Below are 56,094 nucleotides of genomic sequence, written 5' to 3' on the forward strand. Positions count from 1 at the left end.
CAGGTTCGGTCCGTTGAGGACCAGGATGGTGGGCAAGGTCGGGATCGATCGCGGTTATTGATCGCTGTCGGCCACCGTTTCGCACGGTGCTCCGCCTAAAACGGCAAGGGCCACCGTCAAGACGTTGGTCCGCGGCGAGGGGAGGTAGCACGCGGGGCGGCCAGGGGAAAGGGCGCGCGTGCATGGCGGCCGATTTAGCGGCCGGCCTCTGGCCCGCGCCCGTTCCCTTCGGGCTCAGCGGTGGGTGTCGACCACGATCCGGCCCTTGACCTTGCCTTCCAGGAAGGCGGCAGCCGCCGCCGGGACCTCGGACAGGCCGATCACCTGCGCCACCCGGTCCAGCACGCCCGGCTCCAGGTCGCGGGCGAGCCGCTGCCAAGCGGCCAGACGCGGTTCGAAGGGCACCTGCACCGAATCCACCCCGCACAGCCGCACGCCGCGCAGGATGAACGGGAATACCGTGGTGGACAATTCGACGCCGCCGGCATTGCCGACCGCGGCGACGGCGGCGCCCGGCGCCATGGTCTTCAGCAGGCCGGCCAGGACCGCGCCGCCGACCGTGTCGATCGCGCCGGCAAAGCGGGTCTTGTCGAGCGGGCCCTTCGCACCCGGGACGAACGGGGTGCGGTCGATCACCTCGGCGGCACCCAGGCCGCGCAGCCAGTCGGCCTCGGCGGTCTTGCCGGTGGAGGCCACCACCTTGAAGCCGGCCTTGGCCAGCAGCGCCACCGCAATGCTGCCGACCCCGCCGCCAGCCCCGGTCACCACGACCTCGCCCGAGCCGGGCGCCACGCCCTGGCGTTCCAGTTCCAGCACGCACAGGGCGGCGGTGAAGCCGGCGGTGCCGATCGCCATGGCGGTTCGGCCGTCCAGCCCGTCCGGCATCGGCACCAGCCAGTCGGCCTTGACCCGGGCCCGCTCGGCCAGCCCGCCGAAATGGCGCTCGCCGACACCCCAGCCGGTCAGCAGCACCGGCGCGCCGGGAGCAAAGCGGCTGTCCTCGGAACTGCGCACGGTGCCGGCGAAGTCGATGCCGGGCACGAACGGGAAGCTGCGCACCACCGGCGCGCTGCCGGTCAGGGCCAGGGCGTCCTTGTAGTTCAGGGTCGACCAGTCGACGTCGACGGTGACCTCGCCCGGCATCAGCCGGGCCTCGTCCAGCTCGGCCAGCTTCGCCACGGTCTTGCCGTCGACCTGCTCCAGGAGGATCGCCTTGAACCGCTCGGTCATCGCCTGCTCCGATCTGCGGCTCCAACCCGGGGAGCCTGGTCTTGGGGGCCATGCGTCCGGCGCCGGCCGGCATGGCGAGGAAGCGCCGCGATAGCAGCGCTCAAGGGGCGGGTTCAACCGCGGGCGGATCCGCCATCACCACCCAGCCTTCCGCGGTCAGCCGCTCCATCGGCCGGAACCGGGCCTTGTAGTCCATCTTGGCGCTGCCGGCGATCCAGTAGCCCAGATACACATGGTCCAGGCCGTCCTGCCGGGTCTTCTCGATCAGCTGCAGGATCATCCAGGTGCCGAGGCTGCGCCGGGGCTGGTCGGGCTCGAAGAACTTGTAGACCCCGGAATAGCCCGAGGCCAGGCGGTCGGTCAGGCTCACCGCCACCAGCCGGCCCTCCGGGTCGCGCCCCTCCAGGAGCAGGGTCGAGACCGTCCAGTCGCCGATCATGGTCTCGAAATCGACCCGGGTCATCCCGGCCATGCCGCCATCGCCGTGCCGGGCGTCCAGGTAGCGGTGGAACAGCTCCCAGTGCTCGGTGGTGGGCAGGGCCGGCGCCTCGCGCACCGTCAGGTCGGCGTTGCGGTTGAGGACCCGGCGCTCGTGGCGCGACGGCTGGAACTGCGCCACCGGGATGCGCACCGGCACGCAGGCGTCGCAGCCCGGGCAGGCCGGCCGGTACATCAGGTTCTGGCTGCGCCGGAAGCCGGCCTCGCTCAGCCGGTCGAAGGTCTCGCGCTCCTGGGGATGGCGGCGCAGCAGGGTGTAGACCCGTCGCTCGACCCGGCCGTCCAGATAGGGGCAGGGGGCTGCCCCGGTGGTGTAGAACTGGCGCAGGCTGTTGCGCTGATGGGACTGCAGGTCGGCGGACAAGCGGATCTCCTGCGGGCACCTTTGGGACAAGTGGCCGGGCGATGGCGGATCATCAAGCTTCCGTGCGCCAAGATCCAGCCTTTGCCAAAGGCCGGCCGTCACGGCTTGAGCGCGAAGCGGTCGCCGCTGGGTCGTTGACCCGGCTGCCTGCCCGGCCGATGCTGCGCCCATGCGAGACGAGCGCCTGACCCTGGAAACGCCGCAAGCCGGCAAGGTCGACCTGCACTGGATCGAGCATGGCGATCCGGCGGCGCCGCAGACGGTGGTCTGCGTGCACGGCCTGACCCGCAACGGCCACGACTTCGACCGGATCGCGGCGGCCATGGCCCTGCGCGGCGCCCGGGTGCTGGCGGTGGACGTGCCCGGCCGGGGCGGCAGTTCCTGGCTGGCCGACCCGCAGCATTATGCCGTGCCGGTCTATGCCGATCTGCTGCGCCGCTGGCTCCAGGCCCTGGGGCTGGACAAGGTTGCCTGGCTCGGCACCTCGATGGGCGGGCTGATCGCGATGGAGATCGCCGGGCGGGAGCACAGCCCGATCGAGCGGCTGGTCCTGAACGACGTGGGCGCCTTCGTGCCCAAGGAGGCGCTGGCGCCGATTGGGGCCTATCTGGGCCTGGACCTGAAGTTCCCGGACGTCGAGGCGGTGGAGCGCCACCTGCGCACCATCCATGCCGGGTTCGGCCGCCACCTGGACGACGGCTTCTGGCGGGAGCTGGCCCGCCGCTCGTCGCGGCCGGCCGACGGCGGCTGGCGGATGCATTACGACCCGGCGATCAAGCAGCCGTTCACCCAGATGGAAGCGGCCGACATCGACCAGTGGCCGCTCTACCAGGCGATCACCTGCCCGACCCTGCTGGTCCGGGGCGCGGAGAGCCCGCTCCTGCCGGTGGCGGTGGCGCAGGAGATGACCCGGACCGGCCCGAAGGCCGAGCTGGTCACCTTCATGGATTGCGGCCACGCGCCGTCGCTGGCGGAGCCGGAGCAGATCGAGACGGTGGCGGACTGGCTGTGCGGGCCGGAGCCCGCCGCCTGAGGAGGTCGCCCGGGCGCAAAGCGCCGGGCGCCGGATCAGAATTCCGGGGCCAGGGTGACGGTGATCCCGTCCAGCTCTGCGGAGAAGGGGATCTGGCAGGAAAGCCGGGAATTGTCCTGCACCTGGAAGGCCTCGTCGAGCATGTTGCTCTCGTCCTTGCTCATCTCGGGCAGGCGCGGCAGCCATTCCGCGGCGACATAGACGTGGCAGGTGGCGCAGGCGCAGCAGCCGCCGCAGGCGGCCTCGATCGGCAGGTTGGCTTCCCGCACGATCTCCATCACCGACCAGCCGACGGTGGCGGGGACGCTGTGCTCGACCCCTTCGCGGTCGATGACTTGAATTTCGGCCATGAAGTCGATCCGATTATGCTTGAGGGTGGTCGTGCGACCGGTCGTTCCGATCAGTCGGCGACGCCCAGGCGTTTATGCAGTTCCGTCGAGGAAGTCGTGTAGCGGAACACGAGCTTCTGCTCGGGCCGGCAGTACTTGTGGGCTTTCTGGCACATCAGCGCCGCTTCGTGGAAGCCGGACAGGATCAGCTTCAGCTTGCCCGGATAGGTGATGATGTCGCCGATCGCGAAGATGCCGGGCTGCGAGGTCTCGTAGGCCTGGGTCTCCACCGTGATCAGGTTGCGCTCCAGGTTCAGGCCCCAGGACGCCAGCGGGCCCAGCTCCATCTTCAGGCCAAAGAACGCCAGCAGCGTGTCGCACTCCACGGTCTCCTCGCCGCCGCCGGTGCGCCCGAGCGTCACCGCCTCCAGCCGGCCGTCGCTGCCGTGCAGCTTGGTGATCTGGCCGAAATGCAGGGAGGTCTGCCCGGCGGCCACCAGCGCGCGCATCTTCTCGACCGAATCCGGGGCGGCGCGGAACTCGTCGCGGCGATGGACCAGGGCGGTGGAAGCGGCGATCGGCTGCAGGTTGAGCAGCCAGTCCAGCGCCGAATCGCCGCCGCCGGCGACCAGCAGGCGCTTGCCGCGGAAATGCTCCATCTTGCGCACGGCGTAGTGCAGGCTCGTGCCCTCGTACTGCGCCGCCTCGGGCAGCGGCAGGCGGCGCGGCACGAAGCTGCCGGCACCCGCTGCGATCACCACCACCGGGGCTTCCAGCACGGTGCCGGCGGTGGTGACCAGCCGCCAGTGGCCATCCTCCAGCCGGGTCAGGCTTTCCGCCTGCTGGTTCAGGTGGAATTCCGGCGCGAACGGCCGGGCCTGCTCCATCAGGTTGTTGGTCAGTTCCTCGCCGGTGCAGCGCGGGATCGCCGGGATGTCGTAGATCGGCTTGTCCGGGTAGAGCTCGATGCACTGCCCGCCGGGCTTGTCCAGGTTGTCGACCAGATGGCAGCGCAGGCCGAGCAGCCCTGCCTCGAACACGGCGAACAGGCCGGTGGGTCCGGCGCCGATGATCACCATGTCGGTACGGATCGGGTCGCTGCTGGTCGAAGGGGCCGCTGCGGGCTCGATGGCGGACATGCGCATTCCAGGAAAGGGCGGTCGTCGGGCCGGTGGCCGGCGCGCAACCTAGAGGGAGAGCGCCCCAGGGGGAAGAGCCCGGGCCACCGCCGCCCCCGCTCCGCTCCTTGCCGGCGCTCATGTCGTGCTCCCGCGCGGCCCGATCAAGGCCGGCCACGCCTGCCGCGCCGCCATGCGTCAGCCCCCGACCACGGCGCCGGCCGATCGGCGGCGGTGCGGCAGGCCACGGAGCCCTTCGGGCGTCAGCGCCGCCGATGGCCGGAAAAGCCGATCGGCTTGATCGCCGAGGAGCGGATGGTGCGGGGATGCTCCGGATCCTGGCCACGGATCGGCCGGCCGAGGTCGGGCGCCCCGCCGGAGGGCCGCTCGGCAAGGCGGGGATCGTCGGCGGGCCGCTCGGCCGGGCCGCCTTCCGGCCCGTGCTCCGGCTCCGCCACGGAAACCGGATGGTCCCGCCCGCCCGACAGCGCCCGGACGAACCGGTTGCCGGGCCGGACCGGCGCGGCACCTGCGGTGCCCGGGCGACGCAGCCGGGGCGGGCCCTCGCCCGCCGCTTCGCCGCCATGGGCGGCCGGCCCGGCCGAGGGCTGGCCAGGAACCCCGCCTGCCGGCCGGCCAGGCTGCTTCGGCCGTCCGGACTCGGCCGGGGGTGGCGACCGGGCCGGCTGCCTGGCTGCGTCCGGATCGAGATAGCCGATGCCCGCAGCGGCTTCGGCCGCGGGCGGTCGTGCGGGGGCTGGCGGCCGTTCGGGGGATGGGCGTGCGATCGCCGGCCGGGCGGGAGCCGTGGGTGGCGCAGAAGCGCCGCCTCCGCCTGCCGGCTCGTCCAGATAATGGATCATCGGCCGGTCAGCATGGTCCAGGCGCGGGCGCACCGGGTCCTGCGGCCTGGGCGCCGGCGGCCGCGGGGCCTCTGCCTCTTCTGCCGCAAGCGCAGGGACCGGGCCCGGCGTCGGAGCCGGCCCGGCCGGGGCGCTGGCGATCCGCCCGGCCTCGACCATCGCCGGGGCCGGGCGGACCGGCGTTCCTGCCAGGGGCGGACCGGCGGCATGGGCCGGGAGCTGCAGCGGCTCCGGCGCCGTCCGGTGAAACGGCGGGGCCGGCACCCGGGCGAACGCGGCGACCTCGGACGCCGCCTCGGCGCTCCATTCCTGCAGGGCCGGCAGGCTGGTCAGGGCCTGCAGATAGGCCTCGCAGGCGGGGTTCTGCGCCGGGAGCGCATAGGTGACGAACCTTGTGGCGATCGGCACGAACATCGCGTCGACCAGGCCGAACCGGCCGAACAGGAACGGGCCGTCCTTGGCGGCGGGCGCCTCCCGCAGCTCGCTCCAGATTCGCCGGACCCGTTTCAGGTCGGCCGCCACCCCGCGCATCAGCCGGCCGGGCGGCGCGAACCGGGCCATCAGGTCCATCGGCAGGAAGCGGTGCAGGGAGCCGAGCCCGCCATGCACCTCGGCCGCGACCGAGCGAGCCAGGGCGCGGTCCGCCGGGTCCTGCGGCCACATCGCCGGGACGCGCTCGGCCAGGTGCTCCAGGATCGCCAGGGATTCCCAGACCGTGATCGCCTCGTCGACCAGCACCGGCACCTTGCCGGACGGGGAGAACCGGCCGAGCAGGCCTTCGCTCTCCGGCCGCCCGAGCGGCACCAGCACTTCCTCGAAGCGCAGCTCGAACATCCGCATCGCCATCCAGGTCGCCAGGGACCAGGGGCAGGAATTGCGGCTGCCGATCACCAACCGGACGGTCATGGAAGCAAGGTCATGCAGAAAGGGCTAGGCGGCAGACGAACATGGTCAGTTCCGGATCACGACTGCGGAATCTCCTCGGCGACGCGTGGCATCTCGCACCAGAGCACCTCCTGCCGATAGGAGGCGAGCACGGTCTGGATCGGCTCGGGCTGGGCCTGGCAGTTCCAGTCCTCGCCATCGACCACCGCAGCATAGCCCAATGCGTCGCGCAGTTGCAGCAGTCCGGCGACGTCCTTGCGCGGATCGACCCGGCCATCGCCGTCCAGGTCGCGGCCGAGCATCAGCGCCTGCAGGCGGGCCTGGAGCTCGCGGGTCGCGCGGAGCCGCTCCTGGTCCGGCATCTCGGGATTGCCCAGCCGGGCCAGGCTGCGGTCGACCACGGCCAGGTCGAAGCGCAGGCCCGTCACGATCTGGCTGACATTGCGGTACCAGCTGCTGCCCTGCTGGGTCCGGCCCGGGCCGGCCTCCAGGCTGGCCTCGACCAGGTCCAGCGCGTGGGACACGTCCTGGACCTGGGTGGCGTCGCGCGGGCTGCGCGTCACCAGGAGCCGGCGCATCGTGGCCGCCGCGCGGGGATCCAGGCCGGATCCCCCTGCCTGGTCCATCACGGTCATCGCCTGGACCACCGCGGTCTCGGCGGTGGGCAGGGCGCCACCGCCGGTGCCCGTGGCAGGATGGCGGCCGAAGATCAGGGCGAACGGCGCGGGGTCCGCCCCGACCGCCGCCTGCTCGGGCAACGCCGCCTGCGCCGATCGAACGGGCGCCTGCGGTGCCGGCGCCGTCGTGCAGGCGGCAAGCGACAGAGCCAACCCCAGGAAAGGCAGCAGGACCACCCATCCGCGCCTTTGGCCACCACCACCGCTCATCGACCGCTCCCATGTCTCATGGGAACCCATCATGCAGCCCGCTTCCTAACGAACAGTTACCTCCAGCGAAGAAACCCGATCCATCCGAACCCGCCGGCTCAGGCCGCCACCACCGAGGATTCCGGTTCCTCGGCCGAGATCGCCTCGTGCGCCGCCAGCGCCGCCATGTTCAGGATGTCCGACACGGTGGCGTTCATCGGCACGATCTGGATCGGCTTCTTCAGACCCTGCAGCAAGGGACCGATCACCGTGCCGCCGCCCAGCTGCTGCAGAAGCTTCGACGCGATGTTCGCCGAATGCAGGGCCGGCATGATCAGCACGTTGGCTGGTCCCTTCAAGCGGCAGAAAGGATAAAGCGCCATCAACTCTGGGTCGAGCGCCACATCCGCGGCCATTTCGCCATCATACTCGAAATCCACCTGCCGGCGGTCCAGTTCGATCACGGTGTCGCGCACCCGTTGCGCCTTGGACACAGGCGGATTTCCGAAGCTGGAGAAGGACAGGAGCGCCACCCGCGGCGTGAAGCCCAGCTGACGCACCGCCCGGGCGGTCTGGATGGTGATGTCGGTCAGGACCCGGGTGTCGGGCAGCTCGTGCACGGTGGTGTCGGCGATGAACACGGTGCGCCCGCGGGTGATCATCATGGTCATGCCGAACACGCGGTGCGACGGCTTGGGATCGATCACCCGCATCACGTCGGCCAGGACGTCGTTGTAGTTGCGGGTGAGCCCGGTGACCATGGCGTCGGCATCGCCGCTGGCCACCATGCACGCGCCGAACACGTTGCGGTCCTGGTTCACCAGCCGGGCGCAGTCCCGGTAGAGCAGGCCGCTGCGCTGGTTCCGCTGGTAGAGGAAGTCGGTGTACTTGCGGTTGCTGTCGGACAGGCGGGCGTTGTGGATCTCGATCCCGTCCAGGTTGGACAGGCCGATCTGCGCCATGGTCGAGCGCACCCGGTCCTCGCGGCCGATCAGGATGGCGGTGCCAAGGCCGGTGTCGCGCCAGGCCAGCGCGGTGCGGATCGTCTTCTCCTCCTCGCCCTCGGCGAACACCATGCGCTTGGGCTGGGCCTGGACCCGGTCGAACACCAGCTGCAGGCGCGACGCGGTGGGATCCAGGCGCGAGCGCAGCTCCTGGCGGTAGCGAGGCATGTCGGTCACCGGCACGCGGGCGACGCCGCTCTCCATGGCGGCCTTGGCCACCGCCGGCGGCACCATGCTGATCAGGCGCGGGTCGAACGGGGTCGGGATCAGGTACTCGCGGCCATAGCGCAGCTTGCGGCCCTTGTAGGCGGCATGGACCTCGTCCGGCACGTCCTCGCGCGCCAATGCTGCGATCGCCTGGGCGGCGGCGATCTTCATCGCCTCGTTGATGGTGGACGCGCGCACGTCCAGGGCGCCGCGGAAGATGTAGGGAAACCCTAGGACGTTGTTGACCTGGTTCGGATAGTCCGATCTCCCGGTCGCCACGATCACGTCGCCGCGCACCGCCCGGGCCTCCTCCGGGGTGATCTCCGGGTCGGGGTTGGCCATGGCGAAGATGATCGGGTCCTTGGCCATCGAGCGGATCATGTCGGCGGTGAAGGCGCCCTTGGCGGAAAGGCCGAACACCACGTCGGCACCGCGCATGGCGTCGGCTAGGCTGCGGGCGTCGGTCTCGACCGCATGGGCCGACTTCCACTGGTTCATGCCCTCGGTGCGGCCCCGGTAGATCACCCCCTTGGTGTCGCACAGGATCACGTTTTCCGGCGGCAGGCCCATCGACTTCAGCAGGTCGGCGCAGGCGATCCCGGCCGAGCCGGCGCCGTTCACCACCAGCTTGATGTTGGCAATGTCGCGGCCGGTGACGTCCAGCGCGTTGATCAGGCCGGCCGCGGCGATGATCGCGGTGCCGTGCTGGTCGTCGTGGAACACCGGGATGTCGCAGACCTCGCGCAGGCGCTCCTCGATGATAAAGCACTCGGGCGCCTTGATGTCCTCCAGGTTGATGCCGCCGAAGGTCGGCGACACCAGCCGCGCGCATTCCACAAAGGCGTCGACGTCGCGGGTGTCGACCTCCAGGTCGATGCTGTCGATGTCGGCGAAGCGCTTGAACAGGACCGCCTTGCCTTCCATCACCGGCTTGCCGGCCAGGGCGCCCAGGCCCAGCACCGCGGTGCCGTTCGACACCACCGCCACCAGGTTGGCCTTGGCGGTGTAGAGATAGGCGTCGGCCGGGTTCTTCTGGATCGCCAGACACGGCACCGCGACGCCCGGCGAATAGGCCAGGCTCAGGTCGCGCGCCGTGGTCAGCGGCTTGGTGGGCGTGATCTCGATCTTGCCGGGGCGGCCCCGCGCATGGAGGTCCAGCGCCTCCTCGGCCGTGACGCTCATGCCGCCCTCGCCGGCGCTGGTGGTGCCGCGATCAGTCCTGCGCTCGTCCATAGCCGTTCCCTGCAGCCGCTTGTCGCCGGGCCGGCCCTGCGCGGCACTGCCCCGCCACCGGCCCGAGAGGTGCAGTTGCCACGCGCAAGGCGGGGACGACAAGCATCTGTGGGCCTCGAACAGGCGAACACGCGGCCGGTCGCGGCCCCGCAGGACCTAGCTGTGCGATCCGGAAGGTCACGATCTTGCGGCGGCCGGGAGCGAAACCACTTCAAGCATGTGGTGGAACGAGGAGCTCGGGATGGCGATCCTTCGCACTGGCCTGCTGCTCGCGGCGATGACCGCGCTGTTCTTGGTGGTGGGCTATGCGGTCGGCGGCGGCACCGGCGCCGTGATCGCGCTGGTGATCGCGGCCTTCACCAACCTGTTCGCCTGGTGGGGGTCGGCGGACATGGTGCTGCGCATGCATCACGCCCGGCCGGTCACCCCGGCTGGCGCCCCGGACCTGTACGGCCTAGTGGCGGAACTGGCGCGTCGCGCCGACCTGCCGGTCCCCAAGGTCTACCTGATCGAGAGCGACCAGCCGAACGCGTTCGCCACCGGCCGCGACCCCCACCATGCCGCAGTGGCGGTGACCCGGGGACTGATGCGGGCGATGTCGCGGGACGAGCTGGCGGGGGTGATCGCGCACGAGCTGGCGCACATCAAGCACCGCGACACCCTCACCATGGCGGTGGCGGCGACCCTGGCCGGCGCCATCGGCTTCCTCGCCCAGTTCGGCCTGTTCTTCGGCGGCAGCCGCGACCGCGACCATCCGCTGGGCGGGATCGGCCTGCTGCTGGCGATGATCGTGGCGCCGATGGCGGCGATGCTGGTGCAGATGGCGATCAGCCGGGCGCGCGAGTTCGAGGCCGACCGGGAGGGTGCGGCGATCTGCGGGAACCCGGGTGCTTTGGCCAGCGCGCTGCAGCGGATCGAGCAGATCGCCACCGGCACCTATGTCGGCACGGCCGAGCGCAATCCGGCCACCGCGCACCTGTTCATCATCAATCCCCTGCATGGCGGGGCGCTGGCCGGAATGTTCCGGACCCATCCGCCGACCGTGGAGCGGATCCGCCGCCTGATGGCGCTGCAGGGAGGACGCCGGATGCCGACCGGCGGGTTCGGCCCGGCCCGTCCGGCGACACCGCCGGGCGGTCCGTGGGGGCGGCGTGCCGGGCCCTGGGGCTGACCGTTCCGCTCAGGAATTGCCCTGGCGCTTGAGCGGCAAAGGCAGGCCCGGCTCGCCGGCCACGTCCGGCTCCAGGTAGAGGGAACTGCCGACGACGGTGCCCAGGAGGGGCACGTCGCTCACCAGCGCCTCCTTCTTCTCCAGGCGCACCACGCCCTCACTGGAGGTCCAGACCCATTCGCTCGGGCCAGCTGCGCTGGTGGCGGTGGCGGTGCCGTCGGCGCGGAACTGGATGGTGCCGGTGGCGGTCTGGATGATGCGGTCGACCTCGGCGCGCATCGCGTTCTCGGCCTGGCGCCGGGCGGCGGCGGGCAGGCTCTCGAACTGCTCGGTCATCACTGCGTCGACATCGGCGCGCAGCGCGGCCTCGTCCAGGATCCAGGTGCCGATCAGCCCGGTCTCGGCCAACGCCGTGTCGGCGCTGCCGGCCAAGCCCAGCGCCAGGACCGCCAGGGCCAGGAGATGCCGGCGAATCATGGCCAAGCTCAGCGTACCGGAACCAGCACCCAGGTCATCTCGCCCAGCGGCCCCTGGTCCGGATCGTTCGGGTCGACGTCGAAGTTCAGCTCGATCCGGCCATCGGTCACGGTGCCGCTGAGGTCGGGGCTTTCCGGATCGGCGTCGACCACGTGGAGGACGTCGCCCTCCTGGGTCCAGGTGCCGCGCTCGGTGTCCGCCGATTCCGGATCGTTGAAGATCACCGTGCCGTCCGCCGCGAACTCGATGGTGGCCGCCAGGCTGGAGGCCATCTGGCTTTTCATCTCGGCGCGCTGCTCGGTCATCATCCGCTCCGCGTCCGCCCGGTCCTCCTCGGGGATCCGGGTCAGCAGGCCCTCGATCAGCTGGTCGACCGCCCGTTCCAGGCCGGCCTCGTCCATCCGCCAAAGGCCCACCGGGCTTTGCGCCGCGAACGCCGGCAGGGCGAGCAGGATCGAGGCGATCAACAGCAGGACACGCACGGCTTGCACTCCCCAACCGGTCCAGAACAGGCACCGCCCAAGGTGGGAGCGGCCGCTGCCGGCCGGCCCCCGCGAGGACGGGTTGGCGGGGCGAGGGCGCCAAGGCAATCACCCCAAGAGCCGACATGGCCCGGCCGCCGGGTTGGAAGGCCGGGCCACGCGGTCGCGGCTACATATGAATGGGTTTGGCGAAGCTGGCGAGGGCCGCTTCCTTGATCGCTTCTTCCAGGGTCGGGTGCGGGTGGCTGGTACGGGCAAGGTCCTCGGCGCTGGCGCCGAACTCCATGGCGACCGTGACCTCGTTGATCATGGTGCCGGCATCGGCGGCGATGATGTGGCAGCCCAGGATCTTGTCGGTCCCGGCCTCGGTGAGCAGCTTCACGAAGCCGTCGGTCCGGCCGACCGCACGGGCACGCGAGTTGGCCATCATCGAGAACTTGCCGGTCTTGTACTCCACCCCGGCCGCCTTGAGCTGCTCCTCGGTCTGGCCCAGCGCCGCCACCTCGGGATCGGTGTACACCACGCCCGGGATCAGGTTGTAGTCGATGTGCGGCTTCTGCCCGGCGAGGATCTCGGCGACCGCCACGCCCTCCTCCTCGGCCTTGTGCGCCAGCATCGGGCCCTTGATGGCGTCGCCGATGGCGTAGATGCCGGGCACGTTGGTGCTGAAGTCGTCATGGGTGGAGATCCGCTGGCGCTCGTCCAGCGCCACGCCCGCGGCCTCCAGGCCCAGCCCCTCCGTGTAGGGACGCCGGCCGATCGAGACCAGCACCACGTCGCCCTCGATCACTTCCGGCTCGCCGCCCTTGGCCGGCTCGACATGGACCTTGAGCAGCTCGCCGGAGCTGTCCACGCCGGTCACCTTGGTGCCGAGCTTGAAGGCGACGCCCTGCTTGGCGAGGATGCGCTGGAAGGTCTTGGAGACCTCGCCGTCCATGCCGGGGGTGATCCGGTCCAGATACTCCACGACCGTCACCTTGGCGCCGAGCCGGCGCCAGACGGTGCCCAGCTCCAGGCCGATATAGCCGCCGCCGATGACGATCAGGTGCTTGGGCACCTCGTCCAGGTCGAGCGCCCCGGTGGAATCCACCACCCGGCCTTCCACGAGCTCCACGCCCGGCAGGGGCATCACGTCGGAACCGGTGGCCAGGATGATGTTCTTGGCGCCGACCTGCTGGCTGCCGCCGTCCAGCAGCGCCACGTCCATCGCGTTGCTGCCGGTCAGGGTGGCGGCACCCTTGATGTAGTCGACCTTGTACTTCTTGAAGAGTCCCTCGATGCCCTTGGTCAGGGCCTCGACGACGTCGTCCTTGTTGTCGAGCATGGCGCCCAGGTCGAGCTCGACCCCGCCCTTGGCGCGGATGCCGATCTTCTCGAAATGGGTCTGGGCCTCCTCGTAGAGGTGCGAGGTGTGCAGGAGGGCCTTGGACGGGATGCAGCCGACGTTCAGGCAGGTGCCGCCCAGGCGGCCGCGCTTTTCCACGCAGGCGACCTTCATGCCGAGCTGGGCGGCCTTGATGGCGCCGACATAGCCGCCGGGGCCACCGCCCACCACCACGACGTCGTACGGCTCGCTCATCCTGTTTCTCCCGCAGCCCGCCCGAAAGGCCGGCCTGATATGCACTGATCGTTAGATGGGGGGCTCAGCCTCGGGGCGGATGTCCGGACAGCCGGGCTGCAGCCATGCATGGAGCGCAGGCTCCGGCCGGCGGCAGCCGGCGGCGGAGCCATGTGGCGGTGCGGCCGTCCGCCGGGACGGGGCGGACGGCCAGCACATCACGCCTCGATCAGGAGGCGCTGCGGATCCTCGATGGTCTCCTTGACCCGCACCAGGAAGCTGACCGCTTCCTTGCCGTCGATGATCCGGTGGTCGTAGCTGAGCGCGATGTACATCATCGGCCGCGCCTCGATCTTGCCGCCGGCCATCACCATCGGCCGCTGCTGGATCTTGTGCATGCCAAGGATGCCCACCTGCGGCGGGTTGATGATCGGCGTGCTCATCAGCGAGCCGAACGTGCCGCCATTGGTGATGGTGAAGGTGCCGCCGGTCAGGTCCTCCATGCCAAGCTTGCCGTCGCGGGCGCGCTTGCCGAGGTCGGCGATGTTCTTCTCGATCCCGGCCAGCGACGCGGTGTCGGCGTCGCGCAGCACCGGCACGACCAGGCCCTGCTCGGTGGAGACCGCCACACCGATGTCGTAGTAGTGCTTGTAGACGACGTCGTCGCCGTCGATCTCGGCATTGACCGCCGGATACACCTTGAGCGCGTCGATCACCGCCTTCACGAAGAACGACATGAAGCCGAGCTTGATGCCGTGCTTTTTCTGGAACACGTCCTGGTACTGGCTGCGCAGCGCCATGACCGCGCCCATGTCGACCTCGTTGAAGGTCGTGAGCATGGCGGCGGTGTTCTGCGCCTCCTTCAGGCGCTCGGCGATCCGCTTGCGCAGGCGGGTCATCCGGACCCGCTCCTCGCGGCCGGAGCGCGATCCCGCAGCCGCGGCCGGGGCCGCCGCCGGGGCAGAGGGCTTGGGTGCCGCGGCCGCCGCCTGGACGTCGCCCTTGGTCACGTTGCCCTTGGGACCGGAGGGCGGCACCGAGGCCAGGTCGATGCCGGCCTCGCCGGCGAGCTTGCGCGCGGCCGGGCCGGCCTGATCGGCGCCGCTGCCCGCGGCGGCAGCCGCCGGGCTCCGCTCCGGGGTCGCCGGCTTGGCCATGGCGGCGGCGGCACCCTGCGGCGCGGCCGGCTCCTTGGCCTCGATCACCGGAGCCGCCGCCTTGCCGTCGGTCGCGGGCGCCGCACCGGCACCGCCTTCGGTGATCGAGCCCAGCATCGAATCAACGGCGACATCGGTGCCTTCCTCGGCGACGATCTCGGCCAGCACGCCCGCCACCGGGGAGGGGACCTCGAGGTTGACCTTGTCGGTCTCCAGCTCCACCAGCGGCTCGTCGACCGCCACGCTGTCGCCCACCTTCTTCAGCCACTTCGCGATCGTGGCCTCACTTACCGATTCGCCGAGCTTCGGCACCCGGATCTCGACGCTCATCGCACTTCCTTCCGTCCCCAACATCCAAGGGCGCGCCCTGCCGACCGCCGCGCACCCTTCACCAACCCATAGCGACCCGCCGGGTGCCGCCCTGGCAAAACCCGATCAGCCAAGCAGCGCCTCGGAGACCAGGGCCTTCTGCTCGCGCTCGTGCTGCGACAGGGAGCCCGTGGCCGGCGAAGCCGACGGCTTGCGCCCGGCATAGGCGAGGCGCCGCTGCGGCACGCCCAGGCTCTCCATCAGGTTCTCGATGCGCGGCATCACGAAGAACCAGGCGCCCATGTTGCGCGATTCCTCCTGGCACCAGACGAACTTGGCCGAGGTCGGGTAGCGCTGCATCTCGCGCAGCACCGCGTCCTCGGGGAAGGGCGCCAGCTGCTCCAGGCGGACCAGCGCGATCTTGTCGGTGAGGCCGAGCTCCTCGCGCTGCGCTTCCAGGTCGTAGAACACCTTGCCCGAGCACAGGATCACCCGCTCGACCAGATCGTCGGCCGGCGAGGGCGGGCGGTCGTACATGACCCGGTGGAAGGTGGTGTCCTGGCCCATGTCCTCCAGCGTGCTGACGCAGCGCTTGTGGCGGAGCAGGGACTTCGGATCCATCAGGATCAGGGGCTTGCGGAAGTCGCGGCAGAGCTGGCGGCGCAGCACGTGGAAATGGTTGGCCGGGGTCGTCACGTTGACGATCTGGATGTTGTCCTCGGCGAACAGCTGCAGGAAGCGCTCGATGCGGGCCGAGCTGTGCTCGGGCCCCTGGCCCTCCATGCCGTGCGGCAGCATCACGACCAGGCCCGACATCCGCAGCCACTTGCTTTCGGCCGAGGCGATGAACTGGTCGAAATAGACCTGGGCGCCGTTGGCAAAGTCGCCGAACTGGGCCTCCCACAGGGTCAGGCAGTCCGGATCGGACAGGGAGTAGCCGTACTCGAAGCCGAGCACGCCCTCTTCCGACAGGAAGCTGTCGACCACCTCGAACGGCGCCTGGTCCGGGGACAGGTTGTCCAGGGGGACGTAGCGGTCCTCGGTGGTCTGGTCGTAGATCGTGGCATGGCGCTGGCTGAAGGTGCCGCGGCCGACATCCTGCCCGGACAGGCGGACCGGGAAGCCCTCCACCAGCAGCGACGCGAACGCCAGATGCTCGGCGGTGGCCCAGTCGATGCCCGAGCTGGTCTCGATCGCCTTGCGCCTGGCCCCGATCACGCGCTTGAGGCGCGGATGGATGTTCAGGCTTTCGGGCAGGTCGGTGAACTTGAGGCCGAGTTCGCGCAGGCGGTCGGTGGAGACGCCGGTCTTGCCGCGCTCATAGGCCTCGGGCGCCTTGCGCAGGCCCTTCCACGCCCCTTCCAGCCAGTCGGCCTTGTTGGACTTGTAGGTCCGCCCGGCCTCGTGCGCGCCGTCCAGCTGCTTCTGGAAGGTCTCCAGGATCGCCTGCGCCTCGGCGGCGTCGACGATCTTCTCCTCTTCCAGGCGGCGGGCGAACAGCTGCCGGGTGGTCGGGTGCTGGGCGATGCTGCGGTACATCAGCGGCTGGGTGAAGGCCGGCTCGTCGCCCTCGTTGTGACCGTGGCGCCGGTAGCACCACATGTCGATCACCACGTCCTTCTTGAACTTCTGCCGGAACTCGGCGGCCAGGCGCGACACCTGGCAGACCGCGACCGGATCGTCGCCGTTCACGTGGAAGATCGGCGCCTGGATGCCGCGCGCCACGTCCGAGGGATAGGGCGAGGTGCGGGCGTAGGCCGGGCTGGTGGTGAAGCCGATCTGGTTGTTGATGATCAGGTGGATGGTGCCGCCGGTCCGAAAGCCCTTCAGCTCGGACATCTCCAGGCATTCATGGACCACGCCCTGGCCGGCGAACGCGGCGTCGCCGTGCATCAGGATACCCATGACCTTGGAGCGGTCGGCGTCGCCCAGGAGGCGCTGCTTGGCGCGGACCTTGCCGATCACCACCGGGTCGACCGCTTCCAGGTGCGACGGGTTGGGGGTGAGCGACAGGTGGACGGACCTGCCGTCCTCGAACAGGCGATCGGTGGAGGTGCCCAGGTGGTACTTCACGTCGCCCGAGCCCAGCACCTCGTCGATGGCGGGCTGGCCCTGGAACTCGGAGAAGATCGCCGTGTAGGGCTTGCCCATCACGTTGGCGAGCACGTTCAGGCGGCCGCGATGCGGCATGCCCAGCACGATCTCCTGCACGCCCAGCTCGACCGAGGTGCGGATGATCGCCTCCAGCGCCGGCACCGCCGATTCGCTGCCGTCCAGGCCGAAGCGCTTGGTGCCGGGGAACTTGACGTGGAGGAACTGCTCGAAGCCCTCGGCGACGGTGAGCTGCTCCAGGAGTTCGCGCTTGTCGACCGGCGGGGTGTCCAGGATGCCGCCCGGCGCCTCGATGCGCGCCTGGATCCAGGCCTTCTGCTCGGGATCCTGGATGTGGAGGAACTCAATGCCGATCTTGCCGGCATAGGTCCGGTTCAGGATCTCCAGGATCTCGCGCAGGGTCGCCTGCTCGCGGCCCAGCACCATGTCCAGGAAGAAGGTGCGGTCCAGATCGGCCTCGGTGAAGCCGTAGGTCTTGGGGTCGAGCTCGGCGTGCTGGGCACGCCGGCTCAGGCCCAGCGGATCGAGCTCGGCCTGCAGGTGGCCGCGCACCCGGTAGGCGCGGATCAGCATGATCACCCGCAGGTGGTCGCGGATCAGCGTCCGGGTGGCGTCGTCCCCAAGCGAGGGGAGGTCCAGGTTGGCCGGAACGCCATAGGCGCGCGGCCGGGCCTGGCGGGGCTCCAGCGCCGCCTTGGCCTGCCGGTAGAGCGCGCTCGTCTCCGCGCCCAGGTCCTCGAAATAGGACCGCCAGGAGGCATCGATGGAGGTCGGATCGGCGAGATACCGCCCGTACAGCTCCTCGATGAACGACCCGTTACCGCCATACAGGAACGAGGTCTGCTCTAGTTCCTGACGCTTCGCCATCTCGCGTTCCCTGGAAACCCCACAGGAAGCGGCCGGTCCGCTTCCTGCCCCGTTTCACTTTCCTACATTCCAGACGTTGACAAGGCGTTTACGCGCCGCCGCCCATCGCGGCGAGCATTGCCTGACCGAGCGCTGCCGGATGATCCGCGATCGTGATGCCCGCGGCACGCATCGCCGCGATCTTGCTCTCGGCGTCGCCCTTGCCGCCGGAGATGATCGCGCCGGCATGGCCCATGCGCCGGCCCGGAGGTGCGGTGCGCCCGGCGATGAAGCCGACGATCGGCTTCTTGCAGCCGGACTGCTGCCAGTACTCGGCGGCTTCCTCCTCGGCCGACCCGCCGATCTCGCCGATCATGATCACGCCCTCGGTGGCGTCGTCCTGGATGAACATCTCCAGGACGTCGATGAACTCGGTGCCCTTGACCGGGTCGCCGCCGATGCCGACGCAGGAGGTCTGGCCAAGATTGGCGGCAGTGGTCTGGGCGACCGCCTCATAGGTGAGGGTGCCCGAGCGGGACACGATGCCGATCTTGCCGGGCATGTGGATGTGGCCCGGCATGATGCCGATCTTGCACTGGCCAGGGGTGATCACGCCCGGGCAGTTCGGGCCGATCAGGCGCGAGCTGGAGCCGACCAAGGCCCGCTTGACCTTGACCATGTCCATCACCGGGATGCCCTCGGTGATGCAGACCACCAGCGGCACTTCGGCGTCGATGGCCTCCAGGATCGCATCGGCGGCGAACGGGGCCGGCACGTAGATCACCGAGGCGTCGCAGCCGGTCGCCTCGCGGGCCTGACGGACCGTGTCGAACACCGGCAGGCCCAGATGGGTCTCGCCGCCCTTGCCGGGAGTCACGCCGCCGACCATCTGGGTGCCGTAGGCGATCGCCTGCTCGGAGTGGAAGGTCCCCTGCGCGCCGGTGAAGCCCTGACAGATCACCTTGGTGTTGGAATGAACCAGGACCGACATCAGTGGGTGCTCCGCACGGCTTCGACGATCTTCTTCGCAGCGTCCGCCAGGTCGTCGGCGGGCGTGATCGGCAGACCGGATTCGGCGAGGATCTTCTTGCCGAGCTCTACATTGGTTCCCTCGAGGCGAACCACCAGGGGAACGGTGAGATTGACCTCGCGCGCGGCGGCCACCACGCCCTCGGCGATCACGTCGCAGCGCATGATCCCGCCGAAGATGTTGACCAGCACGCCCTCGACGTTCGGGTCGGACAGCAGCAGCTTGAAGGCCGCGGTGACCCGCTCCTTGGTGGCGCCGCCGCCCACGTCCAGGAAGTTGGCCGGCTCGCCGCCGAACAGCTTGATGATGTCCATGGTCGCCATGGCCAGGCCGGCGCCGTTGACCATGCAGGCGATGTTGCCGTCGAGCTTGATGTAGTTCAGCTCGTGCTTGGACGCCTCGATCTCGTGCGGATCCTCCTCGTCCAGGTCGCGCAGCTCCAGGACCTTGGCCTGGCGGTAGAGCGCGTTGCTGTCGAAGTTCATCTTGGCGTCGAGGGCCACCAGGTCGCCGGCCTCGGTCACCACCAGCGGGTTGATCTCGACCTGGCTGGCGTCCTTCTCGACCATGCAGTCGTAGATGCCGCGCATGAACGCGACCGCCTTGGAGACTTCCTTGCCCTTCAGGCCCAGGCCGAACGCGATCTGCCGGCCGTGGAACGGCTGGAAGCCGGCGGCCGGGTCGATCGCGACCTTGAGGATCTTTTCCGGCGAGTGCTCGGCGACCTCCTCGATCTCCACGCCGCCCTCGGTGGACGCCATGATCACGACCCGGGAGGTGGCCCGGTCGACCACCGCGCTCAGGTAGAGCTCGCGGGCGATCTTGCAGCCGTCCTCGACATAGACGCGCTTGACCAGCCGGCCGGCCGGGCCGGTCTGGTGGGTCACCAGGGTCATGCCGAGCATGTCCTTGGCGATCTGCTTCACCTCGTCGATCGACTTGGCGAGCTTGACGCCGCCACCCTTGCCGCGGCCGCCGGCATGGATCTGCGCCTTGACGACCCAGATCGGGCCGCCCAGGGCGCGCGCGGCGCTCTCCGCCTCGGTGGCGGTGTAGGCGACCTTGCCGCTGAGCACCGCCACGCCGTACTCGGCGAGGAGCTGCTTGGCCTGATATTCATGGATGTTCATGGGGCGCCCCTCAGAGCTTGACGGCGTCGCAGAGCTTCTTGACCGAGTCGACGCTCTTGTCGAACTGGGCCTTCTCGTCGGCATCGAGCTGGATCTCGACCACCTTCTCGACGCCGCCCGCGCCGATGATCACCGGCACGCCGACATAGAGCCCGTCCACGCCGTACTCGCCGGACAGATGCGCCGCGCAGGGCAGCAGCCGGCGCTGGTCCTTCAGATAGCTCTCGGCCATCTGGATCGCCGAGGCGGCCGGGGCATAGAAGGCCGAGCCAGTCTTGAGCAGCGCCACGACCTCGGCACCGCCGTCGCGGGTGCGCTGGACGATCTGGTCGAGCTTCTCCTGGGTGGTCCAGCCGAGCTTCACCAGGTCCGGCAGGGGAATGCCGGCGACCGTGGAGTAGCGGACCAGCGGCACCATGCTGTCGCCATGGCCGCCCAGCACGAAGGCGGAGACGTCCTCGACCGAGACGTTGAACTCCTCGGCCAGGAAGTAGCGGAACCGGGCGCTGTCCAGGATGCCGGCCATGCCCACCACCTTCTGCGGCGACAGGCCGGACACCTTCTGCATCACCCAGACCATCGCATCGAGCGGGTTGGTGATGACGATCACGAAGGCGTCGGGGCAGTGGGTCTTGATCGCCTCGCCGACCTGCTTGATCACCCCGGCATTGATGGCGATCAGGTCGTCGCGGCTCATGCCGGGCTTGCGCGGGATGCCGGCGGTGACGATCACCACGTCGGCGCCGGCGATCGCGGCGTAGTCGTTGCTGCCGGACAAGGCGGCGTTGTAGCCTTCGACCGGTCCAGCCTGCGCCAGATCCAGGGCCTTGCCGGCCGGCACGCCCTCGGCGATGTCGAACAGGACGACGTCGCCCAGTTCTTTCTGCGCGGCCAGAAGGGCGAGAGTCCCACCGATCTGTCCCGCACCGATGAGTGCGATCTTCTTTCGCGCCATGCCGGAACTCTTCCCCTCGTTGCATTGCGGTCGACGGCCGGAAGCCGGCGCCGTTCTAGGCCCCTGCGCCGGATGCGGCAATCCGCACCGCGCATGGCAGCGCAACAAGAATGACGCGGGCGGCGGCATGCCGACCGGCGGCACCCGGCGCAGGGCCGCCGGGTGCCGGTCGAGGGAGGGGAGGGCGAATCAGGCGCCGGACGGGTCGATCCTCCGGGCGATCACGATCTTGTCGATGTCCAGGGTCCCGGCATCGATCTGGTCGACGACGCCGACGGGATTGTACATGTGGAAGATCGCGGTGGACTGGCGCCCGCCGCCGGCGCCGTCCAGATCGACGCTGACGATCACGTCGTTGCGGCCGCCGTTGCCGTCCAGGTCGGCAGCCTGGAACTGCAGCCACTTGTCGGCCTGCAGCGGGTTGAAGCCGGCACCCTGCAGGAGGTCGGCCAGCAGCAGCTTGTCGCCCTGCTCGACATTGAAGTCGTGGATGACGTCGAGCCGCTCGCTGACGGTGCCCATGCGGAACAGGTCGGCCCCCCTGCCGCCGAACAGCGTGTCCTGGCCCGGCCCGCCATTGAGCAGGTCGTCGCCGTCGCCACCGACCAGGAGGTCGTTGCTTTCGCCGCCGTCCATGACGTCGTTGCCGCCGCCGCCGCGGATCTCGTCGTTGCCGGCGCGGCCGCTGATCAGGTCGTCCTGCGCGGTGCCCTGCAGGATGTCGTTGCCGGTGGTGCCGCGCAGCAGGCTGTCCTCCAGGCGGACCTGCATCACCGCGGGCTTGCTGGTCAGGCCCTCCTCGTCGGTGACGGTGAAGGAGAAGTCCCGCGTGCCTGGGCGGATCGAGCCGGTGTCGTTGACGTAGCGGACCGCGTGCAGGGCGGTCTGGTAGTTCCCGAAGCTGTCCAGCCCGGTGAAGCTGATCATGCCGGTGCTGTTGACCGTGTAGCCGATCGAGGTGCCGTCGATCACGCCGTCCTGGTTCGCATCAGCGCTCTCCAGGATGCCGATCCGGTCGCCGGCCTGCTGGCCGGCCACCAGGCGAACCGTGGCGGCGCTGGCGCGGGCGCTGTCGTCCGCGATGCTGGCCTCGGTCCCGACATTGGTGCCGGAGGCCTGCTCGCGATAGGTCGGCCCGAAGCGGACCTGGAAGATGTTGTCGTTGAAGTCGAAGTCGGCGCCCTTGTTGGCCGGGCTCTGGTCCTCGAAGCCGAAGGTGAACTCGCCCTCGCTGCCGAACAGGCCGGAGATGACCTGGGTGCGGCCGAACGGGTTGAGCAGGTTCTCCGGGGTGGTCGGATCGGCGTCGGCGCTGTGGAACACCAGGCCCTGCACGATCGTCTGGGTGCCGTCGGCCGCGACATGCACCAGGACCGGCGGCTGGCCGTCGCTGATCTTGGCCGGCTGCCCGGTCTGCGGGTTGCGGAACTCCAGCCGGCCGTCCTCGAACAGGCCTGGATTGAGGGTGAAGCCCTTCTGCACCAGGAAGAAGCCCAGCTGGGTCCCGGCCGGCACGGTGCCCAACTCGTAGCTGGACTGGCCGGGCGTGAGCGGTCCCTTGCCGTCCTGGAGCTTGGGCAGGTCCGGGTCGAACACGTCGCTGTTCACCTGCGGGAACGCGACCTGCACGTTGGTGAACTGGCCGGACGCATCGATGAAGTAGACGCCCAGCGTGTTCTGGAACTGGGCCGCCTCGTCCTTGAACACGATCGTGACCTCGCGGTCGACGTCGAGCTTCAGGTTGTCCGGGTCGATGCCGAAGAACCGGTCGATGTCGTAGGGCTGGCCTTCCCGGAACTGGTCGAGGGCCTGGCCGGTCGCCAGCTTGAACCCGTCCGACAGCTCCGCGACCTTGCCGATGATCAGCGGCCGCACCGACAGCGTCGGCGCCTGGTTCTCCTCGGGCGGCGGCGGCGGCGGTGGCGGCGGAGGAGGAGGCAGGGGCGGCGGCGGAGGCGGCGGCAGGGGGGGCGGCGGCGGCAGGGGCGGCGGCGGAAGCGGCGGCGGAGGAGGCGGCGAGGGCGGCGGCGGGGAAACCGGCGGCGCATCGCCGTCCGCCACCGATCGCAGCGCGCCCTGAGGATCGATCTCCCGGAAGCCGTAATTGAGCGCGGTCGGCCCGAGCGGGCCGGTGGCGTCGGCGCCCGGGCCGATCCCCTTTGGGCCATAGAAGGTATAGATGCTGCCGCCCGCGTCGGCGGGACCACCCGGCTCGCCGCCTCCGGACGTATCGCCGCCGGCCGCGGGCTCCACGTTGGCCAGCCGCTCGGCGCTCGCCAGCAGCGTGTCGGCCGCCACGAACGGGCCGGACAGGACGGACAGGGCGGGAGCCGCCTCGCCGGCCGGGCGCGGCGCGAAGAAGTCCACCAGGACCAGCACCCCGCCGTCGGCCAGCGTGATCACCAGGTCCTCGCCATCCGGGGCGTAGGTGGCGGTCTGCGGATCGAAGGCGTCGCCGGGCAAGGCATACCTGCCGCCGGCCTGGACCAGGATGGTCGCGCGCTCGCCGGGTGGCGGGGCCTCCAGCCGGATCACCTCGCCGCCGACGCTGGCGGCGGCGGTGTTGGCGATGCGCTCGGCATCGCTGGCGGCCGGTCCAGGATCGGCGGACCCGGAATCGAGGGGTCCGGAATCAAGGGGCTTGGTGTCTGGAAGCGCATCCGGGGTGGCCAGCTGCTCGACCGCCTCGGTGGTCGCCGGGGCGGACGGCTCGGCGGACAGATCGGCCTGCCCGGCAGGATCGGCGGCGGCCGGTGTGCCCGGCCGGTCGGGGGCCGCCTGACCTACCAGCTCGGTCTGCCCCTCGGCGCCGGTCCAGAGATCGGCCTGATCCGGTGCTCTGCGGCCGCTCGCGTCGCCTTCCAAGTCTGCCACCAGGGAACCCCCACATCGCTGCGCCGTGCCATCTTGATCGCGAAGCCGGATTGCGGGCCTTTTGCAAGGCGCTGCATCCAACTTTCCTCGCGGCGCTTAACCAGATCGAAACCTATCTGCCCGTTATATTGCTCTCAACCGCAATTAGATAACTTTGCGAGTATCATGGTATGTCTGACCCGTCCGTCGCCCCCGCCCAGGCTGCGATGATCCGCAAGACCATGCGCATCGGCACGGTGCGCACCTCGATCAAGCTGGAACCCGATTTCTGGACCTACCTGAAGGAGGTGTCCGAGCAGCGGCGGATGCGGCTGTCCGCCCTGGTGAACGAGGTCGCCAACGCGGCGCCCGACCGCACCAACCTGGCTTCCACCCTGCGCACCTTCTCCCTGGTGCACGCCCAGCTGCGCACCCGGGCCCTGCACCAGGAACTCGACCGCCTGATGGTGGCCGGCAACAATCAGGACCTGCTCAAGGTCATGGAGACCTGCCCGCTGCCGATCGTGATCCTCAATCCCGAGCGGCAGATCCGGCAGGTGAACCGGGCTCTGGTGACCTGGCTCAACCTGGACCCAAAGGCGACGATCGGCCAGCGACTGGACAATGTCATGATCCTGCGCGCGCCCAACCTGAAGGACATGTGGGTTCATCTTTCCAGCGGGCACATGCAGCGCGGCAGCTTCAGCGCGACCTATGTCAGCCCCGGCCGGGTGCGGACCGCCCAGGCCCTGGCGGTGGCGCTCTCGCCCCTGGGGGAGGGCCAGCCGCGCGGCTCGATCGTGCTGTTCGAGACCCTGTCGGGGCGAAACTGAGGGCGCCGGCCCGAGGCCGATGGACATGGACGGGCAGCCGCTGTTGCCAAAAAGGCGCATCTGCTGGCCAATCGCGGAACCCGGGGCCGGCATGGTCCAGCCGGAGCGGCTCATCCCACGAAAACGGGCAGCATTTCAACTTATGAGCGAGGCACGGAACAGGGTGCCCGGTCTGCCGGGGACGGCGGGCGGGGAGGCGGTCAGCTCTTGGGCGCGCGCTTGCTCAGGATCCGCTGCAGGGTCCGCCGGTGCATCTCCAGCCGGCGCGCGGTTTCCGAGACGTTGCGGTTGCACTGCTCGAACACGCGCTGGATGTGCTCCCAGCGGATCCGGTCCGCCGACATCGGGATCTCGATCTCGTTGCCGCTCCGGGACGATTCGCCGCCCAGCAGGGCCGCCACGATCTGGTCGGCATTGGCCGGCTTGGCCAGATAGTCGACCGCCCCGGCCTTCAGCGCGACCAGCGAGCTCGCGATGCTGTCATAGCCGGTCATGATCACGATCCGGGTGCCCGAGCGCAGGTCCAGGAGGGTATGGACCAGCTCCATGCCATGGCCGTCGCTCAGGTTGAGGTCGAGCACGGCGTATTCCGGCGGGCTGTCCGCCGCCTGCTCGTGGGCTTCGCGCAGGGTGCCGACCGCGGTGACCGCAAAGCCGGCCTTCTCGAAGGCGCGGATCAGGTTGCGGCGAAGCGGCGCGTCGTCCTCGACCAGCAGAAGATGCCGCGGATCGTTCTCGCTGCGGATCCGTTCGCTCATGTCGCCGGGCATTATCACGACCTCCTCCCGTCGAATCCGTCCTCCGCCTCGCGCAGGGATCCCGAAATGGATCCATGGTGCTGCGTGCGGGTCATTCCTTGGGCGCCCTCTTGTTCAGGATCCTCTGCAAGGTGCGCCGATGCATGTTGAGCCGCCGCGCGGTCTCCGAGACGTTGCGATTGCACTGCTCGAAGACCCGCTGAATATGTTCCCAGCGGACCCGGTCGGCCGACATGGGATTCTGTGGCGGCGGCGGCAGCGCCGCGCCGGTGGCGAGCAGGGCCGCGATCACCTCGTCGGCATCCACCGGCTTGGCCAGGTAGTCGATGGCGCCGGCTTTCACCGCGGCGACCGCGGTGGCGATGTTGCCGTAGCCGGTCAGGATCACCACCCGGGCCTTGGGGTGGATCTCGCGCAGACGGCGAACAAGATCGATCCCGCTGCCGTCTTCCAGCCGCAGGTCGATCACCGCGTAGTGCAGCTTCAGCGAGTGGACGAGGTTGAGCCCCTCTTTATAGCTCTCGCCCGGAAACACCCGAAAACCACGCCGCTCCAGGGCGCGCTGGAGTGAGCGGCGCAGTGGCGCATCGTCGTCCACCAGCAGCAGGGCCGGTTCCTCGCCCGACTCCATTTCGACCATGCCGGACGTCGCCACCCTCAGGCCGCTGGTCGGCCACTCGCTCATGTCATCTTCCCTTCGAAGGAGCGCCGCCACGCTTCGTTCGGCCAGCGAAGCGTCACGACCGCACCGTCGCGCGCGTTCTCAACATGCAAGGCAGCGCCGGTGCGCGCAAGCAGTGTGGTCGCGATGAACACGCCCAGGCCAAGGCCGCCATCGTCGCGTCGGGTGGAAAGATAGGGCTCCCCCAGCCACTCCAGAACTTCAGGCGCAAACCCTGGACCGTCGTCCCGGATCATCACACGCACCTCCCGGTAATCGTGCTCGATAAGAACTTGCAGTCGGCTCTCGGCGAATTCGAGTCCGTTGTTCAAAAGATTGCCCAGGGCGTGCCGGAACTCCGGCGTGGGCACCAGCGTCGGCTCGCTCAGACCTTCGGCGATCCGCGAGGTCACTTCCAGCGCGATACCCGGCCGCGCGTAGGGCTCGGCGATCTCGCGCAGGATGCCCGACAGGGGCGCCCGCACGAACGGCGCATGCTCGGCATGGTCGCGGTGCCGGCCGATCCCGGCCAGGATCGTGCGGCAGCGCAGGGTCTGCTCCAGAAGGACCTGTGTCTCCGCCCGCAAAGGATCGTCGTCCTCCAGCTCGTTCAGCATCTCCTTGGCGGTGATCAGGATCGTCGCCAGCGGCGAGCCCAGCTCGTGGGCGGCCGCGGTGGCGAGCGCGCCCAGCGCCGACATCTCCTGCTCCCGGGCCAGCGCCATCTGGGCCGCCCCCAGGGCGTCGGTCATCCGCCTGGTCTCCTCGGCGACGCGCCAGGCATAGGCGGCGATCAGGATCGAGGCCATGGTCAGCCCCGCCCAGACCGCGGCCACGTACAGCCCCGGCAGCGGCAGCCCGACCCCGAACCAGGGCAGCGGCGAGGGGACCAGGGCCAGAAAGGTCACCGTCGCCACCGCGAGCAGGCTCAGGAGCACGGTGGAGCCCAGGCCCAGCGTGGCGGCGCCCAGCATCAGCGGCACCGCCACCAGGACCGCGAACGGGTTGCGCAGGCCGCCGGTGAGCGCCAGCAGGTAGCCGAGCTGCAGGATGTCATAGGCGAACAGCCACAGCGCCGCGCGCTCCGGCAGGCGGGTCGCCGCCCGCAGGGTCACCATCAGCGCCAGGTTGATCAGGGCGGACAGGGCGATCGCCGGGAGCAGCCACTCGACCGGCAGCGCGATGCCCAGCGAGTAATGCACGAACAGCACGGTGAACAGCTGGCCGACCACCGCGACCCAGCGGGTGAGAGACAGCGTGTGGAGGCGGATGCGCCCGCGCAGGTCGGGCGGGTCGGACAGGCCGAGCAGGCCCTGCACGAACATGCCGGTGCGCCGGGCCATGCCTGCCTCTCCCCCGGCCAGCGCCGACGCCCGTTCCCGCTTCGCCATCCACCCGTCCATCCGCCTGTCACTGTCCGGATGCGACGAACGCTGTCCCGGCCCGGCGCGCAAGAGGGCCATTGGTCATCGCCGCCCTGGGCGGACGACGCCGGCGCGCCTAGGATCCGGCCCCGCGAGGAACGACAGCAGGGCGACGCACGGCATGATCAGGGTCTGGGGCCGCAACAACTCGGTCAACGTGCAGAAGGTGATGTGGACCATCGCCGAACTGGGGCTGGCGCACGAGCGGCTCGACGTGGGCGGCGCGTTCGGCGGGATCGACCAGGCATACCGGGAGCGCAACCCGCATGGGCTGATCCCGGTGATCGACGACGAGGGCACCGTGGTCTGGGAGAGCAACGCGATCGTGCGCTATCTCTCGGCGCGCTGGGGACAGGGCACCCTCTGGCACGCCGACCCCGCCATGCGGGCCCAGGCCGACCAGTGGATGGACTGGCAGCAGACCACGGTGCAGCCGTTGATCACGCCGGTGTTCTGGGGGCTGATCCGCACGCCGCCCGAACAGCGCGACGAGGCGGCGATCGCTACGGCCACCGCCCGGCTCGGCCAGATCTTCGCGATGCTCGACCGCCACCTGGAGAACCGCCCCTTCATCGCCGGCGATACCCTCTCCATGGGCGACATCCCGCTGGGCGCGCTCACCTACCGCTACCTCAACCTGCCGATCGAGCGGCCGGACCTGCCCAACCTGCAGCGCTGGTACGCCCGGCTGACCGACCGGGCGGCATTCCGCAAGCACGTGATGATCCCGCTCACCTGAGGCTCGGACGACGCAGGCGGCGCCGACCATGCGTGGTGGCGCGGGCCGGCAAGCCGGCGTCGTGGCCAGGATGGCGCGGCGGGACTTGCAGCCCATATAAAGAGAGCCTTATATCCGGTCGCGAGTGTTGCCCGTGCTGCCCGAGATCCCCACGCCCTGCGTCGGCATCTGCCGGCTCGATCCCGAGACCGGCCTGTGCCAGGGCTGCCTGCGCAGCGGCGCCGAGATCTCCGTGTGGCCCGTCGCCAGCAACGAGCAGCGCCTGGAGATCGTCCAGCGGCTGCGCGAGCGGCGCCGCGCCCGTGGCGTCACCTCCTGGGCCGACCAGCGCCCGCGCCGTCGCGGACGGGTGGCGGTCGGGCGGTCCCAGGTCTAGATTGCCCCACTGTCCGGCATGCCGCGCCGGCTTCCTTCCTGCAGGTCCGACCGTTCATGTCCCATCCCCTTGCCGATCTGATCGCCGAGAAATCCTTTTTGCTCGCCGACGGCGCGATGGGCACCAACCTGTTCGCCCAGGGCCTGATGTCGGGCGACAGCCCGGAATTCTGGAACCTGGAGCATCCCGAGCGGATCCGGAAGGTCCACCAGGACTTCGTCGACGCCGGCTCCGACCTAGTGCTCACCAACAGTTTCGGCGGCAACCGCCACCGGCTGAAGCTGCACAACGCGCAGGGCCAAGTGGGCGAACTGAACCGAGCCGCGGCCCGGATCGCCCGCGAGGTCGCCGATGCCGCGTCCAAAAAGGTGCTGGTGTGCGGCTCGATCGGCCCGACCGGCGAGATCTTCCAGCCGGTGGGCGTGCTCTCCCACGAGGAGGGCGTCGAGGCGTTCGCCGAGCAGGCGATGGCGCTGGCCGAGGGCGGCGCCGACGTCCTGTGGATCGAGACGATCTCCGCCCAGGAGGAACTGGCGGCGGCGGTCGAGGGCGCGGCACGCGCCGGCCTGCCGATCGTGACCACCATGAGCTTCGACACCAACGGCCGGACCATGATGGGGCTGACCCCGGAAGCCGCGCTGGAAGCCGCCCACGTCCTGCCGGTCCGCCCGCTCGGGTTCGGCGCGAATTGCGGGATCGGCCCGGCACAGCTGCTTCACACCGTGCTGTCCTTCCGCAACGTGCGCGATGCCGACGACATCATCGTCGCCAAGGGCAATTGCGGCGTGCCGGAATATGTCGAGGGCGCCATCCGCTATTCCGGCTCGCCGGAGATCATGGCGACCTATGCCAGGCTGGCCCGCGACGCCGGCGCCCACATCATCGGCGGGTGCTGCGGCACCTCGGCGGAGCATGTTCGGGCGATGCGCGAGGCGCTCGACCAGCACGTGCCGGCCAGAGTGCCGACCCTGGCCGAGGTCGAGGCGCTGCTGGGCCCGATCGCCTTCGCCGGGGCAGCGCCCGGCCATGGCGGTGCGGAGCCGGCGCGCCGCCGCTCACGTCGGCGCGACTGACCCCCATCCGGCGACGGATGGCGTCGAGCCGCGTCGACCGCGGCTGGTTCCCGCATTACGCTGCCATCGTCCGGGAGGGGCGCCCCCGCCCGGTGCTCCTCCCGGCACGCAAGAATTTCTCGAAGAGGTCGTAGCGCATGTGTGGAATCGTGGGCGTCATCGGCAAGGGCGACGCGGCTCCCTTGCTCCTGGAGGGGCTGCGGCGCCTGGAATATCGCGGCTACGACAGTGCCGGCGTGGCCACGCTGGTCGATGACCGGCTGGAGCGGCGCCGCGCCGAGGGCAAGCTCGACAATCTCGCCCGGGAACTGGCGGGCGCGCCGCTCGCCGGCACCACCGGCATCGGCCATACCCGCTGGGCCACCCATGGCGCGCCCACCGAGACCAACGCCCATCCGCACCAGGCGGACGGCGTCGCGGTGGTCCATAACGGCATCATCGAGAACTTCCGCGAGCTGCGCGAGGAACTGGTGGCCCGCGGCCGCCGCTTCGAGACCCAGACCGACACCGAGGTCGTGCCGCACCTGCTGTCCGAGCAGATGGCCAAGGGCCTCTCGCCCAAGGAGGCCGCTTCCCGTGTGCTGCCCAGGCTGCACGGCGCCTTCGCGCTGGCGATCCTGTTCGAGAACCATCCCGACCTGCTGATCGCCGCTAGGCGCGGCAGCCCGCTGGCGATCGGCTACGGCCAGGGCGAGATGTTCATTGGCTCCGACGCGCTGGCGCTGGCCCCGCTCACCGACCAGATCCAGTATCTGGACGAGGGCGACTGGGCGGTGCTGACCCGCCATGGCGCCATCGTCCACGACGAGTCCGGCCAGGTGGTGGAGCGGCCGATCCGGCAGACCGCGTTCAGCGGCGCCATGATCGGCAAGGGCAACCACCGGCATTTCATGGAAAAGGAGATCCACGAGCAGCCGGCGGTGATCGGCGACACGCTGCGCTCGTTCGCCGATCCCAAGACCCACAAGGTGGCGCTGCCCGACCTGCCGTTCGACCTGGGCACGCTCGGCCGGCTGGCGATCGTGGCCTGCGGCACCGCCTCCTATGCCGGCCTGGTCGCCAAATACTGGTTCGAGAAGTTCGCCGGGATCCCGGTGGAATGGGACATCGCTTCGGAGTTCCGCTACCGCGAGCCGCCGCTCTCGGCCGACCAGGCGGCGATGTTCATCTCGCAGTCCGGAGAGACCGCCGACACGCTGGCGGCGTTGCGCTACGTCAAGGCCAAGGGCCGCAAGACTCTGGCGGTGGTCAACGTGCCGGAGAGCTCGATCGCGCGCGAGGCCGACGGCTGCCTGCGCACCCTGGCCGGGCCCGAGATCGGGGTCGCCTCGACCAAGGCATTCACCACCCAGCTGGCCACCCTGGCCTGCCTGGCGGTGGGTGCGGCGCGGGCGCGCGGCCGCCTGTCGGCCGAGCGCGAGGCGGCGCTCACCACCGAGCTCGACGAGATCCCGGCCAAGCTCGTCCACGTGCTGGAGCACAGCGAGCTGATCCGCAAGATCGCCGCCGACGTGATGCATGCAAGGGACGTGCTCTATATCGGCCGCGGCTCGATGTACCCGATCGCCCTGGAGGGGGCCCTGAAGCTGAAGGAGATCAGCTACATCCATGCCGAGGGCTATGCCGCCGGCGAACTGAAGCACGGGCCGATCGCGCTGATCGACGAGAACGTGCCGGTGATCGTGGTGGCGCCGCGCGACGACCTGTTCGAGAAGACCGCCAGCAATTTGCAGGAGGTCAAGGCGCGCGGCGGGCGGATCATCCTGCTCACCGACCAGGCCGGCTGCGAGCAGCTGGGCGAGTATGCCTGGCACTGCGTCACCATGCCGGCCTGCGACCCGTTCGTGGCGCCGATCCTCTACTCGATCCCGGTGCAGCTGCTGGCCTACCACACCGCCGTGGCCAAGGGGACCGACGTCGACCAGCCGCGCAACCTCGCCAAATCCGTCACGGTCGAGTGAGCGGCTTCCAACCGCAGGCATGACGCACTACCCCTTGTGGGCGGGACGAACCGCCGACAAGGGGAGGCTTGCTTGATCCATGCGATCCGGGCCCTGCTGCCCGAGGGCTGGGCCACCGACGTGCTGGTCCAGATCGACGCCCGCGGCGACATCGCCAACGTGCAGGCGGGAGTGCCGGCGCCGCCCGAAGCCGAGCGGGCGGGCATCCTCCTGCCGGGCGTGCCCGACATCCACAGCCACGCCTTCCAGCGCGCCATGGCCGGGCTGGCCGAGCGCCTGCCGAGCGGCGAGGCCAGCTTCTGGACCTGGCGGGCGGTGATGTACGCCTTTGCCGGGACCATGACCCCGGAGATGGTCCGCGCGGTCGCCACCCAGCTCTATGTCGAGATGCTGGAGGCCGGCTACACCACGGTCGGCGAGTTCCACTACCTGCACCACCGCGCCGATGGCCGCCCGCACGACGATCCGGCCGAGATGGCGCTGGCCCATCTGGAAGCAGCCCGGGCGGCGGGGATCGGCATGACCATGCTGCCCACCCTCTACCAGACCGGCGGGTTCGACCAGCCGGCGGAGCCCGGGCAGATCCGCTTCCTCCACGAGCTGGACGGGTACTTGCGCCTGGTCGAGCGGCTGCGCGCCGAGATGGAGGGGCGGCCAGACGAACGGCTGGGGATCGCGCCGCATTCCTTGCGCGCGGTGCCGCCGAAGGTTCTGCAGGAGGCGGTGCGGGCCTGGCGGGACATCGACCCGGACGGTCCTGTCCATATCCACCTGGCCGAGCAGGTCCGCGAGGTCCGCGAGTGCCTGGAGGCCACCGGGCGCCGCCCGGGCGAGCGGCTCCTGGACCTGGTCGAGCCCGATGCCCGCTGGACCCTGATCCATGCCACCCATCTGGAGGATGCCGAACTCGCGGCATTGGCGGCCAGCGGCGCGGTCGCGGGCCTTTGCCCCAGCACCGAGGGCAATCTCGGCGACGGCCTGTTCCGGCTCGCCGACTGGCTGGAGCAGGGTGGCGCGCTGGCGATCGGCACCGACAGCCATGTGGTGATCGATCCGTTCGAGGAACTGCGCTGGCTGGAGCATGGCCAGCGGACCCGCACGCTGCGCCGCACGGTGGCGGCCTCCCTGGCAGAGCCGCACAGCGGCGCCCGGCTCCTGCGGGCGGTGCTGGAGGGCGGGCGCCAGGCGATGGGCCGGCCGATCGGCCGGATCGAGGCGGGTGCGCGCGCCGACCTGGTCGTCCTCGACGAGCGGCACCCGCGCCTGGTCGAGCGGCCGGGCGACCTCCTGCTGGACAGCCTGGTCCTGGCGCCCGGGCGGGGCATGGTGCGCCACGTGATGGCTGGCGGGACCTGGCAGGTCCGCGACGGCCGCCACCGGCTGCACGAGGAAGCCGCCGCCGCCTACCGGCAGGCCGTCGCGGGACTGGCGGCATGAACGGCCCGCCGGACGACCGCTGCCTGTTCTGCGGCACGCCGGCGCCGGTGATCTGGGTGCATGGCCATGGCCAGTGCGCGTTTTGCGGCACCAACCGCGATCCCTGCTGCGACGGCGCCCCGGACGAGCCGCTCGACGGCAGCCTGCCGACGCTGATCACGGCACGGCTGGTCCTGCTTCCCGCGGTGGCATCGGGGGAAGCCTATCCGCCTGGATACGGGCGCTGGACGGTGGCGGAGGCCGGCGCCCTGGAGCTGCCGGTCGGCGAGGTGCTCCTGGCGCCGCATGGCCAGAACAGCCCGGAGATCGAGCTGAGCTTCCGGATCGACCTGGTGGCGCGCGGGCAGGGCTTCGCCCGCGAGGCGGCGCGGGTGGTCATCGAGCATGGTGAGAAGCGCCTGGGCCTCACCGAGCTGGTGGCGTTCGTCCACCCGGACCACCGGGCGCCGGCGCGGATCCTGAGCCGGCTGGGCTTCCAGGCGGAGGGGCGCCGGATGCTTCGCGGCGGCGGCCAGGTGGTGGTCTGGCGACGGAGATCGCAAGCATGAAGATGATCGGGGTGATCGGCGGCCTCTCCTGGGAGAGCACCGCGATCTACTACCGCCTGCTGAACGAGCGGGTGCGGGCCCGGCTGGGCGGGCTGCATTCGGCAAGGCTGCTGCTCTGGTCGTTCGACTTCGCCGAGATCGAGGCTCTGCAGGCGGAAGGGAACTGGGCCGGCGCCACCCGCGCCATGGAGGCGGCGGCGCGGGCCCTGGCCGCGGGCGGCGCCGACCTCCTGCTGATCGCCAGCAACACCATGCACAAGATGGCCGACCAGGCCGCGGCCGCGTCCGGCCTGCCGGTGCTGCACATCGCCGATCCCACCGGGCAGGCGATCCGCGCCGCCGGCTGCCGCCGCCCGGCCCTGCTGGCGACCGCCTACACGATGGAGCAGGACTTCTACCTGGGCCGGCTGCGCGAGCGCCATGGGCTGGACGCCATGGTCCCGAACGAGGCGGACCGGCGCCAGGTCCATCGGATCATCTATGACGAGCTCTGCCAGGGCATCGTCCGGCCCCAGTCCAAGGCGGCCTACCTGGAGGTCGTGCGCCGGCTGCGGGCGGACGGCGCTGATTCGATCATCCTGGGCTGCACCGAGATCTGCATGCTGCTGGGCCAGGACGACCTGGACTGCCCGGTGCTCGACACCACCAGGCTGCACGCCGAGCATGCTGCCGACCTCGCCATCGGCGGGGGACCAGCCGGCTAGGCCGGATCGCCAGTCAGGGCTTCCGGGTGTGCGGCATGCTGCTCCACCGGGTGCGGAGCTGGTTTGGGCGCGTCTGGACGAGTGGGAAGCGCACCGAGCTGAGCGAGGCGCCGTGGCAGCGGATCGCGGCCATGGTGCCGGGCAGGGCGGGTGATCCGGGTCGGACGGGCTGGGACAACTGGTTGGTCGTGAACGGCTGCCTGTGGGTGCTGCGCTGGGGCGCACCCCTGACGGTCGGCTGACTGCTGATCGCGACAACCAGCACCCAATGCTCGACAGCACGACCGTCCGCGCGCATCAGCAGGCGGCAACGGGAAAAGAGGCCCCAAGGATCAGGCGCCGGGGCGTCCCGGAGGAGGGCGGACGAGCAAGATCCACATGCTCGCCGACCACGCTTACGACAGCAGAGCCTTAGGTGCGCTTCTCGCCGACATGGCGGCCAAAGCGGGGATCCGTGCCAACCGCACCCGCAAGATCGCCACTGCGCACGACACCACCGCCCACCGGCAGCGCAACCGGATCGAGCGATGCTTCGGCAAGCTCAAGCACTTCCGCCGCCTCGCCACCCGCCATGACCGCCCACCCTCCACTTCATCGGCTTCGTTTAACTCGCCGCCGCGATGATCTGGATGCGATGAATGTCGATCGGCGCTAGCCCCGCGGCGGTTCCGTGGCGCCGACCCGCAGTTCGGCGGGATCGGCCAGGATCGCGGCCAGGGTCTGTTCCACCGTCTGCGCCGAACTGTCGATCCAGCGGCCGACCCTGGGGGTCTGCCGGCGCAGGATCTCGGCCATCTGCTCGGGCTGCCAGCTCCCATAGGCGCTGGCCTGGCGCTGCCGGTCGCGTCTGGCCAGGACAACGGGATCGGGATCGAGGACCACGACCCCTGGCCGCCAGGGCCGCAGGCGCTCGACCACTTGGCCCAGATACGGCCCGAGGATCACGTCCTGGTAGACCACCAGATAGCCGGCCGCCGCGTAGCCGGCCGCGGCATCGCTGGCCAGCCGGTAGCGCAGTTCCAGCTGGGCCAGGGCCTCGGCGGAGGGCGGTGCTGTCATCTCGACCGCACCGGTCACGATCATCCGGCGGAACAGGTCGCCCTGCAGGTGGACGCTCTGGGGCAGGCGCTCGGCCAGGGCCTGGGCGATCGTCGACTTGCCGGCGGCCATGGCGCCGGTGACGACAATGATCCTCGGAAGTCCATCCATTGGGCCGGTCCAATGAAAAAGGCCGCCGATCTTCCGATCGGCGGCCTCTTCCTGCAATGCGTTAATCGTCAGGCTTCGATGCGCTTGCCGGTGCGCTTGTCGAACAGGTGCAGGTGATCCACGTCCGGGAGGAGCATGACGTCCTGGCCCGGCTCGAACCGGTGACGCTCGCGGAAGATCGCCTGGACCTCCTGGCCGGCCATGTGCACGACCACCATGGTCTCCGCACCGGTCGGCTCGACCACGACGACCTTGGCCGGGACGCCCTGGCCGCTCTCGCTGATGTAGAGATGCTCCGGGCGCACGCCGTAGACGACCTCGGTGCCGTCCTTGCCGCCCAGGCGGGCGGGGACCGGGAGGCGGGTGACCCCGTCCTTGGCCACCACCATGCCGCCGCTGCCGTCGGTGCGGAAGGTGCCCTCAATGAAGTTCATCGAGGGCGAGCCGATGAAGCCGGCGACGAACAGGTTGTTCGGATGGTCGTACAGGTCCAGGGGCGCGCCGATCTGCTCGACATAGCCGCCCTGCATCACGACGATCCGGTCGGCCATGGTCATGGCCTCGATCTGGTCGTGGGTCACGTAGATCGCGGTTGTCTTGAGCCGCTGATGCAGTTCCTTGATCTCGGTGCGCATCTGCACGCGCAGCTTGGCGTCCAGGTTCGACAGAGGCTCGTCGAACAGGAACACCTGCGGATCACGGACGATGGCGCGGCCCATCGCGACGCGCTGCCGCTGACCACCCGAGAGCTGGCGCGGGTAGCGGTCGAGCAGCTGGCCCAGACCCAGGATCCCGGCGGCCTTGCCGACCCGCTCGTCGATGACGTTCTTGGGCGCCTTGGCCAGCTTCAGCGAGAACGCCATGTTCTCCTTGACGGTCATGTGCGGGTAGAGCGCGTAGTTCTGGAACACCATGGCGATGTCCCGGTCCTTGGGCGCCACGTCGTTGACGACGCGCCCGCCGATCGAGATCTCGCCCTTGCTGATCTCTTCCAGGCCCGCGATCATCCGCAGGAGCGTGGACTTGCCGCAGCCGGACGGGCCGACCAGCACCACGAACTCGCCGTCGGCGATGTTGACGTCGACGCCGTGCAGGACCTGCACCGAGCCATAATACTTGTCGACCTTGTTGACGGTAACCGATGCCATCGATCGTTTTCCTCATGCCGGCACGCCAGGGCGACGCCGGACGCATGGATGCCGGCGCTAAATCTGTTCTGGCTCCCGGAGCCTCCCCGGAAGGGCATCGCCCGCCGGAAGCTTTGCCGGGAGCGGACCCGCGAGGCAAGGGGGAAGGATCAGACGGGTACGAGCCGGCGGTGGGGCAGGGGCGGCATCACCAGCTCGATCGCCGAGCCGGGCCAGACCGGCCCGGCCGCCACGACCACGCCCATCACGCCGGCCTTGCGGACCAGCCCGCCCTCGGAATCGCGGCCCAGCACCGCGGCGGTCAGGCCTGGCTGGAAGCCGTCGAGCTGGGCGCATGGATTGCGCAGGCCGGTGATCTGGACCGTCGCGCCGCTGCCAAACCGGAGCAGGGCGCCGGTCGGCAGGGCCAGAAGGTCCAGGCCGCTGGTGGTGACATTCTCGCCCATGACCCCGGGCGCCACGGCAAAGCCCTGGGCACAAAGCTCGTCCAGCAGCTCGGCATGGATCAGGTGGACCTGGCGTAGATTGGGCTGGGTCGGGTCGCGGCGCACCCGGGAGCGATGCATGACAGTGACGCCGCGATGCGCGTCGCCGGCCACGCCCTCGCCGGCGACCAGCTCGATCCGGTCGATGCTGCGCTTGCTGAAGGCATGCTGGCTGCTGCGGCTGACTGCAACGACGGTTGCCACGGGGGGAGCCCTCCTATCCGGCGAGATGATCTTCTGCAGGAGCGGGATGACCGGCCGATGGCGATGCGGGTTTCGCCGGCCTGCTGGTGTCGCCCCAGCGCTTGAGGGCGTCGATCACCGGGGCCAGGGTGCGGCCCCGCTCGGACAGCCGGTACTCGACCTTGGGCGGGACCTGCGCATAGACCTGGCGCTCGACCAGGCCGTCCGCCTCCAGCTCGCGCAGCTGGTTGGTCAGCATGCGCTGGGTGACGCTCGGCACGCGGCGGCGGATCTCGTTGAAGCGCAGGGTGGAATCCAGCAGATGGAAGAGGATCACGCCCTTCCACTTGCCGTCGATCAGCGAAAGGGTGGCCTCGACCGGGCAGCCGGGCCCGCAGTCGAAGCGCTCGTGGCGGACTCGCGGCATCACGGTATCCTTTGCGACACTATGGGCGATTTATGTGCGTTCTTGCCCAAGCGGCACCGCAGGATCAAGTGAGGTTCTCCACCAGACATGGAGAACCTCATGCGTGCCATCGCCTTCCAGACACCCGGCCCCGCCGATACCGCACTGATCGAGATCGACATGCCGAGGCCGGAGCCCACCGGACGCGACCTGCTGGTCGAGGTGCGCGCCATCTCGGTCAATCCGGTCGACGTGAAGGTCCGTGCCGCCGCCCGGCCGGAACCCGGCCATCCGCGGGTGCTGGGCTATGATGCCGCCGGGGTGGTGACCGGGGTCGGGCGGGATGTCCGCGACTTCGCGGTCGGCGACGAGGTCTACTATGCCGGCGCCCTGGAGCGGCCGGGCAGCAATGCCGAGTTCCAGCTGGTCGACGAGCGGATCGTCGGGCGCAAGCCGCGCAGTCTGGATTTCGCGCAGGCCGCCGCCATCCCCCTGACCGCGATCACCGCCTGGGAGGCGCTGGACGATCGCCTGCGGGTGATGCGGCCGGTCCCGGGCGCGGCCCGGGCCATCCTGATCGTGGGCGGGGCCGGCGGCGTCGGCTCGATCGCGATCCAGCTGGCCAAGCTGCGCGGGCTGACGGTGATCGCCACCGCCTCCCGGCCGGAAACGCGGGAGTGGTGCAAGATGATGGGCGCCGACCATGTCGTCGACCACCGGGAGGACCTGCCGGCGCAGGTCGCCGCCCTGAACCTGGGCCAGCCGGCCTTCGTGTTCTCCACGACCCATACCGACCGGCATCTGGCGGCGATCGCCGAGATCATCGCGCCGCAGGGCCGCTTCGTGCTGATCGACGATCCCGCCGCGCTCGACATCAACCCGTTCAAGCGCAAGAGCGTGTCGGTGCACTGGGAGTTCATGTTCACCCGGTCGATGTTCCAGACCGAGGACATCCGGGCGCAGGGCGAATTGCTGACGCAGGTGGCCGGGCTGCTGGACGAGGGGCGGCTCAGGACCACGATGACCGAGAACCTGGGCCGGATCGACCTTGTGAACCTGAAGAAGGCGCATGTCCGGATCGAGACGGCCCAGTCGATCGGCAAGACCGTCCTCGCCGGCTTCTGAGATCCTCCTGAAACGAACGCGGGCCTGGAGAGGGCGATGCCCCTCCAGGCCCGTTCGTCTGACGATGCCTTTGGCTCAGCGCTCGGCGGAGCCGCCGCTGCGGGCGCCGCGATAGCCACCGCCGCGGCCCTCGCCGCCACGGCCGCCTTCGCCGCCGCTACGGCCTTCGCTGCGGAAGCCAGGCGCCCGGTAGGGCGGACGGCCGTCGGAGGAGCGCCGCGGCGCGGCACCGGCCGAAGGCGCACGGTGCGCGGTCTGCTGGTAGCGGCGCGGCGCTGCCTGGTCGGCATTGCCGGTGTCGCCGAAGCGGACCGTCGAGGGCTCGATCTTCGGCATGTCCAGGATCGGCACGCGCGAACGGGTCAGCCGCTCGATATCGCGCAGGTTGCCGCGCTCGTCGGGAGCGCAGAGCGCGATCGCGACGCCGGTGGCACCGGCGCGGGCGGTCCGGCCGATCCGGTGCACGTAGGTCTCCGGCACGTCCGGCAGGTCATACTGGATCACGTGGCTGACGCCGTCGACGTCGATGCCGCGGGCGGCGATGTCGGTGGCGACCAGGACTGCCAGGGAGCCGCGGCGGAACGCATTCAGGGCGCGCTCACGCTGGCCCTGCGACTTGTTGCCGTGGATCGCGGCGGCGTCGATGCCGTTCTGCTCGAGGTAGCGGACGATCTTGTCGGCGCCGTGCTTGGTCCGCGAGAAGACCAGGCTGCGCTGCACCGACGGATCGCTCAGAATCGTGCGCAGCACCGACGGCTTGTCCGGGCCGTAGACCGGCATGACGCCATGGTCGACGCGCTCGGCCGTGGTGGCGATCGGGGTGACCTCCACCTTGACCGGGTTGGTGAGGTACTCGCGCGCCAGGGTCGCGATGCTCTGCGGCATGGTCGCCGAGAAGAACAGGGTCTGGCGCTGCTCCGGCAGCATCTTCACGATGCGGCGCAGGGCGTGGATGAAGCCCAGGTCGAGCATCTGGTCGGCTTCGTCCAGCACCAGGATCTCGACGTTCTCGAGGGTCAGGGCGCGGCGCTCGATCAGGTCGAGCAGGCGGCCGGGCGTGGCAACCAGGACGTCCAGGCCGGGGCCCATCATCCGCTCCTGGCGGCCCAGCGGCGAGCCGCCGAACACGACGCCGGAGGAAAGGCGCAGCTTGCGTCCGTAGACGCGGAAGCTCTGCTCGATCTGGGCGGCCAGCTCGCGGGTCGGGCTCAGCACCAGGGCGCGGACGTTGCGCGGCTTGCGGATCCGCTGCGAGGCAGCCAGCTGGTGCAGGATCGGCAGCGCGAACGCGGCGGTCTTGCCGGTGCCGGTCTGGGCGATGCCCAGGAGGTCATGGCCTTCGAGGACCTGCGGGATGGCGCGGGCCTGGATCGGCGTGGGCGCGGTGTAACCCTCGGCGGCGAGGGCTTCGAGGATCGGAGCGGCGAGGCCGAGCGATGCGAAATCAGACAATCGTGTGCTTTCTGGCCGAACGACATGGTCCAGCCTCACGGGAGGCGCGCCACAAAGCGCACCCATCCGGACGGGTTGGGGGCCGATAAACGACCCGCGTGACATGGTCGCTCTAAGGGGAGGGGGGTGCCGGAGACAGGGGCTCATCCTGCAAGTTGCAGGATCTTACACGCGGCCCCTATCGAGCGGACCGCCGTACGGCTCGCTCTGCACGTGAAAGGTATATGATGCTGCACCGCCAAAAGGCAAGCGGAAGGCGTGCAGTCCTAGAACATGGCGGGCATGCGCGGCTGCATGAGGTGTCCCGGCAACACCGGAGTGGCAGCACGTCAGGCCGGCTCGGCGCGGCTCACCCGGACACGGAAGCAGGCGCCGCCGCCCTGGTTGCCGGCTTCGAAGCTGCCGCCGAGCTGGCGGACCAGCGACTGCACCAGGCGCATGCCGAGTCCGACCTTCGCATCCGGATCGAAATCGTCGGCCAGGCCCGGCCCGTCGTCCACCACGCTCAGCACGAAGTGGCCGTCCTCGCGCTCGCAGGCGACCCGGATGGTGGAGCAGCCGCTGGGGTGGCGGGCATGCTTGATGGCGTTGGTCACCAGCTCCACGGTGATCAGCCCCAATGGCACCGCCCGATCGACCGACAAGGGGAAGCTGTCGACCTCGACGCTCAGGTCGATCCCGTCCTTGCGGCCGAGCGAGGTCGCAAGATCCTGGCAGAGCCCGCGCAGATAGCTGCCGAACTCGACCGAGGCGATGTCGGCGCTCTTGTAAAGCTGCTCGTGGATCCGGGCGATGCTCATCAGCCGGGCGGCGGCGGCGGCCAGCACCGCCTTCGCCTCCTCGGAGCGGGCGCTCCGCTCCTGCATGCCCAGCAGCGCGGACACCAGGGCCAGGCTGTTCTTGACCCGGTGGTCGACCTCGCGGAGCAGGAGGTCCTTCTGCTGCAGGAGGTCCTCGCGCTCGACCCGGCTGCGCTCCTTGTCGATCGCCACGCCCAGCGTGTTCGCCAGGGCCTGCAGGAAGTTGATGTCGTGCGGGTTGAAGGCGCCAGGATCCGGACAATCGGCCTCGAGCACCCCGAACGCGTCGCCATCGCCACGGATCAGCACGTTGACCGCGCGCTGCACGCCATGATCGGCCATGACCTTCGGCGTGCGGAACCGCTTCTCCTCGGCCAGGTGGTTGGAAATCACCGGCTCTCCGGTCTTGAACGCAAAGCCCGCCGGTGATTCCAGGTCGGCGCCGAGCCGGACCTTGCCGACCACGCCCGGCTTCCAGCCAACCCCGGCACGCAGCAGCAGCGCGTTCTCGCCCGGCAGCTTTTCCAGCACCTTGGCGAGCGGCACCCCTAAGCCCTCGGCAGCGATCCGGGAGGCCTCGGTCAGGATGGCCTGCAACTCGTGGTTCTTCAGGGCGAACCGGCCGAACTCGGCGATCAGCGCCTGCTGGGTGAGGCGCCGCTCGATCTCCGCGATCGGTCCATAAGCCTGCCGCTCCGATTCGGCGGTCGTCTCGACCTTCATGATGCCGTGCCCGTCCTTTCCCGATCCCATCCCACCGTGCGGCTCAAGGCGGTCCCGCACGACACTCGGCGACGTCCGATCAGCGGCGGGTGCCGATACCCGCCCGGAGGCGATCACGAAGCGGCCCGGACATCGGACCTTTCATCAAGACCATCGATGCTGCAAGCTCGGGCAACCGGGCCCCGCTGTCTACCCCTTGCGCAGGTCGTCGAGCAGCGTCCCGGCCGCCTGGAGGTCCGTCTCGTGACCGGGCTCGCGCCAGGGCTCCGCCAGCGCCTGCTCGGTCCATGCCTGCATGCCGGGCAATTGCAAAAGGAGGGCCGGATAGCTCGCCGCCGCGCCGGTCAGCGGCAGGCCGTAGGTCTGGATCCGGAACACCACCGGCGCGAAGAACGCATCCACCGCGCTGAACACGGCGCCGGCCAGAAACGGGCCGCCGAACCGGCCGATGCCCTCGTTCCACAATTCGTCGGTGCGGGCGATGTCGCGCTCCAGTTCCGGCGGCCGCTCCGCGGGACGGATGCGGTGGCCGACGCTCATCGGGCAGCGGCTGCGCAGGGTGGAGAAGCCGGCATGCATCTCGGCGGCGGCACAGCGCGCCCACGCGCGCGCCCGGGCCTCGCCCGGCCACACCCCTTCATGCCGCTCGGCCAGATATTCGACGATGCCCAGCGACTCCCAGACGGTCAGGTCGCCGTCGCGCAGGGCGGGCACCTGGCCGTTCGGCGAGAAGGCGCGGAACGTCGCCCAGTTGGAGCCCGCGCCGAACTGGACCTGGCGCTCGGTGAACTCGATCCCGAGCTGCCGCATCAGCAGCCAGGGGCGCAGCGACCAGGACGAGTAGTTCTTGTTGGCGATCCACAACTCATACATGGAACAGGCTCCCAAACTGCCCGGCTCAGTCGCGCAGGCCGGTCCAGAAATCCTTCACCCGGCGAAAGAAGCCTTCGCTCTCCGGATGGTGGCCGCCATCCTCGCCGTCCTCGGAATTGCCGGCGCGGTCGAACTCCTGCAGCAGCTCGATCTGCCGCCGGGTGAGGTTGACCGGGGTCTCGACTGCCAGCTCCACGTGCATGTCGCCGCGCCCGTGGCCCTGCAATTCGGTCATGCCCTTGCCGCGCAGGCGGATCTGCCGGCCGGACTGGGTGCCGGCGGGGATCGTGACCGCCAGGCGCTTGCCCTCGATCGACGGCACCTCGATCTGTCCGCCCAGCGCCGCGGTGCTCATCGGGATCGGCACCCGGCAATGGATGTTGACGCCGTCGCGCTGAAACAGCCGGTGCGGGGCCACGTGCAGGAAGATGTAGAGGTCGCCCGCCGGCGCGCCGCGCACGCCCGCCTCGCCATTGCCGGACAGGCGGATCTTCATGCCGTCGTCGACGCCCGCGGGGATCGTCACCGAGAGAGTCTTCTCTTGGCGCACCGCTCCCTTGCCGCCGCAGGTCTTGCAGGGGTTGGGGATGATCCGGCCGCTGCCCTGGCAGGTCATGCAGGTCTGCTCGACCGAGAAGAAGCCCTGGGCGCGGCGGATCCGGCCGTTGCCCCGGCAGGTCGGGCAGGTGGCGGGCTGCGTCCCCGGCTCGGCGCCGGAGCCCTTGCAGGTCTCGCAGGTGATCGAGGTCGGCACCCGGATCTGCGCCTTCTTGCCCGAGAAGGCTTCCTCCAGCTCGATGGTCAGGTCGTAGCGCAGGTCGGCACCCCGGCCGCTCTGGCCGCGCCGACCCCCGCCCATCATCTCGCCGAACAGGTCGTCGAACACGTCGGAGAAGGACGAGTAGTCGAAGCCGTGGGCGCCCCGGCCGCCGCCGCCCATGCCATGCTGGAAGGCGGCATGGCCCATCTGGTCGTAGGCCGCGCGCTTCTGCTCGTCCTTCAGGACCTCGTAGGCCTCGTTGATTTCCTTGAACTTCGCCTCGGCGCTGCTGTCGCCGTTGTTGCTGTCCGGGTGATGCTGCTTGGCGAGCTTGCGAAACGCACTCTTGATCTGGTCCGCCGACGCGCCCTTCTGGAGCCCCAAGACCTCGTAATAATCGCGTTTGGCCATCTGCCCGCCCGTAAAACCCGCCATTGATCTCTCAAGACGACGGCGCCGGGCTCTCGCCCGACGCCGCACGTCCTCCGGTCAGACGTGAAGGATCACGCCGACCGCTTCTTGCTGTCGTCGACTTCCTCGAACTCGGCATCGACCACGCCGTCGTCCGCCCGGCCGGAGGCGCCACCGGCACCGGCACCCGGGCCAGCCGAGCCACCGGCATCGTCACCACCGCCCTGGGCCTGGGTGGCCTTGTACATGGCCTCGCCCAGCTTCATGGAAGCCTGCTGCAGGGTCTCGGTCTTGGCCTTGATCACGTCCGGATCCTCGCTGTCGAGCGAGCCCTTCAGGTCGGCCAGGGCCGTCTCGATCGCGGAGCGGTCGGCGGGCTCGAGATGCTCGCCATACTCCTTCAGCGACTTCTCGGTCTGGTAGACCACGCTGTCGCCCTGGTTGCGCGCCTCGATCGCCGCCTTGCGCTTCTTGTCCTCCTCGGCGTTCTCCGCCGCTTCCCGGACCATCCGCTCGATCTCGTCCTGGCTGAGGCCGCCGGACGCCTGGATGCGGATCTGCTGCTCCTTGTTGGTGGCCTTGTCCTTCGCCGAGACGTTCACGATGCCGTTCGCGTCGATGTCGAAGGTCACTTCCACCTGCGGCATGCCGCGCGGGGCCGGCGGGATGCCCATCAGGTCGAACTGGCCGAGCAGCTTGTTCTGCGCCGCCAGCTCGCGCTCACCCTGGAAGACCCGGATGGTCACCGCGTTCTGGTTGTCCTCGGCGGTCGAGAACACCTGGCTCTTCTTGGTCGGGATCGTGGTGTTGCGGTCGATGATCCGGGTGAACACGCCACCCAGGGTCTCGATGCCGAGCGAGAGCGGAGTCACGTCCAGGAGCAGGACGTCCTTCACGTCGCCGGACAGCACGCCCGCCTGGATCGCGGCACCCACCGCCACGACCTCGTCGGGGTTCACCGACTTGTTCGGCTCCTTGCCGAAGAACTGGCGGACCTTCTCGATCACCTTGGGCATGCGGGTCATGCCGCCGACCAGGATCACTTCCTCGATCTGGCCGGAGGTGAGCCCGGCATCCTTGAGCGCCTTCTTGCAGGGCTCGATGGTGCGCTCGATCAGGTCGTCGACCAGCATCTCGAGCTTGGAGCGCGAGATCTTCATGGTCAGATGCTTCGGGCCCGACGCATCGGCCGTGATGAACGGCAGGTTCACCTCGGTCTGCTGCGCGGTCGACAGCTCGATCTTGGCCTTCTCGGCCGCTTCCTTCAGACGCTGCAGGGCCAGCTTGTCCGAGCGGAGATCGATGCCGTTCTCCTTCTTGAACTCGTCGGCCAGATAGTCGATCAGCCGGAGGTCGAAGTCCTCGCCGCCCAGGAAGGTGTCGCCGTTGGTGGACTTCACCTCGAACACGCCGTCGCCGATCTCCAGCACCGACACGTCGAACGTGCCGCCGCCAAGGTCGTAGACCGCGATCGTCTGGTTCTTGCCCTTGTCCAGGCCGTAGGCCAGCGCCGCGGCGGTCGGCTCGTTGATGATGCGCAGGACTTCCAGGCCCGCGATCTTGCCGGCGTCCTTGGTGGCCTGGCGCTGACTGTCGTTGAAGTAGGCCGGGACCGTGATCACCGCCTTGTCGACGGTGGTGCCGAGGTGACGCTCGGCGGTCTGCTTCATCTTCTTGAGGATCTCGGCCGAGACCTGCGCCGGCGCCATCTTGCTGCCACGGGCCTCGACCCAGGCATCGCCGTTGTCGGCACGCGCGATCTTGTAGGGCACCATCCCGGCGTCCTTCTGGACGATCGGGTCGTCATAGCGCCGGCCGATCAGGCGCTTGACCGCGAAGACGGTGTTGGACGGGTTGGTGACCGCCTGGCGCTTGGCCGACATGCCGACCAGGATCTCGTCGTCCTCGGTGTAGGCCACCATGGACGGCGTGGTGCGCATGCCTTCTTCGTTCTCGATGACCCGCGTGTTCTTGCCTTCCATGATGGCAACACAGCTGTTCGTGGTCCCGAGATCGATACCGATGATCTTGCTCATACCTTCCTCTCGCGCATCAGGCGAAGAGACTTCGCATAGGATGTTTCGAACGCGCCCGGCACGAGTTGAGCGGGCAATGGGCAGTAAGACGCTCGACTGGCCAGCATATAGTTAAGCACCTCAGGAGCCGCAACCGATGTGCAGGTCGCCAAAACTCGCCTTTTTCGGCAATTCCTCACGCACCAGGGGAGGCGAGGGCTTGTGTGCCCGCCGCGCCACCATCGGCCGATCCGGCTCCTGGCCCTGGCGCCCGTCGGGCGATAGGTTCCCGCCAGCCACGGGCCGACCGCCCGCAACGAACGAGGTCATGGAGTGCAGATGGTGACGAGAAGTGCGAACGCAACGCGGGTCATTGAAGCGTTGCAAGGACGCTTCGGCGCCAGGCTCTCGACCAACCGCGACATCCTGGAGCGCCACGGGCTGAACGAGGGCCATCATCGCGGCATCCCGCCGGACGCCGTGTTCTTCGCCGAGACCACCGAGGAGGTCGCCCTGGCCGTCACCTTGTGCGCCGCCGAGAAGGTGCCGGTGATCGCGTTCGGGACCGGTACTGCCCTGGAGGGCCATGTCGCCGCGGTGAATGGCGGGCTGTGCATCGACCTCTCGCAGATGAACCGGATCCTGGAGGTCAATGCCGAGGACCTGGACGTGCTGGTGCAGGCGGGGGTGACCCGCAAGCAGCTCAACACCGACCTGCGCGACACCGGCCTGTTCTTCCCGATCGACCCAGGCGCCGACGCGTCCCTGGGCGGCATGGCGGCGACCCGGGCGTCCGGGACCAACGCGGTGCGCTACGGCACCATGAAGGAGAACGTGCTGGGGCTGACCGTGGTCATGGCCGACGGGCAGATCATCCGGACCGGCGGACGCGCCAAGAAGTCCTCGGCCGGCTACGACCTGACCCGGCTGTTCGTGGGGTCGGAAGGCACGCTCGGCATCATCACGGAGGTGCGCCTGCGCCTCTACGGCATTCCTGAAGCGATCACCGCGGCGGTCTGCAGCTTCCCCTCGATCGAGGCTGCCGCAAACACGGTGATCCTGACGATCCAGTCCGGCATCCCGGTGGCGCGGATCGAGCTGATGAACGAGGGCCAGCTCCAGGCGGTAGTGGCCTACAACAAGCTCGAGGGCTTCGAGATCGCGCCGCATCTCTTCTACGAGTTCCACGGCACCGAGAGCGGGGCCAGGGAGCAGGCCGAGCGTGCCCAGGAGATCGCGGCGGAGTTCGGCGGCAGCGGCTTCCGCTGGGCCTCCACGCTGGAGGAGCGCAACCGGCTCTGGGCCGCCCGCCACGACGTCTACCATGCGACCTGCGCGATCCGGCCGGGTGCGCGGGTCTGGTCCACCGACGTGTGCGTGCCGATCAGCCGGCTGGCCGAGCTTATCGAGGCGACCCGGGTGGACCTGGAGGGCAACGGCCTCCTGCCGCTGATCGTGGGCCATGCCGGCGACGGCAATTTCCACCTGGGGCTGCTCTACGACGAGGAAGGCTCGGAGGAGTACCAGCGCTGCAAGGCGGTCAACGACCGGCTGGTCGACCGGGCGCTGGCCATGGGCGGCACCTGCACCGGCGAGCACGGCGTCGGCATGGGCAAGATCGCCAAGGTCGAGAAGGAGCACGGGCCCGCGGTCGAGGTGATGCGCACCATCAAGCGCGCCCTCGATCCGGACAACATCATGAACCCCGGCAAGGTGGTGCGGATGAACTGAGGCGGGTGCTGGTCAGCCCTGCATCCTCGTCGCCCTCGGACCGGACAGAGATCAAGATGAGCGTCACCAACAAGACGAAGCGGATCACCGCACGGGACATCCGGCTGCGCTCGGGCGGCCAGCCGATCGTGGCGCTGACGGCCTACACCACCCCGATGGCCCGCGCGCTGGACCCGCATTGCGACCTCCTGCTGGTCGGCGATTCGCTGGGGATGGTGGTCTACGGGATGCCGACCACGCTGGGCGTCACCCTGGACATGATGATCGCCCACGGCCAGGCGGTGATGCGCGGGACCGAGCGGGCCTGCGTGGTGGTGGACATGCCGTTCGGCTCCTACCAGGAGAGCCCGCAGCAGGCGTTCCGCACCGCTGCCCGGATCATGGCCGAGACCAACGCCTCGGCGGTGAAGCTGGAAGGCGGGGTCGAGATGGCCGCGACCGTCGCGTTTCTGGTCGAGCGGGGCGTGCCGGTGCTGGGCCATGTCGGCCTGAAGCCGCAATCGGTGCACGGCCATGGCGGCTTCCGCACGGTCGGCCGCGGCGACGAGGCGGCCCAGGTCATGGCCGATGCCGAGGCGATCGCCGCCGCAGGAGCGTTCGCGATCGTGATCGAGGGAACGCTGGAGCCGCTGGCCCGGGCGATCACCGAGCGGCTGCCGGTCCCCACGATCGGCATCGGCGCCTCGCCCGCCTGCGACGGCCAGATCCTGGTCACCGAGGACGTGATGGGGCTGTTCGCCGACTTCACGCCGCGCTTCGTCAAGCGCTACGCCGAGCTGAACGCGCAGATCGCCGCCGCTGCCGCCGCCTATGCCGAGGACGTGCGCGCCCGCCGCTTTCCCGGGCCGGAGCACTGCGTGGCCGGCACGAGGCCGGCGCCCGGCAAGGCTGGCGAGTGAGGGCGTGACCATGCACATCGTCCGCGACCTGCCGGTCCTGCGCGACCTGGTACGGGAGGCCCGGGCGGCCGGGCGGCGCATCGGGCTGGTGCCGACCATGGGCGCCCTTCACCAGGGCCATCTGGCGCTGGTGTCGGCGGCGCGCGCGGCCGCCGACCTCGTGGTCACCTCGATCTTCGTCAACCCGCTCCAGTTCGGGCCGGGCGAGGACCTGGACCAGTATCCGCGCGACGAGGCGGGCGACCTGGAGAAGCTGCGCCGGGGCGGCTGCGACCTGGTCTGGATGCCGCCGGTGCCGGTGATGTATCCGCCGGGCGGCGCCACCCGGATCGAGGTGGGCGGGCCGTCGGAAGGCTTTGAAGGGGCGATCCGGCCCGGGCATTTCAGGGGCGTCGCCACGGTCTGCACCAAGCTCTTCCTGCAGACCGGGGCCGACCTTGCCGTGTTCGGCGAGAAGGACTGGCAGCAGCTGCAGGTGATCCGCCGGATGGTCCTGGACCTGGACCTGCCGATCCGCATCCAGGGCCACGCCACGGTACGCGAGCCGGACGGGCTCGCATGCTCGTCGCGCAACCAGCGGCTGGCCCCCGCGGAACGTACGCTCGCGGCAAAACTGCCGCGGACAATGGGCGAGGCGGTCGACGTCCTGCAACGCGGCGGCGCCGTCGACCAGGTTCTCGGCGAGGCCAGGGCGCGGCTCGCCGCGGCCGGGTTCGGCCTGGACTATCTCTCGCTGGTCGAGCCAGCGACGCTCCAGGCCTGGCCGCCCGGCGCGCCGGGGGAGGCGCGGCTGCTGGCGGCGGCGCGGCTTGGCAAGGTCCGCCTGCTGGACAACATGGCGGTCCGGATCCCCGCCGGCTGAGCGTTCAGGGGAACAGGTCGCGCGCCGCCACGTGCAGCAGGGCATGGCGTGCGACCAGCTGGTCCACGTCCTGGCCGTAGCCGCCGCCCATCACCCCGGTGAGCGGGACCCGCCGGCGCCGGCAATGCTCCAGCACCATGCGCTCGCGGGCGAGCAGCCCGTCATCGGTCAGCGCCAGCCGGCCCAGCCGGTCGTCGACATGCGGATCGACTCCGGCATTGTAGAACACCAGGTCGGGACGGACCCGGTCCATGAGGCTCCCCACCACCCGGTCGGCCAGCGCCAGGTAGTCGGCGTCGCCGGTGCCCGGGTCGAGCGCGATGTCCAGGCTGCTCTGCTTCTTGTGGGCCGGATAGTTGGCGCGGCAGTGCAGGGAGAAGGTGGTCACGTTCGGATCGCCCGCCAGGATGTCGGCGGTGCCGTCGCCCTGGTGCACGTCCAGGTCGACCACCAGGACGCGGTGGACCGCCCCCTCGTCCAGCAGCAGGCGCGCGGCCACCGCGACGTCGTTGAACACGCAGAAGCCGGCGCCGCCGGCATGGTGGGCATGGTGGCTGCCGCCCGCGGTGTTGGCGGCAAAGCCGTCCTCCAGCGCCAGCCGCGCAGCCAGCACGGTGCCGCCGGTGGCGGCCCGGGCGCGTGTGGCCAGGCCCGCATCCACCGGGAAGCCCAGGCGCCGCTCGTCGGCCGGCGCCACGTCGGCCGCGAGCACCGCGTCGACCCATTCCACCGCATGGGCGCGCACCAGCCAGCTCCGCTCCGCCAGGCGCGGGGTGACCAGGCGGGCGTCGAACTTCGGGTCGTCCCGGCGCAGCCGGTGTGACATTCGTACATATTTCGGCATGGGGAATCGATGCCCTGCCGGGATGCTGACCGAATAGTCGGGATGGGCAACGATCTTGTAGCTCAAGGCGTTAGGCCGCCCCCTTCATTTCCTGGCCAAGCTCCGATCGCAGATCTCCCCGTCGATATCTAGCCAATTGCGCGCAATCACGAATTTTTCTGCTCGCAATCGGCTAGATACCAAGGCAGAACTAACGCGAAGGTTGAATATCGCGTTGCCAGTCAAGCCGGTGACGCACTCTCTTCCAGGGTCGGAGTGACAGCAGTGCCGGAGATCGATCCGCGTTTCTGGGAAGGCCGCAAGGTCCTGGTCACGGGCCATACCGGCTTCAAGGGCAGCTGGCTTACCGCCTGGCTCACGCAGATGGGATCGAGGGTCACCGGGTTCGCCGGCACGCCGCCCACCGATCCGTCCCTGTTCGCCGCCGCCGGCTTGGCCGGGCGGATCGAGCATCGCGAAGGCGATGTCGCCGATCCGGAGGCGCTGCGGGCGGTGGTCGAGGAGGCTCAACCCGAGGTGGTGCTCCATCTGGCCGGGCAGGCGATCCTGCAGCAGGGCCACGACGATCCGGTCGGCACGTTCCGAACCAACCTGATGGGCACCGTCGCGATGCTGGACGCGATCCGCCGGATAGGCTCGGTCCGGGCCGCGGTGCTGGTGACCTCCGACAAATGCTACCTGGACCAGCGCCGGACCTGCGCCGAGGACGACCCGCTCGGCGGCTACGAGGCCTATGGCGCATCCAAGGCCTGCGCCGAGATCGCGATCCAGTCGTTCCGGGCCTCCTATTTCCCGGGCAGCCTGACCTGCGGCCTTGCCTCGGCACGGGCCGGCAACGTGTTAGGGGCCGGCGACTTCGCGCCGCACCGGCTGGTCCCGGATCTCGCCCGGGCCTTCCTGCAGGGCGAACCGCCCAGGCTGCGCAATCCCGACGCGGTGCGGCCATGGCAGCACGTGCTGGACGCGGTCTCGGGCTATCTCCTGCTGGCCCAGAGGCTGCACGAGCGGCCCGAGGCCCATGCCACTGCCTGGAACTTCGGGCCGCCGGCGGGCAGCGAGTGGACCGTGGCCAGGATCGCGGAGACGCTGGCCGGCGCGTTCGGCATCCAGGGCTGGGAGGCGGCACCGCCGCTCTCCGCCCGCGAGGAGGCGGTGCTGCGGCTGAACACCGGCCGGGCCGGACGCCGCCTGTCCTGGCAGCCCCGGCTCGGCATGGCCGAGGCGCTGCGCTGGACCGCCCAGGGCTACAAGCGCCTGGCCCGCGACGGCGATGCCGGCTGGCTGGACGAGCAGATCGCCCTCTACCGCAGCCGCACCGGCACGCTCGATCAGCCGGACGGCGCCACGTTGCTGGATCTCCCTGCCCATGCCCGGAGACACGCCCATGTCGCGGCCTGAGCCGGCGGAGGTCCCGGTCTTCATCCTGTGCGGCGGGTTCGGCACGCGCCTGGGCCATCTGGCCGCCGATCGCCCCAAGCCCATGGTCGAGATCGGCGACCGGCCGATCCTCCAGCACATCATGGAGGTCTACGGCCGCCAGGGCTTCCGCCGCTTCGTGCTCTGCACCGGCTGGCGCGCCGACGTGATCGGCGAGTTCTTCGCCCACTGGCATCTGTGGAACGCCGACTTCACCGTCAACCTGCGCGACCGCTCGGTCGCCTGGCACCAGACCCGCGCCTGGCCGGACTGGGACGTCACCGTCGCACAGACCGGCGTCGGCACCATGACCGGCGCCCGGATCGCCCGGGCCGCCGCGCGCTATCTGGGCGATGCCGAGCATTTCGCGGTCACCTATGGCGACGGCCTGGCTGATGTCGACCTGATGGCCGAGTTCGACTTCCATCGCGACCATGACCGGCTGGCCACCATGCTGGGGGTGCAGCCGCCCTCGCAGTTCGGCCAGATCCAGCTCGACGGCGACGGCCCGACCCGGTTCACCGAGAAGCCGCCGCGCACCGACCAGTGGATCAACGGCGGCTACTTCTTCTTCCGCCGCGGCATGCTCGGCTACCTGTCCGAGCAGCCGGGCTGCGTCCTCGAGGCCGAGCCGCTGCAGCGCCTGGCCGAGGACAACCAGCTGCGCGTGCACAAGCATGCCGGGTTCTGGTCCTGCATGGACACCAGCCGCGACAAGGAGCGGATCGAGGCGCTCTGGGAAGCCGGCGCCGCCCCCTGGGCCGGCCGGGTCGGAGGGCTGCTTGATGCGTGAGATCGGCCGGCCGCTCCCGGGCATGCGGGTGTTCGACCTGGACCCCCGCGCGGACGAGCGCGGCTCGTTCACCCGCCTGTTCTGCCAGTCGACGCTGGCCGAACTCGGCTTCGACGCCGGTGCCGTCCAGGTCAACCTGTCCCGCTCGACCCGGGCCGGCACCCTGCGCGGCCTGCACTACCAGCTCGGAGATGCGGCGGAGTTCAAGCTCGTCACGGTCCTGGCCGGGGCCGCCCAGGACGTGGTGCTGGATCTTCGCCCCGGCAGCCCGAGCTTCGGCGCCCATGCCAGCCTGCGCCTGGATGCCGGGCGGCCCCAGGCTGTCCTGGTCCCGGCCGGCTGCGCCCATGGCTTCCTGACCGCGACCGACGCCACCGTGCTGCTCTACGTCACCTCGCGCCCGCACGCGCCGGTCCACGAGCGCGGGGTGCGCTGGGACGATCCGGCGTTTCGGATCGGCTGGTCGGGCGCGCCGCTGGTGCTGTCCGCGAAGGACCGGAGCCTGCCGGACTTCGATCCCCGTTGGCATCTGGCGGCAGCGTGAGGAGGCCGGCATGCGCGTCCTGATGACCGGTGCGAGCTCGTTCACCGGCGCCTGGATGGCCAGGCGCCTGGCCGGATCCGGGGCGGTGGTGACCGCCGCCCGCCGCGGCCGGACGGCCGAGGATGGTCCGCGGGTCCGCGAGCGCAGCGCGCTCCTGGCCCGGCGGGTACGCCAGGTCGACGAGGCGCCGTTCGGGTCCGACCGCTTCCTCGACCTGCTGGCGAACGAGGGTCCCCACGACATCCTGTGCATGCACGGCGCAACCGTCGGCGACCATCGCGCCGCCGACTTCGACGTGGTCGGGGCGCTGCGCGCCGACACCCATCGGATCAACCGGGTCCTGGAGCGGTTCGCCGCGCGCGGCGGCCGCACCCTCGTCTTCACCGGCACAGTGTTCGAGGCCGACGAGGGGCGCAGCGAAGCGCCCTGGGGCGCCATCGGCGGCTATGGCCTTGCCAAGTCGCTGACCTGGCAGGTGGTCCGCCACGCCGCCGAGGAACGCCAGCTGTCCTTGGGCAAGTTTGTGATCCCCCATCCGTTCGGGCCGATGGAGAAGCCTGGCCTCACCAGCATGCTGGCAGAATCCTGGCTCACCGGACAGGTGCCGACCCTGAAGGAGCCTGGCCTCGTCCGCGACCACATCCATGTCGACCTCCTGGCGCACGCCTATGCGCGGTTCGTGCACGAGACCCATGGCCGCCCGGACCCGAAGACGGTCCGGCATTGCGGACCCTCCGGCCGCGTCGAGACGATCGCCGGCTTCACCGCCCGCTTCGCCCGGGCCCTGGGCCCGCTCTTCGGCGTGCCGACCCGCTGGTCCGCGCAGAGCGGCCCGGGCGACCGGGTCCAGCCGCGGATCCGCTGCAACACCGAGCCCACCGCCACCCTGCACCCGGATTTCGACGAGGCGCGGGCGTTCGAGGAACTGGCGGTCTGGTACCTGCAGCGCTTTGGCGGGGGCGGGCATGCGCGGCGGCTGGCACGCCTGGTCGAACGCGTCTTCGAGCCGGCGTGACGGCGATGCCCGGCCGCCCCGACATCGGCGTGATCGTGGTGACCCATGCAAGCCGCCGCCACCTGGACCGCTGCCTGCCGCCGCTGCTGGAGGCGCCGGAGCGGCCGCGGGTCCTGGTGGTCAACTCGTCCTCCGGCGACGGCACCGTCGAGCGGGCCCGGGCGCTGGGGGCGGAGACCTGGCTGGTGCCGCGGCAAAGCTTCAACCATGGCGCCACCCGCGAGCAGGCCCGCCGCCTGCTGGGCACCCCGGTCGTGGTGATGCTGACGCCGGACGCCTATCCGGCAGGGCCCAGCGAACTCGGTCGGCTGGTCCACCCGGTCCGGACCGGCCAGGCCGCCTGTGCCTATGGCCGCCAGCTCCCGCATGAGGGAGCCGATGCGGTCGAGGCGTTCGGCCGCGCCTTCAGCTATCCCGGCCAGAGCGAGCTGCGCTCCGCCCGCGACCAGGCCCGGCTCGGCAGCGGCGTGCATTTCTGTTCCAACGCCTGGGCCGCCTGGTCCAGCGCCGCCCTCGACCGGATCGGCGGGTTCCAACCGACCCTGGTGAGCGAGGAGACCATCGCGGTCGCCCGGCTGCTCCAGGCCGGCGAACGGGTCGCCTATGTCGCCGACGCCGTTGTCCGACACTCCCACCGCTACGGGCCGGTGCAGGAGTTCCGCCGCCATTTCGACATCGGCTGGACCCGCGCCCACCACGCCGCCCTGCTGCTGGCTTCCGGCGGCGACCAGGCCCGGGGCCGCCGGTTCGCCCGCCTGCTGCTGCGCGACCTGGCTGCCCGGGCGCCGGCGCGGCTTCCGGGCGTGCTCGTCGCGCTGGCCGCCAAGTGGCTGGGCTACCGGGCCGGCATGCTCGGCGCCCACCTGCCGAACCCGCTGGCCGCCATCCTGTCGGGCCAGGACTTCTTCTGGCGCAGCGACTTTGCACCGGGGAGGCAGCCATGAGGATCGCGATCGTCACCAACAACGTGCTGCCGCCGCGGGAAGGGATCGGCCGGCATGTTCTGGAGACCGCGCAGCGCCTGGCCGCACGCGGCCACCAGGTCGAGGTGCTGGCCAAGGGCGAGGCGTTCGGCGAGGTCCGCACCAGCAAATTCGACCGGGTCCGCGTCCACCACTGGCCGCACCGGCCGCTGCGCCCTTTCCATCACCAGGCCACCCGCCCGCTGCTCCAGGACCTCCTGGACCGCCTGGGGCCATTCGACCTGCTGCACGCCCACCTGCCGCTCCTGCCGCTCCTGCGCACCGATGCCCGGGTGGTGGTCACCTGCCATGGCACCCTTGCCGCCGACACCGAATCCTTCACCGAGCGGTCCTGGCGCGCCGGGCTGATCCGGGGACAGGCCCGGCTGGTCGCCCGGCCGATGGAGCGGGCCTGGTTCGGCCGGGCCGAGCGGGTCGTGGCGGTGGCGGACTGCGTGAGGGAGGAGATCGTCCAGCGCTACGGCGTGGCGCCCGGCAAGGTCGCGGTCGTCCGCAACGGGGTGGACCTCGCCCGGTTTCCCTTCGAGCGCCGGGTGCGCGGCGGGACGCGGCTCCTGTTCGTCGGCCGCCTGGGCTGGCGCAAGGGCCTGTTCCGGCTGCTCGACGCGATGGCGAGGCTGCCCGACGAGGTCACCCTCGACCTGGTGGGCGAGGGGCCCCTGGAGGCCGACCTGCGCAGCCACGCCATCCAGCTCGGGCTGGCGCACCGGCTGCACTTTCACGGCTTTCTGCCCCATCCGGAGGTGATCCTGGCGCATCGCGCCGCCGACCTGTTCGTCAATCCCGCCGACTATGAGACCGGTCCGCTGACCCTCCTGGAAGCGATGGCGCTGGGCACGCCCCTGATCACCACCGCCACCGGCCTTGTCCGGGAAGTCGCGGCCGGCGCGCAGCTGCGCATCGCCGAGCGCACACCCGAGGCGCTGGCCGACGCGATCCGGTCGAGCCTGGGGAGCCCCGCCGAGATGGCGCGGCGCGCCCGCGACGCCCGCCGCACCGTGGAGCGCCAGCTCGGCTGGGAGCGGACGGTCGACGAACTCGCCGATCTTTTCGAGGAATCTCATCGAAAGGCTGCCTGAACCATGACTGGCCACGACGTCCTCGTCTGTTTCGGATTCGAGCAAGATCGCATCCGCCGCCAGCCATGGCATGTCGCGCGCGGCATCGCGCTCGGCCTGCGCGCGCGCGGCCGG

At 70.1% G+C, this 56,094-nt stretch carries 53 protein-coding genes (2 of these 53 running past the window's edge); 23 read left to right on the forward strand and 30 right to left on the reverse strand.

Features of this window, described 5'->3' with window-relative positions:
• The 3 genes from aroQ to GEMRO_RS0113975 form a co-directional block, all read right to left on the reverse strand.
• A protein-coding gene (aroQ, locus tag GEMRO_RS0113965; protein WP_027134488.1) for a type II 3-dehydroquinate dehydratase crosses the window boundary here: on the reverse strand, positions 1-36 show its start. It extends 426 nt beyond the left edge of the window; only the first 36 of its 462 coding nucleotides appear in the window; the start codon lies at positions 34-36; its stop codon lies beyond the left edge, outside the window.
• Between the two features lie 198 nt (positions 37-234).
• On the reverse strand, positions 235-1,230 hold the full coding sequence (locus GEMRO_RS0113970) for an MDR family oxidoreductase (RefSeq protein WP_027134489.1): 996 nt from the start codon (positions 1,228-1,230) through the stop codon (positions 235-237).
• A gap of 100 nt (positions 1,231-1,330) precedes the next feature.
• A complete protein-coding gene (locus GEMRO_RS0113975; protein WP_051329061.1) occupies positions 1,331-2,092 on the reverse strand; it encodes an arginyltransferase in 762 nt (253 codons plus the stop codon).
• A 169-nt stretch (positions 2,093-2,261) separates the two neighbouring features.
• Between GEMRO_RS0113975 and GEMRO_RS0113980 the strand changes: the two genes are divergently transcribed.
• Complete coding sequence (locus GEMRO_RS0113980; protein WP_027134491.1) at positions 2,262-3,125, forward strand: alpha/beta fold hydrolase; 864 nt, start codon at positions 2,262-2,264, stop codon at positions 3,123-3,125.
• 35 nt (positions 3,126-3,160) lie between these two features.
• On the opposite strand, the gene GEMRO_RS0113985 is transcribed toward GEMRO_RS0113980, so the two are convergent.
• From GEMRO_RS0113985 to GEMRO_RS0114005, 5 genes are all read right to left on the reverse strand, one after another.
• Complete coding sequence (locus tag GEMRO_RS0113985) at positions 3,161-3,475, reverse strand: 2Fe-2S iron-sulfur cluster-binding protein (RefSeq protein WP_027134492.1); 315 nt, start codon at positions 3,473-3,475, stop codon at positions 3,161-3,163.
• A gap of 50 nt (positions 3,476-3,525) precedes the next feature.
• Entirely contained in the window at positions 3,526-4,593 is a 1,068-nt protein-coding gene (locus GEMRO_RS0113990; protein WP_051329615.1) for an NAD(P)/FAD-dependent oxidoreductase, read from the reverse strand.
• A gap of 242 nt (positions 4,594-4,835) precedes the next feature.
• Positions 4,836-6,341, reverse strand: a complete 1,506-nt coding sequence (locus GEMRO_RS34245) for a glutathione S-transferase family protein (RefSeq protein WP_051329062.1) — start codon at positions 6,339-6,341, stop codon at positions 4,836-4,838.
• A gap of 56 nt (positions 6,342-6,397) precedes the next feature.
• The gene (locus tag GEMRO_RS0114000) at positions 6,398-7,174 is read right to left on the reverse strand and encodes a hypothetical protein (RefSeq protein ID WP_205624974.1); all 777 of its coding nucleotides are present in this window, start codon (positions 7,172-7,174) and stop codon (positions 6,398-6,400) included.
• Between the two features lie 131 nt (positions 7,175-7,305).
• Positions 7,306-9,630 (reverse strand): NADP-dependent malic enzyme, encoded by a 2,325-nt coding sequence (locus GEMRO_RS0114005; protein ID WP_084506959.1) that lies wholly within the window; start codon positions 9,628-9,630, stop codon positions 7,306-7,308.
• A gap of 241 nt (positions 9,631-9,871) precedes the next feature.
• On the opposite strand from GEMRO_RS0114005, the gene htpX reads away from it, so the two are divergent.
• Positions 9,872-10,801, forward strand: coding sequence for a zinc metalloprotease HtpX (htpX, locus tag GEMRO_RS0114010; RefSeq protein ID WP_027134496.1), 930 nt, complete (start codon positions 9,872-9,874; stop codon positions 10,799-10,801).
• Between the two features lie 9 nt (positions 10,802-10,810).
• Here htpX and GEMRO_RS0114015 read toward each other — a convergent pair whose 3' ends face one another.
• The 9 genes from GEMRO_RS0114015 to GEMRO_RS35660 all read right to left on the reverse strand — a co-directional run bounded on the left by GEMRO_RS0114015 (position 10,811) and on the right by GEMRO_RS35660 (position 23,731).
• Positions 10,811-11,278, reverse strand: a complete 468-nt coding sequence (locus GEMRO_RS0114015; protein WP_027134497.1) for a hypothetical protein — start codon at positions 11,276-11,278, stop codon at positions 10,811-10,813.
• An 8-nt stretch (positions 11,279-11,286) separates the two neighbouring features.
• Positions 11,287-11,760: a hypothetical protein gene (locus GEMRO_RS0114020; protein ID WP_027134498.1), complete on the reverse strand. Its 474-nt coding sequence runs from the start codon at positions 11,758-11,760 to the stop codon at positions 11,287-11,289.
• Between the two features lie 169 nt (positions 11,761-11,929).
• Positions 11,930-13,339 (reverse strand): dihydrolipoyl dehydrogenase, encoded by a 1,410-nt coding sequence (gene lpdA, locus GEMRO_RS0114025; protein WP_027134499.1) that lies wholly within the window; start codon positions 13,337-13,339, stop codon positions 11,930-11,932.
• 197 nt (positions 13,340-13,536) lie between these two features.
• Entirely contained in the window at positions 13,537-14,805 is a 1,269-nt protein-coding gene (odhB, locus tag GEMRO_RS0114030; RefSeq protein WP_027134500.1) for a 2-oxoglutarate dehydrogenase complex dihydrolipoyllysine-residue succinyltransferase, read from the reverse strand.
• Positions 14,806-14,910: 105 nt separating this feature from the next.
• Positions 14,911-17,763, reverse strand: a complete 2,853-nt coding sequence (locus GEMRO_RS0114035; RefSeq protein ID WP_027134501.1) for a 2-oxoglutarate dehydrogenase E1 component — start codon at positions 17,761-17,763, stop codon at positions 14,911-14,913.
• Between the two features lie 88 nt (positions 17,764-17,851).
• Entirely contained in the window at positions 17,852-18,733 is an 882-nt protein-coding gene (sucD, locus tag GEMRO_RS0114040; RefSeq protein ID WP_027134502.1) for a succinate--CoA ligase subunit alpha, read from the reverse strand.
• Positions 18,733-19,902, reverse strand: coding sequence for an ADP-forming succinate--CoA ligase subunit beta (sucC, locus tag GEMRO_RS0114045; protein WP_027134503.1), 1,170 nt, complete (start codon positions 19,900-19,902; stop codon positions 18,733-18,735). Before sucC ends, sucD begins: the two co-directional genes overlap by 1 nt.
• A gap of 10 nt (positions 19,903-19,912) precedes the next feature.
• Positions 19,913-20,857 (reverse strand): malate dehydrogenase, encoded by a 945-nt coding sequence (gene mdh, locus GEMRO_RS0114050; protein ID WP_027134504.1) that lies wholly within the window; start codon positions 20,855-20,857, stop codon positions 19,913-19,915.
• A gap of 189 nt (positions 20,858-21,046) precedes the next feature.
• The gene (locus GEMRO_RS35660) at positions 21,047-23,731 is read right to left on the reverse strand and encodes a type I secretion C-terminal target domain-containing protein (protein WP_157505590.1); all 2,685 of its coding nucleotides are present in this window, start codon (positions 23,729-23,731) and stop codon (positions 21,047-21,049) included.
• Positions 23,732-23,901: 170 nt separating this feature from the next.
• Here GEMRO_RS35660 and GEMRO_RS29650 point away from each other — a divergent pair, with 170 nt between their 5' ends.
• A complete protein-coding gene (locus GEMRO_RS29650) occupies positions 23,902-24,543 on the forward strand; it encodes a ribbon-helix-helix domain-containing protein (RefSeq protein ID WP_035485329.1) in 642 nt (213 codons plus the stop codon).
• A gap of 200 nt (positions 24,544-24,743) precedes the next feature.
• Here GEMRO_RS29650 and GEMRO_RS0114065 read toward each other — a convergent pair whose 3' ends face one another.
• The 3 genes from GEMRO_RS0114065 to GEMRO_RS29655 form a co-directional block, all read right to left on the reverse strand.
• Positions 24,744-25,313, reverse strand: a complete 570-nt coding sequence (locus GEMRO_RS0114065; RefSeq protein WP_276202831.1) for a response regulator — start codon at positions 25,311-25,313, stop codon at positions 24,744-24,746.
• A gap of 79 nt (positions 25,314-25,392) precedes the next feature.
• Positions 25,393-25,941, reverse strand: coding sequence for an ActR/PrrA/RegA family redox response regulator transcription factor (locus GEMRO_RS0114070; protein ID WP_027134506.1), 549 nt, complete (start codon positions 25,939-25,941; stop codon positions 25,393-25,395).
• A gap of 41 nt (positions 25,942-25,982) precedes the next feature.
• Positions 25,983-27,353, reverse strand: a complete 1,371-nt coding sequence (locus GEMRO_RS29655; RefSeq protein WP_051329064.1) for an ActS/PrrB/RegB family redox-sensitive histidine kinase — start codon at positions 27,351-27,353, stop codon at positions 25,983-25,985.
• A 154-nt stretch (positions 27,354-27,507) separates the two neighbouring features.
• On the opposite strand from GEMRO_RS29655, the gene GEMRO_RS0114080 reads away from it, so the two are divergent.
• The 9 genes from GEMRO_RS0114080 (at position 27,508) to GEMRO_RS35985 (ending at position 34,848) form a co-directional block, all read left to right on the forward strand.
• Positions 27,508-28,125: a glutathione S-transferase family protein gene (locus GEMRO_RS0114080; RefSeq protein ID WP_027134507.1), complete on the forward strand. Its 618-nt coding sequence runs from the start codon at positions 27,508-27,510 to the stop codon at positions 28,123-28,125.
• A 133-nt stretch (positions 28,126-28,258) separates the two neighbouring features.
• A complete protein-coding gene (locus GEMRO_RS29660; RefSeq protein ID WP_205624976.1) occupies positions 28,259-28,501 on the forward strand; it encodes a DUF1289 domain-containing protein in 243 nt (80 codons plus the stop codon).
• A gap of 56 nt (positions 28,502-28,557) precedes the next feature.
• The gene (gene bmt, locus GEMRO_RS0114090) at positions 28,558-29,574 is read left to right on the forward strand and encodes a betaine--homocysteine S-methyltransferase (protein ID WP_027134508.1); all 1,017 of its coding nucleotides are present in this window, start codon (positions 28,558-28,560) and stop codon (positions 29,572-29,574) included.
• A gap of 137 nt (positions 29,575-29,711) precedes the next feature.
• On the forward strand, positions 29,712-31,535 hold the full coding sequence (gene glmS, locus GEMRO_RS0114095; RefSeq protein ID WP_027134509.1) for a glutamine--fructose-6-phosphate transaminase (isomerizing): 1,824 nt from the start codon (positions 29,712-29,714) through the stop codon (positions 31,533-31,535).
• 72 nt (positions 31,536-31,607) lie between these two features.
• The gene (locus GEMRO_RS0114100) at positions 31,608-32,972 is read left to right on the forward strand and encodes a formimidoylglutamate deiminase (RefSeq protein WP_027134510.1); all 1,365 of its coding nucleotides are present in this window, start codon (positions 31,608-31,610) and stop codon (positions 32,970-32,972) included.
• On the forward strand, positions 32,969-33,520 hold the full coding sequence (locus GEMRO_RS32720) for a GNAT family N-acetyltransferase (protein WP_051329065.1): 552 nt from the start codon (positions 32,969-32,971) through the stop codon (positions 33,518-33,520). The genes GEMRO_RS0114100 and GEMRO_RS32720 overlap by 4 nt, the downstream gene beginning before the upstream one ends.
• Complete coding sequence (locus tag GEMRO_RS0114110) at positions 33,517-34,224, forward strand: aspartate/glutamate racemase family protein (RefSeq protein WP_027134511.1); 708 nt, start codon at positions 33,517-33,519, stop codon at positions 34,222-34,224. The genes GEMRO_RS32720 and GEMRO_RS0114110 overlap by 4 nt, the downstream gene beginning before the upstream one ends.
• A 35-nt stretch (positions 34,225-34,259) precedes the next feature.
• A complete protein-coding gene (locus tag GEMRO_RS35980) occupies positions 34,260-34,466 on the forward strand; it encodes a hypothetical protein (RefSeq protein ID WP_407645381.1) in 207 nt (68 codons plus the stop codon).
• Between the two features lie 136 nt (positions 34,467-34,602).
• Positions 34,603-34,848 carry a transposase gene (locus GEMRO_RS35985; RefSeq protein WP_407645382.1) on the forward strand — a complete coding sequence of 82 codons (246 nt, stop codon included), beginning with the start codon at positions 34,603-34,605 and terminating at the stop codon, positions 34,846-34,848.
• 27 nt (positions 34,849-34,875) lie between these two features.
• Here GEMRO_RS35985 and GEMRO_RS29675 read toward each other — a convergent pair whose 3' ends face one another.
• The 4 genes from GEMRO_RS29675 to GEMRO_RS0114140 all read right to left on the reverse strand — a co-directional run bounded on the left by GEMRO_RS29675 (position 34,876) and on the right by GEMRO_RS0114140 (position 37,676).
• A complete protein-coding gene (locus GEMRO_RS29675) occupies positions 34,876-35,433 on the reverse strand; it encodes an AAA family ATPase (protein ID WP_051329616.1) in 558 nt (185 codons plus the stop codon).
• 68 nt (positions 35,434-35,501) lie between these two features.
• Positions 35,502-36,581, reverse strand: coding sequence for an ABC transporter ATP-binding protein (locus GEMRO_RS0114130; RefSeq protein WP_027134512.1), 1,080 nt, complete (start codon positions 36,579-36,581; stop codon positions 35,502-35,504).
• Positions 36,582-36,730: 149 nt separating this feature from the next.
• Complete coding sequence (locus GEMRO_RS0114135) at positions 36,731-37,270, reverse strand: MOSC domain-containing protein (protein WP_027134513.1); 540 nt, start codon at positions 37,268-37,270, stop codon at positions 36,731-36,733.
• A gap of 13 nt (positions 37,271-37,283) precedes the next feature.
• On the reverse strand, positions 37,284-37,676 hold the full coding sequence (locus GEMRO_RS0114140; RefSeq protein WP_027134514.1) for a winged helix-turn-helix transcriptional regulator: 393 nt from the start codon (positions 37,674-37,676) through the stop codon (positions 37,284-37,286).
• Between the two features lie 99 nt (positions 37,677-37,775).
• Between GEMRO_RS0114140 and GEMRO_RS0114145 the strand changes: the two genes are divergently transcribed.
• On the forward strand, positions 37,776-38,780 hold the full coding sequence (locus GEMRO_RS0114145; protein WP_027134515.1) for a zinc-binding alcohol dehydrogenase family protein: 1,005 nt from the start codon (positions 37,776-37,778) through the stop codon (positions 38,778-38,780).
• Positions 38,781-38,855: 75 nt separating this feature from the next.
• Here the strand turns inward: GEMRO_RS0114145 and GEMRO_RS29680 are convergent, their stop codons facing one another.
• The 5 genes from GEMRO_RS29680 to dnaK form a co-directional block, all read right to left on the reverse strand.
• Positions 38,856-40,232: a DEAD/DEAH box helicase gene (locus GEMRO_RS29680; protein ID WP_051329067.1), complete on the reverse strand. Its 1,377-nt coding sequence runs from the start codon at positions 40,230-40,232 to the stop codon at positions 38,856-38,858.
• A 329-nt stretch (positions 40,233-40,561) separates the two neighbouring features.
• Positions 40,562-41,755, reverse strand: a complete 1,194-nt coding sequence (locus tag GEMRO_RS0114155) for a sensor histidine kinase (RefSeq protein WP_051329068.1) — start codon at positions 41,753-41,755, stop codon at positions 40,562-40,564.
• Positions 41,756-41,944: 189 nt separating this feature from the next.
• Positions 41,945-42,628, reverse strand: coding sequence for a glutathione S-transferase family protein (locus GEMRO_RS0114160; RefSeq protein ID WP_027134517.1), 684 nt, complete (start codon positions 42,626-42,628; stop codon positions 41,945-41,947).
• A 25-nt stretch (positions 42,629-42,653) separates the two neighbouring features.
• Positions 42,654-43,799 (reverse strand): molecular chaperone DnaJ, encoded by a 1,146-nt coding sequence (dnaJ, locus tag GEMRO_RS0114165; RefSeq protein ID WP_027134518.1) that lies wholly within the window; start codon positions 43,797-43,799, stop codon positions 42,654-42,656.
• Between the two features lie 92 nt (positions 43,800-43,891).
• Entirely contained in the window at positions 43,892-45,835 is a 1,944-nt protein-coding gene (gene dnaK / locus GEMRO_RS0114170) for a molecular chaperone DnaK (RefSeq protein ID WP_027134519.1), read from the reverse strand.
• Positions 45,836-46,153: 318 nt separating this feature from the next.
• Between dnaK and GEMRO_RS0114175 the strand changes: the two genes are divergently transcribed.
• From GEMRO_RS0114175 to panC, 3 genes are read left to right on the forward strand one after another with little or no spacing between them, the layout of a single operon-like run.
• The gene (locus tag GEMRO_RS0114175; RefSeq protein WP_027134520.1) at positions 46,154-47,545 is read left to right on the forward strand and encodes an FAD-binding oxidoreductase; all 1,392 of its coding nucleotides are present in this window, start codon (positions 46,154-46,156) and stop codon (positions 47,543-47,545) included.
• A 56-nt stretch (positions 47,546-47,601) separates the two neighbouring features.
• Entirely contained in the window at positions 47,602-48,444 is an 843-nt protein-coding gene (gene panB / locus GEMRO_RS0114180; protein WP_027134521.1) for a 3-methyl-2-oxobutanoate hydroxymethyltransferase, read from the forward strand.
• A gap of 10 nt (positions 48,445-48,454) precedes the next feature.
• Positions 48,455-49,306, forward strand: coding sequence for a pantoate--beta-alanine ligase (gene panC / locus GEMRO_RS0114185; protein ID WP_027134522.1), 852 nt, complete (start codon positions 48,455-48,457; stop codon positions 49,304-49,306).
• A 4-nt stretch (positions 49,307-49,310) separates the two neighbouring features.
• Here the strand turns inward: panC and GEMRO_RS0114190 are convergent, their stop codons facing one another.
• Positions 49,311-50,216, reverse strand: coding sequence for a histone deacetylase family protein (locus tag GEMRO_RS0114190; protein WP_027134523.1), 906 nt, complete (start codon positions 50,214-50,216; stop codon positions 49,311-49,313).
• Between the two features lie 198 nt (positions 50,217-50,414).
• On the opposite strand from GEMRO_RS0114190, the gene rfbG reads away from it, so the two are divergent.
• The 7 genes in view from rfbG to GEMRO_RS0114225 are tightly spaced (at most 10 nt apart) and all read left to right on the forward strand, a layout consistent with a single transcriptional unit that may run on beyond the window.
• Positions 50,415-51,548 (forward strand): CDP-glucose 4,6-dehydratase, encoded by a 1,134-nt coding sequence (gene rfbG / locus GEMRO_RS29685; protein ID WP_051329069.1) that lies wholly within the window; start codon positions 50,415-50,417, stop codon positions 51,546-51,548.
• Positions 51,535-52,359 carry a sugar phosphate nucleotidyltransferase gene (locus GEMRO_RS0114200; protein WP_027134524.1) on the forward strand — a complete coding sequence of 275 codons (825 nt, stop codon included), beginning with the start codon at positions 51,535-51,537 and terminating at the stop codon, positions 52,357-52,359. The genes rfbG and GEMRO_RS0114200 overlap by 14 nt, the downstream gene beginning before the upstream one ends.
• A complete protein-coding gene (locus GEMRO_RS0114205) occupies positions 52,352-52,903 on the forward strand; it encodes a dTDP-4-dehydrorhamnose 3,5-epimerase family protein (protein ID WP_027134525.1) in 552 nt (183 codons plus the stop codon). Before GEMRO_RS0114200 ends, GEMRO_RS0114205 begins: the two co-directional genes overlap by 8 nt.
• A 10-nt stretch (positions 52,904-52,913) precedes the next feature.
• A complete protein-coding gene (locus GEMRO_RS29690; RefSeq protein WP_051329070.1) occupies positions 52,914-53,918 on the forward strand; it encodes an NAD-dependent epimerase/dehydratase family protein in 1,005 nt (334 codons plus the stop codon).
• Positions 53,919-53,923: 5 nt separating this feature from the next.
• Positions 53,924-54,862, forward strand: a complete 939-nt coding sequence (locus GEMRO_RS29695; protein WP_051329071.1) for a glycosyltransferase family 2 protein — start codon at positions 53,924-53,926, stop codon at positions 54,860-54,862.
• The gene (locus GEMRO_RS0114220; RefSeq protein ID WP_027134526.1) at positions 54,859-55,980 is read left to right on the forward strand and encodes a glycosyltransferase family 4 protein; all 1,122 of its coding nucleotides are present in this window, start codon (positions 54,859-54,861) and stop codon (positions 55,978-55,980) included. Before GEMRO_RS29695 ends, GEMRO_RS0114220 begins: the two co-directional genes overlap by 4 nt.
• 3 nt (positions 55,981-55,983) lie before the next feature.
• A protein-coding gene (locus GEMRO_RS0114225) for a glycosyltransferase (RefSeq protein ID WP_027134527.1) crosses the window boundary here: on the forward strand, positions 55,984-56,094 show its 5' end (the start). 1,674 nt of this gene lie beyond the right edge of the window; 111 of the gene's 1,785 nt are visible here — the first part of the coding sequence; it begins with the start codon at positions 55,984-55,986; the stop codon falls past the right edge of the window.

The organism is Geminicoccus roseus DSM 18922 (assembly GCF_000427665.1).
Taxonomy (GTDB): domain Bacteria; phylum Pseudomonadota; class Alphaproteobacteria; order Geminicoccales; family Geminicoccaceae; genus Geminicoccus; species Geminicoccus roseus.

Excerpts from the sequence above, each read along its gene's own strand:
- GEMRO_RS0113970 (WP_027134489.1), bottom strand. The coding sequence starts at position 1,230 with ATGACCGAGCGGTTCAAGGCGATCCTCCTGGAGCAGGTCGACGGCAAG.
- GEMRO_RS0113980 (WP_027134491.1), top strand. The coding sequence starts at position 2,262 with ATGCGAGACGAGCGCCTGACCCTGGAAACGCCGCAAGCCGGCAAGGTC.
- GEMRO_RS0113985 (WP_027134492.1), bottom strand. The coding sequence starts at position 3,475 with ATGGCCGAAATTCAAGTCATCGACCGCGAAGGGGTCGAGCACAGCGTC.
- GEMRO_RS0113990 (WP_051329615.1), bottom strand. The coding sequence starts at position 4,593 with ATGTCCGCCATCGAGCCCGCAGCGGCCCCTTCGACCAGCAGCGACCCG.
- GEMRO_RS34245 (WP_051329062.1), bottom strand. The coding sequence starts at position 6,341 with ATGACCGTCCGGTTGGTGATCGGCAGCCGCAATTCCTGCCCCTGGTCC.
- GEMRO_RS0114005 (WP_084506959.1), bottom strand. The coding sequence starts at position 9,630 with ATGGACGAGCGCAGGACTGATCGCGGCACCACCAGCGCCGGCGAGGGC.
- htpX (WP_027134496.1), top strand. The coding sequence starts at position 9,872 with ATGGCGATCCTTCGCACTGGCCTGCTGCTCGCGGCGATGACCGCGCTG.
- GEMRO_RS0114015 (WP_027134497.1), bottom strand. The coding sequence starts at position 11,278 with ATGATTCGCCGGCATCTCCTGGCCCTGGCGGTCCTGGCGCTGGGCTTG.
- lpdA (WP_027134499.1), bottom strand. The coding sequence starts at position 13,339 with ATGAGCGAGCCGTACGACGTCGTGGTGGTGGGCGGTGGCCCCGGCGGC.
- odhB (WP_027134500.1), bottom strand. The coding sequence starts at position 14,805 with ATGAGCGTCGAGATCCGGGTGCCGAAGCTCGGCGAATCGGTAAGTGAG.
- GEMRO_RS0114035 (WP_027134501.1), bottom strand. The coding sequence starts at position 17,763 with ATGGCGAAGCGTCAGGAACTAGAGCAGACCTCGTTCCTGTATGGCGGT.
- sucD (WP_027134502.1), bottom strand. The coding sequence starts at position 18,733 with ATGTCGGTCCTGGTTCATTCCAACACCAAGGTGATCTGTCAGGGCTTC.
- sucC (WP_027134503.1), bottom strand. The coding sequence starts at position 19,902 with ATGAACATCCATGAATATCAGGCCAAGCAGCTCCTCGCCGAGTACGGC.
- mdh (WP_027134504.1), bottom strand. The coding sequence starts at position 20,857 with ATGGCGCGAAAGAAGATCGCACTCATCGGTGCGGGACAGATCGGTGGG.
- GEMRO_RS29650 (WP_035485329.1), top strand. The coding sequence starts at position 23,902 with ATGTCTGACCCGTCCGTCGCCCCCGCCCAGGCTGCGATGATCCGCAAG.
- GEMRO_RS0114065 (WP_276202831.1), bottom strand. The coding sequence starts at position 25,313 with ATGCCCGGCGACATGAGCGAACGGATCCGCAGCGAGAACGATCCGCGG.
- GEMRO_RS0114070 (WP_027134506.1), bottom strand. The coding sequence starts at position 25,941 with ATGGTCGAAATGGAGTCGGGCGAGGAACCGGCCCTGCTGCTGGTGGAC.
- GEMRO_RS29655 (WP_051329064.1), bottom strand. The coding sequence starts at position 27,353 with ATGGCGAAGCGGGAACGGGCGTCGGCGCTGGCCGGGGGAGAGGCAGGC.
- GEMRO_RS0114080 (WP_027134507.1), top strand. The coding sequence starts at position 27,508 with ATGATCAGGGTCTGGGGCCGCAACAACTCGGTCAACGTGCAGAAGGTG.
- bmt (WP_027134508.1), top strand. The coding sequence starts at position 28,558 with ATGTCCCATCCCCTTGCCGATCTGATCGCCGAGAAATCCTTTTTGCTC.
- glmS (WP_027134509.1), top strand. The coding sequence starts at position 29,712 with ATGTGTGGAATCGTGGGCGTCATCGGCAAGGGCGACGCGGCTCCCTTG.
- GEMRO_RS32720 (WP_051329065.1), top strand. The coding sequence starts at position 32,969 with ATGAACGGCCCGCCGGACGACCGCTGCCTGTTCTGCGGCACGCCGGCG.
- GEMRO_RS0114110 (WP_027134511.1), top strand. The coding sequence starts at position 33,517 with ATGAAGATGATCGGGGTGATCGGCGGCCTCTCCTGGGAGAGCACCGCG.
- GEMRO_RS35980 (WP_407645381.1), top strand. The coding sequence starts at position 34,260 with ATGCTGCTCCACCGGGTGCGGAGCTGGTTTGGGCGCGTCTGGACGAGT.
- GEMRO_RS35985 (WP_407645382.1), top strand. The coding sequence starts at position 34,603 with ATGCTCGCCGACCACGCTTACGACAGCAGAGCCTTAGGTGCGCTTCTC.
- GEMRO_RS29675 (WP_051329616.1), bottom strand. The coding sequence starts at position 35,433 with ATGGATGGACTTCCGAGGATCATTGTCGTCACCGGCGCCATGGCCGCC.
- GEMRO_RS0114130 (WP_027134512.1), bottom strand. The coding sequence starts at position 36,581 with ATGGCATCGGTTACCGTCAACAAGGTCGACAAGTATTATGGCTCGGTG.
- GEMRO_RS0114140 (WP_027134514.1), bottom strand. The coding sequence starts at position 37,676 with ATGCCGCGAGTCCGCCACGAGCGCTTCGACTGCGGGCCCGGCTGCCCG.
- GEMRO_RS0114145 (WP_027134515.1), top strand. The coding sequence starts at position 37,776 with ATGCGTGCCATCGCCTTCCAGACACCCGGCCCCGCCGATACCGCACTG.
- GEMRO_RS0114155 (WP_051329068.1), bottom strand. The coding sequence starts at position 41,755 with ATGAAGGTCGAGACGACCGCCGAATCGGAGCGGCAGGCTTATGGACCG.
- GEMRO_RS0114160 (WP_027134517.1), bottom strand. The coding sequence starts at position 42,628 with ATGTATGAGTTGTGGATCGCCAACAAGAACTACTCGTCCTGGTCGCTG.
- dnaJ (WP_027134518.1), bottom strand. The coding sequence starts at position 43,799 with ATGGCCAAACGCGATTATTACGAGGTCTTGGGGCTCCAGAAGGGCGCG.
- dnaK (WP_027134519.1), bottom strand. The coding sequence starts at position 45,835 with ATGAGCAAGATCATCGGTATCGATCTCGGGACCACGAACAGCTGTGTT.
- GEMRO_RS0114175 (WP_027134520.1), top strand. The coding sequence starts at position 46,154 with ATGGTGACGAGAAGTGCGAACGCAACGCGGGTCATTGAAGCGTTGCAA.
- panB (WP_027134521.1), top strand. The coding sequence starts at position 47,602 with ATGAGCGTCACCAACAAGACGAAGCGGATCACCGCACGGGACATCCGG.
- panC (WP_027134522.1), top strand. The coding sequence starts at position 48,455 with ATGCACATCGTCCGCGACCTGCCGGTCCTGCGCGACCTGGTACGGGAG.
- GEMRO_RS0114200 (WP_027134524.1), top strand. The coding sequence starts at position 51,535 with ATGTCGCGGCCTGAGCCGGCGGAGGTCCCGGTCTTCATCCTGTGCGGC.
- GEMRO_RS0114205 (WP_027134525.1), top strand. The coding sequence starts at position 52,352 with ATGCGTGAGATCGGCCGGCCGCTCCCGGGCATGCGGGTGTTCGACCTG.
- GEMRO_RS29690 (WP_051329070.1), top strand. The coding sequence starts at position 52,914 with ATGCGCGTCCTGATGACCGGTGCGAGCTCGTTCACCGGCGCCTGGATG.
- GEMRO_RS29695 (WP_051329071.1), top strand. The coding sequence starts at position 53,924 with ATGCCCGGCCGCCCCGACATCGGCGTGATCGTGGTGACCCATGCAAGC.
- GEMRO_RS0114220 (WP_027134526.1), top strand. The coding sequence starts at position 54,859 with ATGAGGATCGCGATCGTCACCAACAACGTGCTGCCGCCGCGGGAAGGG.